Below are 57,671 nucleotides of genomic sequence, written 5' to 3'. Positions count from 1 at the left end.
GGCCGCCGGCCGCGCGCTGCGGCACGCACGGCCGGCCCGAATTGCGCGGCGGGGAAATGTAAAGGCACGCGGAGTGCGGGGCGGGTATTCCGTAAAGGGCCCGCAATGGAGGGGAATTCCCTTCCTGTTTTACGGCTCTGCCCGGCCGTCCATTTCCGCGCGGCGCACCCCTGTTCCGGGAAGTGCCGGACGGGGTCACCTCGGTGATCTTGAAGTCGCTTACGCAGAAGCACTTCTGTCGGGCCGTCAGGAAACGGGGGAGTCCGGCGCGTCATCTGGACAACATGTGCCCGTAACAAACTCTTTTACCCGCGGGCTTCCGGGGCCCCTGTATAACTTTCTTACTCCGACTCGGAGGGGGGGTGAGTGCTCGATGGCACTCACGATTCACGGGTGCGGGGCCGCTTGGGGTGCGGCGCCGCGTGGTCCGGAATGCACGGTGCCGAAGGCGGCGAACAGCTGCCGGCTCCGCAAGCGCGGCCGTACCGGCCGCTGTCAGTGGTCCCCGCCGGGCCGGGGGGCGACGCCGGCGCGGTGAGCCGGCCGGGTCGCGTCCGGCGTTCCGCGTATCCGCGTCCGGCGTCCCGTGCGGCGGGGGAAAACCACTGGCAGGCGGGGTGGTGCGGGCTGGTACGCCGCGCTGCCCGACCGCCTCGGTGGTGCCTCCCGGCTGCCCATACGGGGTGCCCGGTGTGCCGCGGGCCCGTCGGACCCGGCCGGAAGCACCCGGCCGTCATCCCACCGCGCGTCGCTCCGTGTCCCCGGGCGGCGGGGCGGCTCCCGCTCCGTCGTGCCCCCTTCCGCCGTGACCGGTGGACCGGGGGCGGTGGACCGGGAACGGCGGATCCATTCGTCCCGGCTGTTCGTTCACCCGCGCTTCACATGTATTCCACGCTGATGTCGGCGCCACGCGTTTCCCGTCAAGGTCCCATCAGGAGGCAGTCCCATGGCCAGAATCTTCATCGTTGGTTCCGGAGTTGTCGGCACCGCCACCGGCAAGGGTTTTCTCCATGCCGGTCACGAGGTGACATTCATCGATGTCCTGCCGCAGCGGATAGACCAGTTGCGCTCGGAAGGACTCGACGCACGCGACACGCTGGACCTGCGCGCCGAACCCGGCGCTTTCCTCTTCCTCACCCTCCCGACGCCCAACGTCGGGCACCGCTACGACCTGTCCGCGTTCGAGGCGGGTTCCACCTCGGTGGGCGAGGCGCTGGCGGACGCCGCGGAGAAGCACATCGTCGTGGTCCGCTCCACCGTGCCGCCGGGCACCGCCGAGGGGCTCGTCCAGCCGTTGCTGGAGAAGTACTCGGGCGGCCGCCTGGGCGAGGACTTCATGCTCGCCAGCAACCCGGAGTTCCTGCGGGCGGCCTCCGCCGTCGAGGACTTCCGCTACCCCTGGATGACCGTGATCGCCTCGCGCAGCGCGCGGACCCGGGAGCGGCTGGCCGAACTGCTGCTGCCCTTCGGCGGGGAGATGCGCTTCTTCTCGGACCCGGCGGAGGCCGAGTTCGTCAAGTGCGCGCACAACATCTACAACGCGACGAAGATCAGCTTCTGGAACGAGATGTGGCTGGTCAGCCAGTCGCTCGGCCTGGAGCTCGATCCCATCGCGCAGACCGTGGCCCGCTCCGCCGAGGGCTCCTACAACCCGCTGTACGGCATCCGCGGTGGCGCCCCCTACGGAGGGGCGTGCCTGCCCAAGGACACGCAGGGCTTCCTCGGCCTGGCCGACACGATCGGCCTCGACATGCCGCTGCTGCGTGCCGTCGTCGCCGTCAACGACACCCTCGCCGAGAAGGTCGACCAGGAGGCGGACGCCCTCACGGCCGACGTCGCGTAGGGCGGCCGGCGCCACGCCCCGCGGCGTGGCGCACGCCCCGGCGGGCCCCGGCCCCGGAAGCCGCCGGGGCCCGGGCGTCCCGGTCCCGGCCGACCCCCCAGGACCGAGGACACTCCCCTCCCGGGCCCCGGCCCCGCTCGCCCACCCACAGCCCGCTGTCGCACCGCCCATCACGAGAACAGGTCCATGAGCGGATTCTTCGACACCACCGTGCTCGACTTCCGGTACTACCTCGTCTACCTCCCGCTCGGCATCCTGGGCCTGGTGCGCTGGACGTGCTGGCTGGTCCGCCGGGCCCCGGCGTCCCTCTACCGGCCCGTGCCGGGCGACTTCAGGCTGCCCATGAGCATCGTCGTCCCCGTCTACCAGGAAGACCCCGAGATCTTCGCCCTGGCGATCGAGTCCTGGCTGGCGAACGACGTCGAGGAGGTGGTCCTGGTCATCGACGTCACCGACCAGGCCTGCCAGGACATCGCCGCCCGGTATCCCGTCACCGTCGTCATCACCGACGTCCCGGGCAAACGGGACGCGCTGGTGCGCGGCTGGGAGGCGTGCCGTACCGAACTCGTGGCGCTCGTCGACTCCGACACGATCTGGGCGGACGACGTGGCGGCCGAGGCGTGCAAGCCCTTCGCCGACCCGAAGGTGGGCGGCGTCGGCACCCGGCAGAACGTCTACAACCCCAAGGGCTTCCTCCAGCGCGTGAACGACATGTTCCTGGACTACCGGTACTTCGACGAGAACGCCGCCCAGTCCCGGATGGGCCGCGCGGTCTCCTGCCTGTCCGGCCGCACCGCGGTCTACCGGCGGAAGCTGCTGCTGGAGATATCCGAGGACTTCATGGCCGAGACGTTCATGGGCGTGCCCTGCATGTCGGGCGACGACAAGCGGCTGACCACGCTCATCCTGGAGCGCGGCCACCTGGCCTTCATGCAGCGCTCCGCCCGGGTGTGGTCCACCTTCCCCGGGACGGTGCGGATCTTCCTCAAGCAGCGGCTGCGCTGGGCCCGCAACACCTGGCGATCGGACCTGCGGGCCCTGTCGCGCCGCTGGGTCTGGCGGCACCCGTTCCTGGCCTTCACCATGATCGACAAGGGGGTCAGCAGCTTCACGCTGCTCTTCTCGCCGATCTTCATGACGCTGGCGATCGTCCGCGAGGACTGGTTCTTCGTGGCCTGCCTGGCCGGCTGGTGGTGGATCAGCCGGTCCATGAAGATCCTGCCGCACCTGGTCCGCAAGCCCTCGTCGTTCTTCCTGGTGCCCGGCTTCGTGGTGGTGTCGTTCGTGATGGCCGTGGTCAAGCTGTGCGCGCTGGCCACGATCCGCAAGCAGCGCTGGCTCACCCGCCAGGTCTCGGTGGAGAACGGCGTCGTGGTCCGCACGGCCCCGGTCCCGGCGCAGGCCCAGCCCGCGCAGTCGGAGGTGGTCGCGTGAGCACCGCGCTGCGCACCCTTGCCGTCGCCGTGGCGACAGCCCTGTCCTCCGCGGTGCTGACCGCCGCGCTGCCGTCCGCCGTCGCGGTCGCCGCCGGCGACCCGGACACCGCGGCCTGGGAGCGGACCGGCCGCCCCGAGCGGCTGATGGTGATCAGGCCCGGCACCGTCGCCCTGGTCAGCCGGGGCACCGTGGTCCGCCGGCTGTATCCGCAGGCGGGCGCCGTTCCCCTGAGCTGGCTCGCGGCCAACACCGGGCACGACTGGGTCTCCCGGCAGGCCGGTGAGGACTCCGCCGTCGCGGTGCGGACCGCGGTGCTGCTCACGCCCGGCACCACCCTGCGGATCGGGCCGGACACCGGGAAGGTGCTGTTCGCCGCGGGTTCGACGGCCGCCTCGGGCACGTGGATCCGCGGCAGCCGGGCCACGCTGGAGGTGCGGGACGCCACCCTCGCGTCGGTCGGCGAGGACGGCAAGGAGCCCGCGGCCGAGGACGCCGCCGGCCGCCCGTACCTCCTGATGGGGGCGGGCGGACGCCTCGACCTCGACCACAGCACGGTCAGCGGGTTCGGCCTTCCCGGCTCCGGCCCCGGCCTGAGCGGCTTCTCCGGCGTCACCTGGGGCAAGGGCAGCACCGGTTCCGCCGCCGGCTCCTCCTTCGTCGGCAACCGCACGGGCCTGCGGCTGGCCGGATCCACCGGCGTGAAGCTCTCGGACGTCACGGTCAAGGGCTCCCTCGAGGACGGCGTGGTGCTGAACAGGGACGCCGGCACCGTCATCGAGAACCTGACCTCGCAGGACAACGGCCGCAACGGCCTGACCGCTTCGGGCACCGACGGCCGCGCCCTGACCGGCATCGGCACGTCGGGCAACCGGGGGAGCGGCATCAAGGCCACGGCCCAGAGCGGCCTGCGGCTCACCGGCGTCACCTCGCAGGGCGACCAGGGCGGCGGCATCCGGCTGGTGTCCTGCGCCCAGTGCGCCGTGGACACCGCCACCGTGCACGGGGCCCCGGTCGCCCTGGCCGTCTCGGGCGCGGGCAGCGACGTGTCCGTCGACGAGCCGCACTTCAGCACGGGGACCACCGGGATCAGCCTCGCGGCGGGCATCAGCGGTGCCACCGTCTCGGGGGGCACGGTCCAGGGCTTCGAGCGCGGTATCGCCGTCTCCGGCTCCGATGTGACGATCCGTCAGACAGCTGTCAGTGATTCCCCCACGGCGATCACGGTCTACGGGCAGGCCCGCCAGGTGTCGCTGGAGGGCGTCACCGTGCGCGGCGGACGGGTCGGGGTCACCGCCTCCGACACCACCTCCGGCGTGGCGCTCACCGATGTACGGGTCAGCGGCACCACCCGGAAGGGCCTGTCCTCCGCGTCGCCCGGACTGCGGGTGACCGGCGGCTCGGTCTCCGGCGCGACCACCGCCGTCGACCTCGGCGCGTCGGCCCGGCTCGACCACCTGACGATCAGCGGCGCCCGCCGGGGCCTGCACGTCGCGGCCGGCGTGCACGCGAGCGGCACCGCGCTGGACGTACTGGCCGAACGCAAGGGGATCGAGGTCGGCCGCGACGGCCGCATGGATCTCACCGACTCCCGGGTCCGCGCCCCCATCGCGCTGTTCGGGCCCGGCACCGTGCACCGGGGCGGCCGCACCCAGGTCACCCTCCCGCCCTTCCCCTGGCTCGGATTCGCCGCCCTGCTCGCCCTGACCCTGGCCGCCGGCATGCAGACCGTGCACCAGGTCAGGCACCGCAGGACGCCGGCCCCGCAGGTCGCCTCCCACGTGCGCAACACCGCCTGATCCGCCGGGCCGCCGGACGGCGGCCCTCCCGCGTCCCACCACCCGCCACCACCCGCCGCCGCTCCGTCCCGGCGGTGACCACAGGAGCCGCACCATGAGAGACCGCCGTCGCCCCACGACGTCCGCCTGCTGCGGACCGTCGACCACCGCCACCGCCACCGCCACCGTCACTGCCGTCACCGCCCCGCGCCGGCTGCGGGCGCTCACCGCCACGCTGACCACGACCGTGCTGGTCGGCGGCGCGCTCACGCTGTCCGCCGGGCCGGTGTCGGCGGCCACCTGCGCGGGGCAGATCCGCTACGCGTCGAGCACCAACACGATCTACCTCCAGTCCGGCACCGCGAACCTGTCGGACATCGCCTCGCTGTGCGCGTCGGCGCCACTGCGGCTGGTCGACGCGGCCAGCCGTACGTGGGAACTGAGCGCGGACCTGGTCGTGCAGAACGGCGCGACCCTCCTCCTGCACGGCTCGTCGGCCGACGGTGGCGGTGACGTGGACACGCTGCGGCTGCGCAGCCTGGCCGACAGCGCCGCGACCAACGTCAACTCGATCACGGCCCAGTACGGCACGATCGACATCGACTCGGTCGCCATCACCTCCTGGGACGACGCGGCGGGCGGCCCGGACACCGACCCGAGCGTGCCCGACGACGCGCCGCCCGGCGCGCGCGGCCGCTCCTTCATCCGGGCGCTGTCGTTCCTCGACCCCGACGGGGTCCCCCGGGAGTCCCGGATGGACATCGTCGACAGCGACCTCGGCTACCTCGGCTACTACGCGGCCGAGAGCTACGGGGTGGCGTACAAGGGCCGCGGCTGCGACGCCGCCCACCTCGACGCCTGCGCGGCCCTCGACGTCCACGGCTCGGAGATCCGCAGCCGCTTCCACCACAACTACATGGGCACCTACACGTTCAACGCCCAGGGCATGGTCTTCGACGGGAACGAGTACGACCACAACAAGTCGTACGGACTGGACCCGCACGACGACTCCGACAACCTGACCATCACCGACAACCACTCGCACCACAACGGCAACCACGGGATCATCTGCTCCCAGCGCTGCGACCACCTGCTGATCGCCCGCAACGAGGTCGACCACAACGGCATCCCGCCGTACCTGCCCCCGGGCGACACCGACGCCTCGGACAACCAGGTGCACGGCATCATGATCCACCGCGGGGTCACCGACACCGTGATCGAGGACAACAACGTCCACGACCAGCCCAACGGCGCGGGCATCGCCGTCTTCGACAGCAGCGACGACATCATCCGGAACAACACCGTGAGCGGGGCCGAGTACGGACTGCGCTACAGCGTCGGCGCGAAGGACATCAGCACGTACGGCAACACCGTCACCGACAGCGTGCAGTACGCGGTCTTCACCTACCAGGGCTCGGACCTCCCGGCGTACACCAACGCCACCGGGCGGCCGACCGACCTGACCTTCACCGGGAACGTCTTCGACACCACCGGCAGCAATGCGGTCAAGCTCAACCAGGCCGACGGCACGGTCTTCGCCGGCAACACCTTCACCGGCGACTTCGACTCCGGCGTGCTCACGCAGTACACCACCGGCACCGTGTTCGACGGCAACACCGTGCCCGGCTCGCTCGGTTACACCGTCAAGGGCGACGCCGCCACACCCGGCGGCATGGTCTTCAAGAACGCCGCACAGACCACCAAGGTCCAGCTGGACCAGGTCAGTTCGGCGTCCTTCACCAGCGGCAGGGGCACGGTCCACCGGGTCGCGGGCTACCCGGGGGTGACCACGGCGCTCACCCCGGCCGGCGGGACCGCGACCCTGACCTCCGCCGCGGTCGGCACCGCGTCGGTGAACGTCACCCCGCTGCCCCTGGGCGTGCTGCCCGGCCGCGGCACCGCCACCGCGCGGGTGCCGAACGGCGCGGCGCCGTACCAGGCCCTCGTCGCGGTGGGGACGGCCGGCACGGACCTGGCCTTCCGGGCCGGCGGACTCACCCCCGGTGCCCGGTACGCCCTCACCGCCGGCGGTGCCACCGTCGCGACCGGCAGCGCGGGCAGCGACGGCACGCTGACGCTGCACACCGCGCCGTCCGGCACCGCGGAGGTGGACTACCGCATCGTCAGCACGTCCTGACGGCACATCAGCACAAGCGCAGGTCGCGGCGGCACACGCGGGACACCGGGCGGAGCGGGCCCAGGAAAGGAGCGGCACCATGCACAGACGGCTGTTCATCGCGGGGGGCGGCGCCTGCGCCGCGGCGGTCCTCGCGTCGTGCTCCGCGTACGGGAGCGACCGCTCCGCCCGCGGCGCCGGCGCGTCCGCCGGCCGGGACACCACGCTGGACATGGCCTCCGCGGCCCGGGTGTTCGGGCCGCGGCTGGAGCCCCGCGCCGCCGGTTCGTTCGGGCTGTCCCGTGTCAGGCTGCCGGCCGAGCCGCACCCGGTGCTGGGCCGGCTGCTCCAGGTGCGGTACCCGGCGGGCTCGGCCAGCCCGACCGTCGCCCGCGACTTCGGCAGCCCCGAGGGCGGGGCGCAGCTGTACCTCGCGCTGCGCTCGGGGCCCGTCGACGCGCTCAGCCTGCGGTACTACGTGCGCTTCCCCGCGGACTTCGACTTCGTCAAGGGCGGCAAGCTCCCCGGCCTGTACGGCGGGTCCGTCACCAGCGGCAAGCACATCCCGGACGGCTCGGACGGCCTGTCCACGCGCTACATGTGGCGCCGGGGCGGCACCGCGGAGGTGTACGCGTACCTGCCGACGTCCGTCGAGCACGGCACCTCGCTCGGCAGCGGCGACTGGCGGTGGCCACTCGGCCGGTGGACCTGCGTGGAGCAGGCCGTGCGCCTCAACACCCCCGGGCGCAAGGACGGTTCGGTCACCGTGTTCCTCGACGGCGCCCAGGTCCTGCTCAGCCGGGGGCTGGAGTTCCGGACGACCGGCCGGCTCGGCATCGGGGGAGTGTTCTTCTCGACCTTCTTCGGCGGCGGGGACCCGAGCTGGGCGACGCCGCGCACCCAGCACGCCGAGTTCGCCGCCTTCGCCGTGTCCGACCGCCCCATCGGGCCGCTGCCCGGAGTGTGACCGCCCCACCGACCTCGCAGCACGCAGCACCGCAGTCCGCATCCTCAAGGAGGCATCATGACCACCACGCACGACGCCGCCCCGACCACCGTCACCGCATGGGGCGGCCCGCTGGTCCGCCAGGCCGTCGTCCTCGCGGGCGGGCAGGCCAGCCGGCTGCGCCCGTACACCGACCGGATCCCCAAGGCCCTGGTGGAGGTGGCCGGCCGGCCGATCTTCGAGCACCAGGCGCACTGGCTGGCCGCCGAGGGCATCGAGGACGTGATCATCTCCTGCGGCTACCGCGCCGACGCGCTCCAGGAGTACGTGGACACCCATCCGCTCCCGCTGCGCGTGCGCATCGTCGTCGAGGACGAACCGCTCGGCCGCGGCGGCGGCCTGAAGTACGCCGCCCGCCGCCTGCCGCACCCCGGTGAGCGCTGGGCGGGTCTCAACGGCGACATCCTCACCCGCTTCTCGCTGCGCGACCTGGCCCGCGCCCACGTCGAGCGGTCCGCGCCGGCCACGCTGGCGGTCACCGCGCTGAAGTCCCCGTACGGCATCGTCGAGCTGGCCGGCGGCGACCGCGTCAGCAGCTTCACCGAGGCGCCCGTGCTCCCGCACTGGATCAACGCCGGTGTCTACCTCTTCGAGCCGGAGGTCACTGCCCTCCTGCCCGACCTCGGCGACCACGAGGACACCACCTTCCCCGCGCTGTGCGAGCAGAACCGCCTGTCCGCGTACCGCATCAACGGCTACTGGCGGGGCGTCGACAACGCCAAGGACCTCAAGGAGGCCACCAAGGAGGTGGCCGCCTTCGGCTGGGTGCGCTCCCTCGAAGCGGTGTAGCCGGCGGGCGCGGACCGCGCAGGAGAAGAGTCAGCGCTCGTTCAGGTTGGCCGCGAGCAGGGTCAGCGCACGGTCGAGGAGGTCGGCCAGGTCGGCGCCGCCGCCGGTGTCGATCCAGTGGAAGATGGCCTCGCCCCAGGCGCCGATCAGCGCCCCGACGACGACCCGGATCTCGAAGTCGTCCTCGGGGCGCCCCAGGCGCTCGGCCGTGACGGAGGACAGCAGCAGGCTGGACTGCTGGATGTTCTCGCCCATGCGGGCACGGACGGCGGGGACGGTGCGCACCAGGCGCAACCGCTGCCGCATCTCGTCCAGTTCGGCCGGGTCGGCGAACATCTCCCGCATCGGTCCCAGCAGCGCGTGCCGGATCGACTCGACGATGGGCTCCGTCGCGGGGCGGTCGCGCAGCGCGGCCACCATGACGGGGTCGTACTCGTCGGTGAGGACGATGTCCTCCTTCGTCGGGAAGTACCGGAACACCGTGCTGGCGGAGACCTCGGCCGCGTCCGCGATCTGCTCGACGGTGGTGCCGTCGTACCCCTGCGCCTCGAAGAGCCGGTAGGCCGCGCGGCGGATGGCCCGGCGGGTCTGGATCTTCTTGCGCTCGCGCAGGCTCGGGCGGGTCGGGCTGGTCGGTGCGGTCACGTGGTCATTGTCGGGCATCGACCACCGGCGCTGCCACGTCGGCGGCGGCCGCCGTCCGCGGCTTCCCGCCGGTACCGGGCAGGAAGAGGGCGGTCAGGACGGCGGCCGCCACCGAGGCGGCACCGCACACGAGCAGGGCGAGGTCCATGCCGTGCACATAGGCGGCGTCCGCGGAGGCGGCCAGCGCCCGGTCGCCGAGGGCCGCGGCCACCGCGTGCGCGGCACCGACGGAGTCCGCGGCGGTGCCGGCGGCCGCGGCGGGCAGGCCGGTGGTGTCGAGCCGGTCGGTGTACGCGCCCGCGAGCAGGCTGCCCAGGATCGCCACGCCGATCGCGCCGCCGGTCTGCCGCAGGGTCATCAGCAGCCCGGAGCCGGCGCCCGCGCGTTCCCTCGGCAGGGCGCCGAGCGCGGCGTCCATGGCCGGGATCATCGCGAAGCCGAAGGCGAACCCGGTGACCGACAGCCACAGCGCGGTGAACCCGTAGCCGTCGTGCGCCTGCGTACGGCTGCCGAGCACGGCGGCCCCGGCGAGCACCAGCAGCCCCGCGGTCACGACCGGCCGTGCCCCGAAGCGCGCCACCAGCGGGGCGCTGCCCCGGGCCGCCACCATCAGGCCGCCCATCATGGGCAGCAGCCGCAGTCCGGTGCCCAGGGCGTCGTTGCCGAGCACGGCCTGAAGGTACTGGGGCAGGACGAAGAGCAGTCCGGTGAGGATGAACGTGACCAGCGTCGCGGCGACCGCGTTCCACAGGAAGCCGCGCTGCCGCAGCAGTCCGAGGTCGAGCATCGGCCGCTCCTGGCGCCGTTCGCGCATCACGAGTCCGGTGAGCAGGGCGAGGGCGCCGAAGAGCGCGAGGAGCACCAGCGGGTCGGTCCAGCCGCGCCGCGGGGCCTCGATGATGCCGAGGACGAGCGTGCCGAGCCCGGTCATCGCCAGCACGGTGCTCGGCAGGTCGATCCGGGGGGTGGCGGGGTCGCGGGTCTCGGGGAGCAGCAGCAGGCAGGCGGTGATGCCGACGGCGACCAGCGGGACGTTGATCAGGAAGACCGAGCCCCACCAGAAGTGGTCGAGCAGGACGCCGCCGATGATCGGCCCGAGCGGCAGGCCCAGCGCCATGGCGGCGGTGACCGCGCCGACGGCCTTCGAGCGCTCCTCGGGCCCGAACAGCGAGGGCAGCACGGACAGCGCGAGCGGCATCACCAGCGCGGCCCCCAGGCCCATCACCGTGCGGGCGGCGACCACGGTCCCGGGGCTGCCGGCGAGGACGCCGAGCACGGAGCCGGCGAGGAAGACGGCCAGGCCCGCGATGAGCATCCGGCGCCGCCCCCAGCGGTCGCCCAGCAGGCCCGCCGGGAGCATCGCGGCGGCGAACACCACGGTGTAGGCGTCCACGATCCACTGCTGGTCGCCGGTGTCGGCGCCGAGTTCGGCGGCCATGGTCGGCAGGGCGACGTTCAGGATCGTCATGTCGAAACCGAGGACGAGCATGCTCGCCACCAGGGCCCCGAGGGCCCACCAGCGGCGGGGGTCGTTCGTTGTCATGGCACGGCTCTTTCTGATAGTCGACGTCAAATGACAGTGACTCTCAAAAAAGAGTAGCTATCAATCCGGGCATGCGAAAGCCCCGCGGACCGCCGGTGCGGTGCGCGGGGCTCTCGGGGCCGCTGCGGGTGGCTAGGGCCTGTTGCGAAAGTCCCGCCTGTCCCACGACGCCTGGCACGGCACCTCGCTGCGTTGTCGAATCGTCCGAGTAGCCCACTACGAGGACGATCCTCCGCCTTGCGATGCACCGCACCAGACGCCGCGGGACCCGCCCTCCGGGCGGCCGGCGCTACTTTCGAAACAGGCCCTAGACGTGGGTGTAGGCCACCAGCGAGATGCCGACGTAGTGGGCGATGAAGGCCGCCAGCGTGAACGAGTGGAAGACCTCGTGGAAGCCGAAGAAGCGCGGCGAGGGGTTGGGGCGCTTGGTGCCGTAGACGATCGCGCCGATGCTGTAGAGCAGGCCGCCGACGACGATCAGCACCAGCACGGCGACCCCGCCGTGCCGCATGAAGTCGGGCAGGAAGAAGACGGCCGCCCAGCCGAGCGCGATGTAGCAGGGCGTGTAGAGCCAGCGCGGGGCGCCGACCCAGAAGACCCGGAAGGCGATGCCGGCCAGGGCGCCCGCCCACACCAGCCAGAGCAGTATCTCCTGCTTGCCGGTGGGCAGCAGGAGCAGCGTGAACGGCGTGTAGGTGCCCGCGATGATCAGGAAGATGTTCGCGTGGTCGAGCCGGCGCAGCACGGCCTCGCCGCGCGGGCCCCAGTTGCCGCGGTGGTAGAGCGCGCTCACGCCGAACAGCGCGCAGGCGGTCACGGTGAAGACCGCGCAGGCGATGCGCCCGCGGGTGCTCTCGGCGAAGGCGGTCAGGACGACGCCCGCGACGAGGACGGCGGGAAACATCCCGGCATGCAACCACCCCCTGAGCTTGGGCTTCAGCGGGTCGGCGACGGAGGCGAGTTCATCAAGGGCGGGAGGCACAACGGGAGTCTCGTCCACGGAGCTCATGGGGTCAATGCTACCTACGCTGGCGTAGGTTACCGTGAGGTAATTTGCAATGTCGCCGGACGTTGGGAGTGGCGATGCTCACCCCACGCGCCCTGGACAGATCGTGTTTCCTGTCCTGATACTCATATGAGTGCGGTCGGCACCGGATGAGCAACCCACGAAGCAGCATCCGGGTCGCAGCCCCCAAGGGGTCCCAACAAAACACCCTCGAAAACTGACGCCAGGTGAGTGCACACCGGGCGGAACGGAGCGATCGTGGCGCGCGTCAATGCGGCTCCCACCCAACATCAGGACCTGATCGCCTGGGTCGGCGAGATCGCCGAACTGACCCAGCCCGACGAGATCGTGTGGTGCGACGGCTCGGAGGAGGAGTACCAGCGCCTGGCCGACGGGCTCGTGAAGCAGGGCACCTTCACGAAGCTCGACCCGATCAAGCGCCCCAACTCGTACTACGCCGCCTCCGACCCGACCGACGTCGCTCGTGTCGAGGACCGCACCTTCATCTGCTCGGAGAAGGAGCAGGACGCCGGTCCGACCAACCACTGGATGGCACCCGCCGAGATGCGGGGGATCTTCACCGGTGAGGGCGGTACCGGGGGACTGTTCCGCGGCGCCATGCGCGGCCGGACCATGTACGTGGTCCCGTTCTGCATGGGCCCGCTGGGCTCCGAGCTGTCCGCGCTCGGTGTGGAGATCACCGACTCCGCGTACGTCGCCACCGCGATGCGCACCATGACGCGCATGGGCCAGGACGTGCTGGACGAACTCGGCGAGGACGGCTTCTTCGTGAAGGCCGTGCACACCGTGGGCGCCCCGCTGGAGCCCGGTCAGGACGACGTTCCGTGGCCGTGCAACTCCACCAAGTACATCTCGCACTTCCCCGAGAGCCGCGAGATCTGGTCCTACGGCTCCGGCTACGGCGGCAACGCGCTGCTCGGCAAGAAGTGCTACGCGCTGCGCATAGCCTCGGTCATGGCGCGTGACGAGGGCTGGCTGGCCGAGCACATGCTCGTCCTGAAGCTCACCCCGCCGCGCGGTGGGGTCGAGGCCGTCAAGTACGTCGCCGCCGCCTTCCCGAGCGCCTGCGGCAAGACCAACCTCGCGATGCTGGAGCCCACGATCCCCGGCTGGACCGTGGAGACCATCGGCGACGACATCGCCTGGATGCGCTTCGGCGAGGACGGCCGCCTCTACGCGATCAACCCCGAAGCCGGTTTCTTCGGCGTCGCGCCGGGCACCGGCGAGCACACCAACGCCAACGCGATGAAGACCCTGTGGGGCAACTCGGTCTTCACCAATGTCGCCCTCACCGACGACAACGACGTCTGGTGGGAGGGCATGACGGAGGAGCTCCCGGCCCACCTCACGGACTGGAAGGGCAACTCCTGGACGCCGGAGTCCGGGACCCCCGCCGCCCACCCCAACGCCCGCTTCACGGTTCCCGCCGCGCAGTGCCCGACGATCGCGCCCGAGTGGGAGGACCCGAAGGGCGTGCCGATCTCGGCCATCCTCTTCGGCGGTCGCCGCGCCTCCGCGGTCCCGCTGGTCACGGAGTCCTTCGACTGGCAGCACGGTGTCTTCCTCGGCGCCAACGTCGCCTCCGAGAAGACCGCCGCCGCCGAGGGCAAGGTCGGCGAACTGCGCCGCGACCCGTTCGCCATGCTGCCGTTCTGCGGCTACAACATGGGCGACTACTTCGGCCACTGGATCGGGCTCGGCAAGACGCACGACGCGGACAAGCTGCCGAAGATCTACTACGTGAACTGGTTCCGCAAGGACGCGGACGGCCGGTTCGTGTGGCCGGGCTTCGGCGAGAACAGCCGCGTGCTCAAGTGGATCGTCGAGCGTCTCAACGGCCGGGCCGAGGGCGTCGAGACCCCGATCGGCGTGCTGCCGGCCGAGGGCTCCCTCGACGTCACGGGGCTCGACATCGAGCAGAAGGACCTCGACCTGCTGCTCTCGGTCGACCTCGACACCTGGCGCGAGGAGGCCTCGCTCATCCCCTCCCACCTGGAGACCTTCGGCGACCACACGCCCAAGGAGCTGTGGGACGAGTACCGCGCCCTGGTGAAGCGCCTGGGCTGACGCCCACCGGAATCCGGGGCGCCCGGCCCTCCTCGCGTGTGCGGCGCGGGCGGGCGGTCCCGGCGGTAGGCACGGCCCGGCGGCGAGGGGTCCCTGACCCTGACCACCCTCGCCCGGCGGGTCCGGCCGACCCTCACAGCCCGGGGCCCGGGCACGACGCGTGCGGCGTCGTGCCCGGGCCCCGGGTCGTTCAGACGGTGCCGGCGTGGGCGGCGAGGCGGCGCTCGGCGAGCGCCGCGGCCTCCGTGTCCTGCCGTGACTCGGCGACGACCAGTGCCCGGCCGGCGAGCGCGTGCGCCCGCCGGTGGAGGGCGGCCCTGCGGTCGGGATCCCCGGCCCGCGGGCCGACGGGGAGCCGGAGCGGCCGCCGTCCGTGGTGCAGCCGCGTCACCACCTCCGCGAGCTGTTCCGCCGCACGGTCGAGTTCGGGGCACGGTACCGGCCCCCGCAGCTCGTCGGTGACGGTCAGCAGGGCGGCGAGGTGTCCGGCGAGCTGGAGGTCCAGCTCCTCGTCACGGCTGCGTCGCGGAAGGCGCGGTGCCGCCGCCGTATGGACCGATTTGGTGCGGATCGGCTCGTACATGGGTGCACTCCTCCTGCATTCAGGAGTACATCCTACCTTGGACAGAGTCTAAGGAGGGAGTGAATCGAGCCATCCGGCCTACGGCTGGCCGTAACCGTCCAGGAACCGCCCGATCCGGCCGACCGCGTCCGTCAGATCCTCCTTCGACGGCAGCGTGACCAGCCGGAAGTGGTCCGGCTCCGGCCAGTTGAAGCCGGTGCCCTGCACCACCAGGATCCGCTCCGCGCGCAGCAGGTCCAGCACCATCTGCTGGTCGTCCTTGACCTTGTAGACCTTGGGGTCCAGCCGCGGGAACGCGTACAGCGCGCCCTTCGGCCGCACACAGGTGACACCGGGGATCTGCGTCAGCAGCTCGTACGCCACGTCCCGCTGCTCGGCCAGCCGGCCGCCCGGCAGCACCAGGTCCTTGATCGACTGGCGGCCGCCCAGCGCCGTGGCCACCGCGTGCTGCGCCGGCACATTGGCGCACAGCCGCATGTTGGCCAGGATGGTCAGGCCCTCCAGATAGCTGGTCGCGTGCTCCTTGGGGCCGCACACCGCGAGCCAGCCGCTGCGGTAGCCCGCCACCCGGTACGCCTTCGACAGCCCGTTGAAGGTGAGCGTCAGCAGATCGGGGGCGATGGCCGCGGTCGGGGTGTGGGTCACCCCGTCGTAGAGGATCTTGTCGTAGATCTCGTCGGAGCAGACGATCAGGTTGTGCCGGCGGGCGATGTCGGTCAGCTGCCGCAGCAGCTCGTCGTCGTACACCGCGCCCGTCGGGTTGTTCGGGTTGATGATCACCAGCGCCTTGGTGCGGTCGGTGATCTTCCGCTCGATGTCGGCCAGGTCGGGGAACCAGTCCGCCTGCTCGTCGCAGCGGTAGTGCACCGGCGTGCCGCCGGACAGCGACACCGCCGCCGTCCACAGCGGGTAGTCCGGCGCCGGGATCAGCACCTCGTCGCCGTCGTCCAGCAGCGCCTGCATCGCCATCTGGATCAGCTCGGACACCCCGTTGCCGAGGTAGATGTCCTCGACGTCCAGGTCGATGCCCTTGGTCTGGTAGTGCTGCATCACCGCGCGCCGCGCCGGGAGGATGCCCTTGGAGTCGCCGTAGCCGTGCGCGCCGCCGAGGCTGCGCAGCATGTCCTCCAGGATCTCCGGCGGGCACTCGAAACCGAAGGCCGCCGGATTGCCGGTGTTCAGCTTCAGGATGCGGTGACCTGCCGCTTCCAGCCGCATGGCCTCCTCCAGCACCGGGCCGCGGATGTCGTAGCAGACATTGGAGAGCTTCGTGGACTGGATCACCTGCATGTCCGTGAGCTTACGGCCAGCCCACCCCCCTCGCCCCGTGTTCTTGGCCACGTGTGAGCCGATCAGGTGACGTCACGATCGGACGGAACGGCCCGCCAGCACGTCGGTGCGACGGCCGTCCTCGATGACGAACCGGCCGTCGATCAGCACGTACGGAATGCCCGTGGGCAGCGCCCGCGGCCGTTCGAACGTCGCGCCCGCCGCCACCGTCGCCGGGTCGAAGAGCACCAGGTCGGCGCGGTGGCCCTCGCGGACCAGCCCGCGGTCCGGCAGACCCAGCCGGGCGGCGGGCCGCCCGGTCAGATGCGCGACGCACTCCTCCAGCGGGAGCACGCCGAGCTCGCGCACATAGTGGCCCAGGTAGTGCGGGAAGGTGCCGTACGCCCGGGGGTGCGGCTTGTCCCCGACGAGCAGGCCGTCGCTCCCGCCGGTGTGCACGCGGTGCCGCATGATCGCCCGGACGTTCTCCTCGTGGCCCACGTGCTGCAGGATCGTCGTGCCCAGCCGGTCCTCCAGCAGCAGCCGGCGCGCCGTGGCGAAGTCCGGCACGCGGCGGCCCACATGGCCCGCGAGGGCGGGCTCCCGCACCCCCGAGACCTCGATCGACGACCAGTCCATCGGCACGCCGTGGCAGCCGTCCGACCCCTCCACCTCCATCACGTGCCGGATGCGCTCCGCCTGCGCGTCGTCCCGCAGCCGGGCGAGGGTCGCCTCCGGGCCGCCCTCGGTCGCCCAACTCGGCAGGGTCGCCGCGAGCGTGGTGCAGCCCGGCAGGTACGGATAGCTGTCCAGGGTGATGTCCGCCCCCGCCGCCAGCGCCTCGTCCAGCAGCGCCAGCAGCTGAGGGGCACGGCCCTCGTTCACCCCGAAGTTCATCGTCGCGTGCGCCAGGTGCAGCGCGCAGCCGGCCTCGCGGGTCAGCGCGATCATCTCGGCGTACGCCTCCAGCGCGCCCGCGCCGTAACTGCGGTGGTGCGGGCAGTAGTAGCCGCCGTGCGCGGCCACGACCCGGCACAGCTCGGTCAGTTCCGCGTCCGAGGCGTACATCCCCGGGGTGTACGTCAGCCCCGACGACATCCCCACCGCCCCCTGCGCCATGCCCTCCGCGACCAGCGCCCTCATCCGGTCCAGCTCCGCCGGGGTCGCCGGGCGGTCCTCCCACCCCACGGCCAGCATCCGCACGGTGCCCTGCGGGACCAGGTACGCGGCGTTCACCGCGACCCCCTGGTCCAGGCGGTCCAGGTACTCGCCGACACTGCGCCAGTCGTACTCCAGACCCTCGGGATCGCCGTTCCACCCCGTGAGTTGGCTGCGCAGGCCGGCGAGCGTGGCGTCGTCCACGGGGGCGTACGACAGGCCGTCCTGGCCCAGCACCTCCAGGGTCACGCCCTGCGCCGCCTTCGCCTCGTGCGCGGGGTCGGTGAGCAGGGCGAGGTCGCTGTGGGCGTGCATGTCGATGAATCCTGGCGCGAGCGCCAGGCCGGTCGCGTCCAGGTTGCGGCGTGCGCCGCGTATGTGGGGCTCGATCGCGGTGATGCGGCCTTGGTGGATGGCGACGTCGGCTCTGTACGGTGCACCTGCGGTGCCGTCCACGATGTGGGCGTTCCTGATCGCGAGATCCATGTGCGGCGCTCCTCCTGTTCGGTTGGGCTTTTTCCCCCGCCCTCCCTCCCGTGTGCCCGGCGCGGTAAGTGACCGCCTTGCGCTGCGTGCGTTGTGGGGTCGGCGCCGCTCCGGAGTCCGTCCTCGGGGCTCGCGGTTTACGCCAACGTGCTGCGCACCGCGGTCGCCGCTCGTCCCCTGCGGGCGGACCCCGGCGCACCCCCTCCCGGGGTCGTTGGGGCGACTTACGGCCGGTGGGGGTTCGGATGGGCACTTGCAGCGACCCCGGACCGCCTCTTCACCCACCCACCGGGGATCAGGCGCATGAGGAGACGGAGGGGGCGGGGTCGTAGGGGTGGCGTTCTGGACTGTGGAGCATATTTGGGTGCACAACCCGGAGTGATCAAGGCGGGTGCCTGAGGCACCTAAATGTGCTGTCCAGAATGGCAGCCCCGGAGGGCCCGCACCCGGCCCGCCAACAACTGGCGTCGGGGTGCGTGACTTCACGGGGCACACGGGAGGGTGGGCGGGGGAAAACCTGGGTCAGAAGAACGTGCGGAGGAAGTCCGTGACCACCCCGGTCTCGCCCACGACAGGCACAAGCTGCCATTTGTCGAACGCCGTGCACGGGTGCGACACCCCCAGCCCCACCCAGTCCCCGACCGCCAGGTCGGCCCCCTCGGGCGCCACGTCCACGAACGCGTGCTGGTCGGCAAGCTTCGTGACCGTCAGCCCGGCCGCCGGGACGGTGGACCCGTCCGCGCGGCGCACGACCTGCGGCACGGGGAGGTCGAGGTCGTAGGGCGCGTCCCGCTTGCCCGCGTTGAGGAGGGCGAGCCCCGGTTCGGGCCGGGAGAGCACCTGGGTCCACAGGCGGAAGGCGGGTTCCAGCGAGCCCTCGGCGGGGATGCGGTCGCGGAAGGGGGTGAGGTCGCGGTAGTGGATGTCGTCGTGGGTGATGTACGCACCGGACCGCAGCAGTTTGAGTACGGGCCGGGACAGGGTGAGGGCCCCGAAGGACTCCGCGACCGCGTCGAACCATTCGCTGCCGCCCGCGCTGACCACGATCTCCTCGGTCGCGGAGAAGCGGCCCGCCGCGTCGAAGTCCCGTGCCAGTGCGACCAGTTCGGCCAGCCAGGCCCGCGGGTCCGCCGCAGGCGACTCGTAGCCGGCGACGCCGACCAGCCGCAGGTGCCGGGCGGCGGTCACCGCGTCGGCGACGGACGCCGCCTCGGACGCGCCGCGCACCCCCGTGCGGCCGCCGTCGGCGCCGAGTTCCACGACGACGTCGACGGTGTGGGTGAGCGCCGCGTCCATGAGTTCGACGCCCCGCACGGAGTCCACGTAGGCGATGAAACGGAAGTCCGGGTCGGCCGCGAGTTCGCGGGCGAGCCAGCGCAGCGCCGCCGCGTCGACCATCTCGTTGGCGAGGAAGACCCGTTGCACGCCGAACGCCCGGTAGACCCGCACCTGGTGCGGGGTCGCGGCGGTGATGCCCCAGGCGCCGTGCTCGATCTGCCGGGCGAACAGCTGCGGGGCCATGGAGGTCTTGCCGTGCGGCGCGAAGGCGAGCCCGTGCTTGGCCGCGTACGTGGCGAGCTGGGTGAGGTTGTGCTCCAGGGCGGGTGCGGAGAGCGTGAGCAGCGGGGTGGTGAAGCCGCCGTCGAACAGGGAGCGGCGTTCGGCGGCGAGTTCGCCGACGGTGCGTCCGTCCGCGTCGGGCGGCAGGCCCTTGAAGCGGTGGTCCACGCGTTCCTCGCGCAGCTCGTCGATCCGCATCGCGCCTCCCAGGGGTGTTGCAGTATGTGCAACGGTCATTGCGTGCTGTGTTGTGACGTGTCTAACATCCCTGCCGGCGCCGGGTCAACGGTGCCCGGAGGGAGCCGAGGTGACCGTGGACGTCGTGTGCGTGGGCGAGTCCATGGTGACCTTTGTGCCCTCCGTGCCGGGGCAGCGCCTCGCCGAGGCCGCCGCGTTCACGCGCGGGACGGGCGGCGCCGAGTCCAATGTGGCCTGCGCGCTCGCCCGGCTCGGTCACACCGCCCGCTGGATCAGCCGCGTCGGCGCGGACCCCTTCGGGGACCACCTGCTCGCGGAGATCGCCGCTGCCGGGGTCGACGTGTCCGGCGTGTGCCGTGACGCCGACCGCCCCACCGGGGTCTACTTCCGCACCGGCGACGGCGAGGTCGCCTACTACCGGGCGGGCTCCGCGGCCGCCGCCCTGTCCCCGGCGGTGGTCGGCCGCGAGGACGCCTGGGCGGGCCGCGTCCTGCACCTGTCCGGCATCACGGCCGCGCTCTCGGCGGGCTGCGCCGCCCTCGTCCACGAGCTCACGGCCCCCGCGCCCGGCCGCCCGCTGATCTCCTTCGACGTCAACTACCGGCCCGGGCTGTGGCGTTCCGGTGACCCGGCGCTGCTCGCCGTACTCGCCCGCCGCTGCGACCTGGTCCTGGTCGGCGAGGACGAGGCGCAGGCCGCCTGGGGTCTGCCGGACGCCGACGCCGTGCGCGAGGCGCTACCCGAACCCGCCGTCCTCGTCGTCAAGCAGGGCGCGCTGGGGGCCACCGCCTACGAGGGCGGCGGCGAGGGCGTCTTCGTGCCCGCGGCCGCCGCACCCGTGGCCGACCTCGTCGGCGCGGGCGACGCCTTCGCCGCCGGGTTCCTGTCCGCGACGCTGCGCGAACAGCCGCTGCCCGACCGCCTCGCCCGCGGCCACGCGCTCGCCGCCGCGGCGATCGGGGTACGCGGCGACTCCCTTGCCGCCCTGGGCGAGGAGGCATGGGGGAGACTGCGCGCATGAGCCAGACCGTGGACCGCGCCCTGCGCATCCTGCCCCTGCTCGCGGAGGGGCCCGCCAACCTCGAACAGGTCGCCACCCGCCTGGACGTGCACAAGTCCACCGCGCTGCGGCTGCTGCGCACCCTGCACGAGCACGGCATGGTCTACCGCCAGGACGACCAGCGCTACCGCCTGGGCGCGCGGCTGTTCGCGCTCGCCCAGGAGGCGATGGAGCACCTGGACGTCCGGGGCATCGCCCACCCGCACCTCGTCGCGCTCGGCGAACTGACCGGCCACACCGTCCACCTCGCCGTGTACGAGGAGGGCGAGGTCGTCTACATCGACAAGGTCGAGAGCCGGTACCCGGTCCGCATGTACTCGCGGATCGGCAAGCCCGTCGCCATCACCGTGGCGGCCGTCGCCAAACTGCTGCTGGCCGATCTGCCCGAGGCCGAGCGGCGGGCGGTCGTACGGGGGCTGGAGTACCCGCGCTACACCTCCCGTTCGACCCCGGACGCCGCCGCCCACCTGGCCGAACTCGCCCGCGTGCGCGAGCAGGGCTGGGCGAGCGACCTCGGCGGGCACGAGGAGTCGATCAACTGCGTCGCCGCGCCGATCCGCGGCGCCGACGGCCGCGTCGCGGCCGCCTGTTCCCTGTCCGCCCCCAATGTGGTCGTCAGCGCGGAGGAGCTGCTCGAACTGCGTCCGCAGATCCAGCGCACCGCGGAGGCGATCAGCCGCGAGTACTCCGGAAAACCGAGCCAAGGAGCCTGATGAGCGACAAGACCGCGATCACCCCGCCGGGCCACACCACCCCGCCCGCCCGGTTCTCCCACGGCGTCCGCAAGGGCGGCATCCTCCAGGTCGCCGGCCAGGTCGGCTTCGGCCCCGCGGTGCCGGGCCAGGCCCCCGTCCCGGTCGGGCCGGGGCTGCGGGAGCAGACCCTGCAGACCCTCGCGAACGTCCAGGCGGTCCTGGAGGCGGGCGGCGCCTCCTGGGAGGACGCCGTCATGATCCGCGTCTACCTCACCGACACCGCCCACTTCGCCGAGTTCAACGCCCTCTTCGACGACTACTTCGCCGACCTGAAGGGCGCCCCCGCCGCCCGGACGACGGTCTACGTCGGCCTGCCCGCCGGACTGCTCGTCGAGATCGACGCCCTCGCCGTCCTGGACTGACGCCCGCCCCCCACCGCGCCACACGTCCCACCTCAGCACCCGTACGCCGTTCCGTGGTCCCCCCATGCCCGAAACCCACCGGGAGCCCGAGTGAACACCGAACCCGTCCCCCACACCGGCGGTCTCATAGCCCTGATCCCCGGCACCGCCGGGCTGCTGACCGTCGCCGTCCTCGGCATCGTCCTGTTGCTGTTCCTCATCATCAAGGCCAGGCTCCAGCCCTTCGTGGCGCTGCTGGCGGTCTCCATCGCGGTGGCGCTCGCCGCCGGGCTGAGCGTCACCGAACTCTTCGGCACCGTGCAGCGGTCGACCGCCACCAGCCTCATCGAGACCGGCATGGGCGGCATCCTCGGCCATGTCGCGATCATCATCGGCCTCGGCACCATGCTCGGCGCGATCCTGGAGATCTCCGGCGGCGCCGAGGCGCTGGCCGGCCGGCTGCTCGGCGCCTTCGGCGAGCGGCGGGCCCCGCTGGCGATGGGCCTGACCGGGCTCGTCTTCGGCATCCCGGTCTTCTTCGACGTCGGCATCTTCGTGCTGGCCCCGCTGGTGTACGCGGCCGCCAAGCGCAGCGGAAAATCGATTCTGCTCTACTGCCTCCCGCTGCTCGCGGGACTCTCCATGACGCACGCCTTCCTGCCCCCGCACCCCGGCCCGGTCGCCGCGGCCGCCGTCTTCCGGGTGGACCTCGGCTGGGTCGTCCTGATGGGCGTGGTCTGCGGCCTGCCGGCGGTGCTGGCGGCCTGGGCGTTCTCGGCGTGGATCGGCCGGCGCATCTTCGTCCCCGTGCCGCAGGACATGGCGGACGCCGTCGAGGAGGCACGGCAGGCGGTGCGCGGCGAGGGCAGGGAGGGAGATGACGCGCCGCGTCAGGAACCGGTCTCCGTCGGCGTCGTGCTGGCGATCATCGGCACCCCGCTGGTGCTGATCCTGCTGGCCACCTTCTCCTCCGTCACGATGGACGAGGGCACAGCCCGTTCGCTGCTCACCTTCTTCGGGCACCCCTTCGTCGCGCTGACCCTCGCGCTCTTCCTCGCGTACTGGCTGCTCGGCATCCGGCGCGGCTGGAGCCGGCGGAGCCTGGAGGCGGTCTCCACCGCCTCGCTCAAGCCGATCGGCAACATCCTGCTGGTCGTCGGCGCGGGCGGCGTCTTCGGCGCGGTCCTCAAGGCCAGCGGCATCGCCGACGCGCTCGCCAAGGCCTTCGGCGACGCCGGGCTGCCGGTGATCCTGCTGGCCTGGCTGCTGAGTGTGGCGCTGCGGGTGGCCCAGGGCTCGGCGACGGTCGCCATCGTGACGACGGCGGGCATCGTCCAGCCGGTGCTGGCCTCGGGGCACTTCTCTCAGGCCCACCTGGCGCTGGTCATCTGCGCCATCTCGGCGGGCTCGATCTTCGCCTCGCACGTCAACGACGGCGGATTCTGGATGGTCGCCAAGTACTTCGGCATCAGCGAGCGCGACACGCTGCGCACATGGACGGTGCTGGAGTCCGTGCTGTCGGTGGCCGGCTTCGCCGTCGCCGGCGCGGTGAGCCTGGCGGTCTGAGCGTGACACCGCGCCCCCGGGGGACGGGACCCCTCCCGGGGGCGCGGTGCGGCGGGTTACGGCAGGCCGTGCACGTGCGGGCCGACCGTGCCGGAGAAGCCGTTGCCGTTCGCCGCGTCCCAGTTGGTGGACCAGGTCATCGCGCCGCGCAGCCCCGGCCAGGTGGTGGAGGGCTTGAAGGAACCGCAGTTGGTGCCCTTGGTCAGGCAGTCCAGGGCGTTGTTCACCACAGTCGGCGAGACATAGCCGCTGCCCGCCGCCCGGGAGGACGCCGGGAGTCCGAGGCCGACCTGCGAGGGGGCCAGGCCGCTCTGCAGCTGGATGCAGGCGAGGGCCGTGATGAAGTCGACCGTGCCCTGCGCGTACACCTTGCCGTCGCAGCCGTTCATGGTGCCGCTGTTGTAGTACTGGGTGTTGACGACGGTCAGGATGTCCTTGATGTTCAGCGCGGTCTGGAAGTAGCCGAAGGACGTCGACTGCATGTCGATGGTCTGCGGGGCCATGGTGATGATCAGCCCGGAGCCCGCCTTGGCCGACAGGGAGCGCAGGGCCTGCGTCATCCAGGTCGCGTTGATCCCGTTCTCCAGGTCGATGTCGACACCGTCGAACCCGTAGGTCTGCATCAGCGAGAAGACGCTGTTGGCGAAGTTGTTCGCCGAGGCGGAGTCGTTGACGCTGATCGTGCCGTTCTGCCCGCCGACGGAGACGACGACCTTCTTGCCGGCCGCCTTCTTGGCCGCGATGTCGGCCTTGAACTGACTGACGGAGTAGTTCAGCGCCGGGTCGAGGGTGAAGGAGACCGCGCCAGGCGTGGTGGTGGCGTCGGCGAAGCTGACCGCGATGATGTCGTACTGGCCCGGCACCTGGGCGATGGTCTGCACCGTCGCGCCGTTGTTGAAGTTCTGCCAGTAGCCGGTGAGCACGTGCTTGGGCAGCGAGCCGCCACCGGTGGGCGTCGGGGTCGGCGTGGGGGTCGGCGTCGGCGTCGGGTCGGTGGGCGTGGGGGTCGGGGTGGGCGTGCCCGAGCCGGGCGCGCCCAGCAGGCTGACGTCGTCCGCGAGGTACGCGGGCTGCGCGTACCAGCCGTGGAGGTAGACGGTGACCGAGGTGGTGCTCGCGCCCGTGGTGAAGCTGGTGGACAGCGGCTGGTACGAGGTCGCGGACGGGGTCCAGACCGAGGCCTCCGCCATGCCGGTCCCGGTGGCGCCGAGGTAGACGTAACTGCCCTGGACGTAGGCGCTGAGCGTGTACGTCGAGTTGGGCCGCACGCTGACGGTCTGCGAGCAGCGGGAGTTGTCCGAGGAGGACGGCGTGCCCTGAAGGGCCTTGGTGCCGCCGTGGACGGGGGAGCCGACGGCCGAGCCGCTGGAGGCGGTGCACGTCCAGCCGGACAGGCCGCTCTCGAATCCGCCGTTGGTCACGAGGTTGGTGTCGGCGGCGTTCGCGCTGCCGGAGTTGGCGACGAGTCCCGCCACCGCGAGGGCGGCGGCTCCGACGGCCGCCGCGGCTCTCAGGGCGGTGCTCCGCGAGCGTGCGAGTTCCACTACTGCCTCCTGGGGGCGAGGAGTTGGGCAACGGGTACGCGAGTGGCCACTCTTGTGAGGTCGAAGTTTGGTCCAGACCAATCCCCCGGTCAATACCCCCGGGCGGCATCCCGCCCGGTGCTGTGCACGCCGCCGCGGCCGCGCATATGCGCGGAGCATCTGCGGTCGCACGCGTATTCGCCCCGTCACATGGGTACCGACTTCATCAAGTGTTCGGCGACTTAGCGCACTGCTCCCACTACACACCGATAGGCTCACCGCGATGGGACTGGGCGGGAGTTCCGGGAGGCAACGGGTGTCGAATGTCATAGCGGTCACGACGGACGACCTCGCGCTCCCCCTGGAGGAGCACGTGAGCCGCACCGTCGCCGCTCTGGAGGCCCACGGCCATCTCGTGGTCCTCGTGCCGCCCGACCCCACCGACCCGCTGCGCCGCCGTGTGCACACCGTACGGGCGGCCCTGGAGGCGGACCGGGTGGCGATCGTGCCCGTCGACGTGCCGCCGCTGGCCGCCGTCCTGCTCGCCGAGCAGCTGCGGCAGCTCGCCGCGACCGACCTCGGGCCCGGAGTGCTCGCGGGGGCCGCCCGCCTGCTGTCGCACTACCTCCACTCCGGAGCGCTGCTGGGCTCCGTCGCCAAGCTCGACCGCGTGGCGGTCCCCGTCGGCGCGCACCTGAAATCGCTGCTGCCGGGCCGCCACTTCGCCGTCCTCGCCCATCCCGAGCCGCACCTCGTCGAGGCCGATCCCTCCGCGGTGCCCGCCGGACCCGCCTTCCTCACCCAGCTCGTGTTCGCCCAAGGCCACGGCGTCGACCCCGGCTGGGTCACCGGCCCGCTCGCCCGCACCTGGCGTGCCCAGCACGTGCGCGAGGTGCCGCTGCCCGCGGACTCCGCACGCTGGTGGGGCACCGGCAAGCTGGTCGAGTTCACCGCGTACATCGCCGACGTGGGCGTGCTCTACCAACTGGTCACCTCCGTGCGCCGGGACAGCTGCGGCTGGTGCGGCCTCGCGGTCATCGGCGACCGCTGCCTGTTCTGCTCGGCCCCGGTCGACGGACTTCAGCGCATCCGGCCGCCCGAGCGGCCGCGTCAGGTCGTGCACGCCGAACCGCGGCCGCACACCCTCGCGGCCCGCGCAGCGCCCTCCCTCCCGTCCCGTCCCTCCGACGATCCCTCCGAAGACTCTCCCCACCAGCACTCGGCACTTGAGCGATAGGGCCCCACCTCTATGAACTCACGTCAGCGTCGCGGCGTCGTCCTCCTCGTGGTCTCCGCGCTGTGCGCGCTCGCCGCGTTCGCGGGCGTCGTCACCGTCATCGGCGACGCGCGCTCCCAGGTCGGACCCAAGGTGACCGCGTACCGGCTGGCCAAGGACGTCCCCGCGTACGAGTCCATCGGCCGCGGCCAGCTGGAACCGGTCCGCATACCCGAGCGCTGGCTGCCCGCCACGGCCGTCCGGGACGTCGGGCAGCTCAGCGGCAAGATCGCCGCGGTCCCGCTGGAGCGCGGATCGCTGCTGCAGACCGACATGGTCGCCGAACGGCCCGCGCTGCAGGCCGGGCAGATGGAGATCGCGATCATGATCGACGCGGAGACCGGCGTCGCCGGCAAGATCACACCAGGGGCCCGGGTCAACATCTTCGCCACCTTCGCGCCCCGCAAGGACACCGACCCCGAGGTCTCGAAGATCATCGTGGCGAACGCCCGGGTCATCGACGTCGGGGAGATCAGGGCGTTCGACACCGGGGCCGACAGCCAGCGGGCCGGAGCCAAGGGCGTCCCCATCACCTTCGCGCTCGGCGCCGAGGACGCCCAGCGCGTCGCCTTCGCCGAGTCCTTCGCCCGGCACGTACGCCTCGCCCTGGTCGCCCCCGGCGACGACACCGCGCCGTCCGCACGCGACCGCACCTACACCCTCGCCCGGGACGGAGCCGCCTCGTGAACGGCGTCCGCATCCTGTCCGGCACCCCGGACCCCGACACCGCCCGTGCCCTCACCGGTCTGCTGCACCAGCTGCCCGGCGTCGACCCCGGCCCCGCGCTGCCCGACTCGACCACCCTCCTCGACGTCCTCGCGCGGGCCGCCGACACCGGGATCGACGAACTGCCCGAGGCCGTCGTCGTCCACGACCGCATCAGCCCGATGCCCGCCCTGGAGGTCATCCGGGAGATCGCGCTGCGCTTCCCGGCCGTCGGTGTCGTGCTGCTCACCGCCGACGCCAGCCCCGCGGTCCTGTCCGGCGCCATGGACGCCGGCGCGCGCGGCGTCGTCTCGCTGCCCCTGTCGTACGACGAACTCGGGGCCCGCATCGAGGCGGCCGCCGGCTGGGCGGCGGGCGTACGGCGCCATCTCAGCCCGCAGCAGGCCGCGTTGCCCGCCGTGCCCGGCGGGACGATGGTCGCCGTCGCCGGGGCGAAGGGCGGCGTCGGCACCACCGTGATCGCCGTGCAGCTCGCGCTGGCCGCGCAGGCCGCGGGGAAGTCCACCGCCCTGGTCGACCTCGACCTCCAGGGCGGCGACATCGCCTCCTACCTCGACGTCCAGTTCCGCCGCTCGGTCGCCGACCTCGCCGACATCCCCGACGTGACCAGCCGCGTGCTCCAGGACGCCATGTACGTCCACGAGGCCGGGCCCGCGCTGCTGCTCGCCCCCGGCGACGGCGAACGCGGCGAGGAGGTCACCGACCGCTCCGCGCGGCACGTCCTGCACGCGCTGCGGCAGCGCTACGAGGTCGTCGTCGTGGACTGCGGCACCCAGATGACCGCCGCCAACGCGGTCGCCGTCGAGACGGCCGACACCGCGCTGCTCGTCACCACCCCGGACGTCGTCGCCGTCCGCGCCGCCAAGCGCATGGTGCGCCTGTGGGACCGGCTGCAGATCCGCAAACCGCAGGACGTCCTCGTCACCGTCAACCGGCACACCCGCGGCAGTGAGATCCAGCCCTCGCTGGTCGCCCGCATCACCGGGACCAAGGTCTCCGCCGCCGTCGTCCCCGCGGCGTTCCGGGAACTGCAGGCCGTCGTCGACGCCGGACGGCTCCAGGACCTCGACAACCGCTCCACCGTCAAGCAGGGCGTGTGGGCGCTGGCCGCCGAGCTGGGCCTGTCCGGGGCGGCCGGCAGCGCCCTCGTCCCCCGCAAGGGCCGCCGCACCCGCGGCGACCAGGGCCAGGTCGCGCTGGAGACGCTCGGCATGACGCCGCTGATCCTGCTGGTGCTGGTCCTGGTCTGGCAGGCCGTGCTCGCCGGCTACACCTTCACCCTCGCCGGCCACGCCGCCGACCAGGCCGCACGCGCCGCCGCGGTCGGCAAGGACGCCCGCGCGGCCGCGGTCGACGACCTGCCGGGCGCCTGGAACCAGGTCACCGTGGACTCCGGCAGGGCCGACGGCATGGTGGACGTGACCGTCGGACTGAAGGTGCCCGTGCTCTTCCCCGGCTCCGTCGACTTCCCGCTGTGGGTCCGCGGCCACGCCTCCGCGGTCGACGAGGAGGTGGACGCCCCGTGACCGGCCGCTCCCGGCGGCGGGACCGGGGCAGCGCCTCGCTGGAGTTCCTCGGGATGCTGCCGATCCTGCTGCTCATCGCCCTGGCCGGCGTCCAGTTGGGCATCGCGGCCTACACCGCGGCCCAGGCCGGCACCGCCGCCCGCACCGCCGCCCGCATGGAGGCCCGCCACGACCACCCCCTGAGCGGAGCGGCGGCCGGCACGCAGGCCGTCAGCTCCTGGCTGCGGGACGGCACGAACGTGACGACCGACGGCGGCGGCGACGCCACGCACGCCACGGCCACCATCGAGATCCCCTCGGTGATCCCCGGCCTGAGCCCCGGCTCCGTCACCCGCAGCGCCACCATGCCCAGGGAGGACCACGAAGACGGCGAACTCGGGGAAGGAGCGGACGGATGAGCCTGCGCGACCGCATCGCGGCCCACGACGACACCGCCCCGCAGACGCAGGAGGGCCACCTCGTCGCCGTCTACCGCGCCAAGCTGCTCCAGGAGATCGACCTCGCCGAGATGTCCGCGCTCGCCGCCGCCGAGCGCCGGGTGCGCCTGGAGCGCGTCCTCGGGCACATCATCAGCCGCGAGGGCCCCGTGCTGTCCACGAAGGAACGCACGGGCATCATCCGCCGGGTCGTCGACGAGGCCCTCGGCCTCGGCATCCTCGAACCGCTGCTGGAGGACGCGTCGATCACCGAGATCATGGTCAACGGCCCGGACCGGATCTACATCGAACGCGGCGGCCGGGTGGAGCCCGTCGACGCCCGCTTCAGCAGCGCCGAGCAACTGCTGCAGACCATCGAGCGGATCGTCTCCACCGTCAACCGCCGCGTGGACGAGTCGAACCCGATGGTCGACGCGCGCCTGCCCTCCGGCGAGCGCGTCAACGTCATCATCCCGCCGCTCTCCCTGACCGGCCCGATCCTGACGATCCGCCGCTTCCCGCGCGCCTACACCCTGCACGAGCTGATCGGGCTCGGCACGCTCGACGAGCACATGCTGATGCTGCTCTCCGCGCTGGTGCGGGCGAAGTTCAACATCATCGTCAGCGGCGGCACCGGCTCCGGCAAGACCACCCTGCTCAACTCGCTGTCCGGGCTGATCCCCGGCGGCGAGCGCATCATCACCGTCGAGGACGCCGCCGAACTCCAGCTCCAGCAGGAGCACGTCGTCCGCCTGGAGAGCCGGCCGCCCAACGTCGAGGGCCACGGCCGGATCACCATCCGCGACCTGGTGCGCAACTCGCTGCGCATGCGCCCGGACCGCGTCATCGTCGGTGAGGTCCGCGGCGGCGAGACCCTCGACATGCTCCAGGCGATGTCCACCGGCCACGACGGCTCGCTGGCCACTGTGCACGCCAACTCGGCCGAGGACGCGGTGCTGCGGCTGCAGACCCTGGCGTCGATGTCCGAGGTGAAGATCCCCTTCGAGGCCCTGCGGGACCAGATCAACAGCGCGGTGGACGTGATCGTCCAGCTCCGCCGGGACGTGGACGGCACCCGCCGCATCGCCGAGATCGCGCTGCTGTCCTCCCGTGGCCGGGACACCTTCCGGCTCACCACCGCCACCCGCTTCCGCGCCGAGCCGATGGGCGCCGACCGGATCGTCCGCGGCTGGTTCCAGCACCAGCCGGTGCCGCGGGAGATGGCCGAACGCCTCTACCTGGCGGGGGAGTCGGTCCCCGCGGCCTTCGGCGTCGGGGAGACCGAGCTGGAGCTGTCGAGCCGGGAGGCCAAGTGAGTTCCGCGACGATGGCACTGGCCGTGCTCGGGGTCACCGGCATCGCCCTGCTGCTGGGCGTGTGGGGGCTGCACGCCTGGTCCGGCGGGCGCGCCGACCGGGCCGCCCTGGTCGACCGGCTGGCCGAGGTCCCGGCCGGCCGGCGCAGCACGGTCGCCTTCTCCGGACTGGACCGCCGGGTGCGCGCCACCGGGTGGGGCCGGCGGCTCGCCGCCCGGCTCGCGGCGACCGGCACCAACCTGACCCCCGGCCAGTTCACCGCCGCGGCGATCGGCGTGGTCGGCGGGTCCTGGCTGGTGGCCGATGTCGTCCTGGCGCCCTTCTTCGGGCCGATCGCCGCGCTGCTCGCGGCATGGGCGGTCAGCTCCTTCCTCGGCTGGCGGCGGCGGGTGCGCACCGAACGCTTCATCGCCCAGTTGCCCGACCTCGCCCGCGTCCTGGCCAACGCCACCCAGGCCGGGCTCGCCCTGCGCACGGCCGTCGGCATGGCCGCGGAGGAACTGGACGCCCCGGCCGGCGAGGAACTGCGCAAGGTCGCCGACGCGATGGCACTCGGCCACTCCATCGACGACGCCCTGGAGGAACTGCGTGAACGCCTCCCCAGCCGCGAACTGGTCGTCCTGGTCTCGACCCTCGTCCTGTCCTCCCGGGCCGGCGGCTCGGTCGTGGAGTCGCTGCGGAACCTCACGGTGACCCTGGAGGAGCGCAAGGAGACCCGGCGCGAGATCCGCACCCAGATGTCGCAGGTCACGGTCACGGCCTACGCGGTGCCGGTCATCGGCATCGGATCGCTGCTGCTGCTCGACCGGATCATGCCGGGCTCGCTCGCCGCGATGACCGGCTCGACCGCCGGACGGATCGCCGTCGTCGTCGCCCTCGGCCTGTACGTCGTCGGCTTCGCCCTCATCCGCCGCATGTCGCGGATCGACGTGTGAGGGGGGTGGGACACCGGTGATCTCCCTCGCCCTGGCCGCCGGCGCCGCGCTGGCCGTCCTCGGCCTGTGCTACGGCATCGGCCTCTACCGCTCCGAGGTCAAACTGCCGAGCGACCTCCAACTCGCCCTGGAGGTCGGCCGCACCCGCACCACCCGCGTCGGCAACGCCGTCGACCGCCTCGGCATGCGATGGGCGCCGCTCGTCCTGCGCCTGATGGGACCCGCCCGCGTCAGCCGCGTCCGCGCCCGCATCGACCACGCCGGCCACCCCTACGGCCTGACCGTCGACCGCTACGCCGCCCGCCGCGCCGTCTACGGGGCCCTGGGCGGGCTCGCGGCCCTCGTCCTGCTTCAGGCAGGGAACTGGTTCGCGGCGCTGCTGATGATCGCGTACGGCCTCGGCTGGACCGACCTCGGCATCTGGCTCGCCGTCCGCAAACGCCGCGACGAGATCGAGCGCACCCTGCCGGACTTCCTCGACGTCCTCGCGGTCGTCGTCAGCGCCGGACTCGGTTTCCGCCAGGCACTCGAACGCGTCGCCTCCGTCTACAAGGGGCCGTGGAGCGACGAGATCCGCATCGCCCTGCGCCAGATGGACATCGGCGTCAGCCGCCGCGACGCCTTCGACCAGTTGCGCAGGCGCAACAGCAGCGAGCAGGTGGGGCAGTTCGTCTCCGCCCTCCAGCAGGGCGAGGAACTGGGCGCGCCCATCGCCCGCACACTGCTCCAGATCGCCACGGACATGCGGCGCACCGAGGCGCAGAACGCCCGCCGCCGCGCGGCCCGTACGGTGCCGCGCGCGACAGGTGTCATCACGACGCTGCTCGTGCCCGCGACGATGATCCTCCTCATGACCGGGACGATCCTCGGTTCCCGGATCAACTTCGGTGATCTGCTGGGGTGATGGAGACGTGGGGGACATGGGGGAATGGCCGGGGCCCGGGACGGGTATGGACCCATGCCCGCCCCATCGGGTGCGGAAGTCCGCGACTGCGGTGTACCTTTGCAGTCGCAACCATATTTGCACCTGCAATCGAGCATGGACCGCAGCGGGTTGGCCCGAGGGGAGGCGGCGCACCGTGAACCTCGCCGCCGCCCTGTCCCGCCGCAACAGCCAGAGCCCGGCCGACGCAAGGGGCGCGGCCGGCGTACGTCACGTGACTACGGTTTGGGGCACGAGAGATGAGCAGGTGGGTTGTGAACCGGCTGACGGCGCTCAGCATGCGGATGCGGGCGCGCGTACGCGCCGGCGGCGACGCGGGGCAGACGTCCTTCGAGTACCTGGGGATCGCGGTGGTGATCGCCGTGATCATCGGGGTGCTGGCGACCACGGACATCGGAAATGCCGTAAGGACCGGCATCCTCGACAAGATTGCCGACATCGTCGGCGGCGGCTGAACCGGCGATTCGACGGCGACGGCGGTCAGACTCTCGGCATCTACATCGTTGCCGTCGCCGCCCTCTTCTTCCTCGCCTTCGCGTACTTCGCCGTGGGGCAAGCCGCTTCCATCCGCAACACCGCTCAGACGGCAGCGGATGCGTCGGCCCTGGCGGCCGCGCGGGAGGTTCGCGACAGTGTCCGGGAACCGTTCCTGGACGCCCTGGAGGACGGAGATCTCGACGGGCTGAGGGATCTTTTGGACCTGAGAGGGATGACCCCCGGCAACGCCTGTGGCGAGGCGGCGAACTACGCCGGTCAGAACGGAGCGATTGTCGACGAGTGCGTTGTGGGCGGTCCGGGCGGCGCCACGATCGCCCTCCACACCGCCGACACGGTCGGCAAATCGGTTGTGCCCGGCACGGAGTCGATGCCTGCGCATGCCACCGCCACGGCGGTCGTTGACAGCAGATGCAGTGTCGATGACGCGGACGGCGACGCGGTCACGTTCATCTGCGACGGTGACCGACTCACCGTGGACCCGACCGCCGGCGACTTCCACCTGAACTTGGCGGACTTCTACTTCGTCCATCTCAGTGAGTGAGGAACGGGGGACCGAATGCGATTTCAGCAACGGCGCCTACGCAGGCCCGCCGTAGTTACCGCTGCCGTGGCCCTCGCCACGGCCCTGGCGGGATGCGGTGGAGGCGGCACGGACGGGAAGGCTGACGCCACTCCGTCCGCGAAAACGAGCGCGCCGAGTGCCACGGGCAAAACGAGTGCCTCGCCATCGGATGAGCCGACGCAGATTCTGGCTCAGATGAAGGGTGAGAAGGACATCACCATCACGCTGACCGAGGCGACCCGGGACTCGGGCGGCTTCGTCACGATCAAGGGAACGCTCACCAACAACGGGACATCATTCTTCAACGCCAGCCCCTGGGTGGGGCAGGAGATGGCCGTGCAGAAATCAGGCGCTTCCGTCGCGGGAGCCGTGCTGGTCGACGAGGCGGGCAAGAAGCGCTACTACGTGCTGCGCGACACCGAGGGCAAGTGCCTGTGCACCATGGGCCTGACCCTGATCAAGCCGGGCGAGACCCGGCCGATCTTCGCGCAGTTCCCGGCTCCGCCGGCCACCACCACCGAGGTGGAGTTCCAGTTGCCGACGATGCCCCCGGCCAAGATCACGCTCTCGGAGGGGTGAGCCATGCCCCGTCCCCGACCCGTGGCCGTGGCTGCGGCCACCGTGCTGGGCCTCGCGCTCGTGTTCGTCACGCCGGTGGCGCACGCGGACGACGATCCGACGGCGCAGCCGACCCCGTCCGCGCCGACGCCGGTCGACGCGAACGACCCGGACCTGCAGCTCCCGGAGGGCGCGAAGCTGGCGCCGCCGAAGGTGCTGGACATCGTGTCGGTGACGGACGGGTCCTCGTCCGAGGACGCCTCCGCCGACGACGGGGAGGAGCGGCACGAGGAGTCCAACTCCTCGGTCACGTACGCCCTCCAGTCCGACGTGGTGTTCCCGAGGGACAGCGCGAAGCTCAATCCGGCCGCGACGGCGCGGATCCGGGCGATCGCGTCCGACATCGATGCCAGGAACGTGACGCAGCCGATCCGGGTGTTCGGCTTCACGGACAACCTCGGCTCGTACGAGCACGGCCAAGTGCTCTCCAAGAAGCGGGCCGACGCGGTCTACAAGATCCTCTCCGGGGAGCTGGCCTCGCTGGGGAACGACAGCCATTCGTTCCAAGTCCGCGGCTACAGCGAGGACTACCCGATCGCCGACAATTCCACCGAGGCGGGGCGCAAGCAGAACCGCCGGGTGGAGATCACGTTCCGGCCCTCCTGAGGCGTGCGGACGGCCGCCGGTCAACGGCGCGACTCACCCGGGCGGGGTACGCGCGACCCATGGGCGGTTAAATTCCGGGTTGCTCGCCTCGTCACGCGGAGTGACGAAACAGGCACGCCATCGGTATGTTTTGGGGAGAAGGACGCCGCTTATAGGGCCAAAGGGGTGAATCGGATTCCGGGTGGGGTCCTTTCTGAAGGGAACCTTCACATCTCCCTCATGACCTTGGTCCTGCAATGCGGCGGATACGCGGTACCTTGGAAGCCCCCCCCTCGGGCCGGTCCGCTCTCCCCCCCTGCGGACCGGCCCGTCTCCTTTCCCCGTCCGGGCCGGAGCGCCGAACACGCACCGTGATCACGGGATGCCTCTGGGGAAACGCCGCAGCACTGCCCCGGGTGCCCCGGACGTCAGGGGGCCGCGGGCTCCACGCCCACCGTCACGCCGGGCACCAGCCCCCAGCCGGACATCGCGCCGGCCTCCGCCTCCAGCACGTGCCGGGCCCGCAGCCGCGGCCGGCCGAGGCGGCCCGGGGCCATGGTGCGCACGGCCAGCACGCGCAGCCGCCGGTCGAGGTAGGCGACGTCGATGGCGAACCGCATCCCGAGGGTGTGGACGCTCGCGGCGGGCGTCAGCAGCAGGGCGCCGGTGACACCGTCACGTCCCAGCAGACCGCGGGTGCGGGCGCGGTAGGAGGCGGCGACCTCCAGCGGCACCACACCGCCGGGCAGGCGCAGTTGTGCGGTGCCGTCGTGCGGGCGGGTGCGCAATGCGGTCACGTCCCCTCGGGTCACGGGCCCGTGTACGGTCGCCCGGTGCATGTCTATCCGATCGTCGCGGCCGCTGTCTGGGGAACGGTCGCGGGTCTCGTCCTGCCGCGTGCGGCCCACCGTCTGGCGGTCGGCGAGGAGCAGTCGTGGCGGACGGCGGGCCCCGAGGGGGTTCCGTACCCGGCGGGAGTGCCGGGCTGGCTGGGGCCGGTGCGCGGCGCGTGGTGGGCGGACGGCCGCTGGTACGCCCTGTGCACGGCCGCGGTGTGCGCGGCGCTGGCCGGCCGCACGGGGGCGCGGCCCGAGCTCGCCGTCTGGATGCTGCTGGTGCCGCTCGCGGTGCTGCTCGCCCGGGTCGACCTGGCGGTGCTGCGGCTGCCGGACGTGCTGACGCTCCCTGCCGCCGCGGGGACGGCGGCCCTGCTCGGGGCCGCCTGGCTGGTTCCCGGCCACGCCGGGTCGTGGCCGCGCGCCCTGCTCGGGGGGCTGGCGCTCGGGCTGCTGCATCTCGTCCTGCACCTGCTCAACCCCGGCGGCATGGGTTTCGGCGACGTCAAACTCGCCCCCACCGCGGGGCTCGTGCTGGGCTGGTACGGGTGGGACTCGCTGGTGGCCGGGACCTTCACGGCCTTCCTGCTGGGCGCCGTTGCCGGGCTGGCGCTGCTGGCGGCCCGGCGGGCGGACCGCGGGACGCCGCTGCCCTTCGGGCCGTTCATACTGGCCGGCGCCCTGGCCGGGGTGCTGTTGCTCCCCTGACCAGGACGCCGGACGGTGCGGTGGTGCTCCCGGTCACGCCTCGCTGCTGCGCGACCAGAGGTTGACGCCCGACTCCAGGGCGAAGGTGTCGATCTGCGCGAGCTCGTCCGCGGTGAGGGCCGGGGCGCCCACCGCGCCCACGTTGGCCTCCAGCTGGGCGACGCTGCTCGCGCCGATCAGCGCCGAGGTGATCCGCGGGTCGCGCAGCACCCAGCTCAGTGCGAGCTGGGCCAGCGACTGCCCGCGGCTCGCGGCGATGTCGTTCAGGCCGCGCAGCCGGCGGACGACCTCGTCGGTGATCAGCGTCGGGTCGAGCGACTTGCCCTGGGCGGCGCGCGAGCCCTCGGGGATCCCGTTGAGGTACTTGTCCGTCAGCAGGCCCTGGGCCAGGGGGACGAAGGGGATGCAGCCCATGCCCTCGTCGTCCAGGACGTCGAGCAGGCCCTCGTCCTCGACCCAGCGGTTGATCATGGAGTAGGAGGGCTGGTGGATCAGGGCCGGCACGCCCATCTCGCGCAGCAGGCGGGCCGCCTCGCGGGTGCGCTGCGGGCCGTACGAGGAGATGCCGACGTACAGCGCCTTGCCCTGCCGGACGGCGGACGCCAGGGCGCCCATCGTCTCCTCCAGCGGGGTCTCGGGGTCGTAGCGGTGCGAGTAGAAGATGTCGACGTAGTCCAGGCCCATGCGGCCCAGGGACTGGTCGAGTGAGGACAGCAGGTACTTGCGGCTGCCCCATTCGCCGTACGGGCCGGGCCACATGTCGTAGCCGGCCTTGGTCGAGACGACCAGTTCGTCGCGGTAGGGGCGGAAGTCCTGGGCGAAGATCGTGCCGAAGTTGGACTCGGCCGAACCGTAGGGCGGGCCGTAGTTGTTGGCCAGGTCGAAGTGCGTGACGCCGAGGTCGAACGCGCGGCGCAGGATGGCGCGCTGGGAGTCGAGGGTGCGGTCGTCGCCGAAGTTGTGCCAGAGGCCGAGCGAGATCGCCGGGAGCTTCAGGCCGCTGCGGCCCGTCCGGCGGTACTCCATGGCGTCGTAGCGCTCGTCGGCGGCGCGGTAGAGAGTGCGAATATCCACGGAAGTCGTCCTATCACGAGGGCGCCCGGCGGCCCGCGCACCCGGTTCGGCGCCCCGCGGGGAGGCGCGTTAGTGTTGCCGCGGGGGGACGACCGCAGGAGGGGCCCGGCAATGAATTTGCGCGACCTGGTACGCCTCAGGTTGACCGACCTGTATGCCCACCGGGTGGAGCGGCGGCTGGATCCGGCCCAGAGCCCCAAGCACATCGGGGTGATCCTGGACGGCAACCGCCGCTGGGCCAAGGCCGCGGCGCGCACGACCGAGCAGGGCCACCGGGCCGGCGCGGACAAGATCACCGAAATGCTGGGCTGGTCCGAGGAGACCGGCGTCGAGGTCGTGACGCTGTGGATGCTGTCCACCGACAATCTCGACCGCCCGGCGGAGGAGCTCGTCCCGCTGCTCGGCATCATCGAGGACGCGGTGCGCGGCCTCGCGGCGAGCGGCCGCTGGCGCGTCCACCACGTCGGGGCGAAGGACCTCCTGCCGTCGCGGACGCAGTCCGTCCTCAAGGAGGCCGAGCAGGCCACCGAGGGCGTCGAGGGCATACTCGTGAACGTCGCCGTGGGATACGGCGGCCGGCAGGAGATCGCGGACGCGGTCCGCTCCCTGCTCCACGAGCACGCCGGACGCGGCACCTCCATCGAGGACCTCGCGGAGATCCTCGACATCGACCACATCGCGGAGCACCTCTACACCCGCGGCCAGCCCGACCCCGACCTCGTCATCCGGACCTCCGGCGAGCAGCGGCTGTCGGGCTTCATGCTGTGGCAGAGCGCCCACTCGGAGTACTACTTCTGCGAGGTCTTCTGGCCCGCGTTCCGCAAGGTCGACTTCCTGCGGGCGCTGCGCGACTACACCGCCCGCCACCGCCGCTACGGGACCTGACGGCGCCGGCCCCCGGGGCCGGGTTTTCGCGCCGTGAAACGACACGCCGGGGCGGAGCACCCGTTCGGAGGACTGCCGCGGTGCCTCGCGGGCCCTCCGTGAAGGCGTCCTCGCCGCCCTCCGTACGCCGGACCTGCCGCGCGGCCGCGTGACGCGGCCGCCCGTGACCGCTTCTCGCGGTGTCCGCCGGCAGGAACCGCCTGCGCACCCCTCGCGGGGCCTGGCCGCAGGTCGCAGGGGTGTACGAGCGCCCGCGATGAGAGATACGCCACACCGGGGCAGGGCCGAATGCCGTGACGGACGTGGCCGGATTGCGCTGCGGGGGCCGGTGGGAAAACGGCCGGAGAAGCAGCGGAGACGCGCGGGCTTGGGCCAACGGCTGTCATATGCAGTCGCATAGGCCTCCACTTTCGAGGGAATAGATCCGTCAGACCGACATCCGGCCCATGGATGTCGGACAGCAGCGGACGGCACCTGGCCGTCCGCCCGGGAGGCCCTTTGCTCACGGACGTGCCGCTCTCAGCACTTGACTCGGACGGCACTGACCGCGTCGACTCGAAGGGCCGTGGTTCGGCCCTGGTGGTCGCTCCCGGCCCTGTCCCGCGCGACGCCGTCGCACCCCGACCTCTTCCGAGGGGGTTCGTCCACACGTGGTGACCAGCAAGAATCGCCGTGAGCACGACCGGCGCACATACGTACTCGACACCAGCGTGCTGCTTGCCGACCCGCATGCCCTCCTCCGCTTCGACGAGCACGAGGTGGTACTCCCGGTCGTGGTGGTGACCGAGTTGGAGGCCAAGCGCCACCACCCGGAGCTCGGCTACTTCGCCCGCCAGGCGTTGCGGCTGCTCGACGAGTACCGGGTCCGGTACGGGCGGCTGGACGCGCCCATCCCGATCGGCGAGCTGGGCGGCACCCTGCGCGTCGAGCTGAACCATTCGGACCCGGGCGTGCTGCCGGCCGGCTTCCGGCTCGGCGACAACGACTCGCGCATCCTGGCGGTGGCCCGCAACCTGCAGGCCGAGGGCTACGACGTGACCGTCGTGTCCAAGGACCTGCCGCTGCGGGTCAAGGCGTCCTCCGTCGGCCTGCTGGCCGAGGAGTACCGGGCCGAGCTGGCGATCACCTCGGGCTGGACCGGTATGGAGGAGGTGGTGGTCCCCGCCGAGCAGGTGGACGAGCTCTTCCAGAGCGAGATCGTCGACCTGCCCGAGGCGGACGGGCTCCCGGTGCACACGGGTCTGGTCCTGCAGTCCGAGCGCGGCAAGGCGCTCGGCCGGGTCACGGCCGACGGGCGGGTGCGGCTGGTGCGCGGCGACCGGGAGGCGTTCGGCATCCACGGGCGCAGCGCCGAGCAGCGGATCGCGCTCGACCTGCTGCTCGACCCGGACGTCGGCATCGTGTCGATGGGCGGCCGGGCCGGCACCGGCAAGTCGGCGCTCGCGCTGTGCGCGGGCCTCGAGGCGGTGCTGGAGCGTCAGCAGCACCAGAAGGTGATGGTCTTCCGGCCGCTGTACGCCGTGGGCGGGCAGGAGCTCGGTTACCTGCCGGGCAGCGAGGCCGAGAAGATGAGCCCCTGGGCCCAGGCGGTCTTCGACACCCTGGGCGCGGTGACGTCCAAGGAGGTCATCGAGGAGGTCGTGGCGCGCGGCATGCTGGAGGTCCTGCCGCTGACCCACATCCGGGGGCGTTCGCTGCACGACGCCTTCGTGATCGTGGACGAGGCGCAGTCCCTGGAGCGCAATGTCCTTTTGACCGTTCTGTCGCGTATCGGGCAGAACTCCCGGGTTGTTCTCACTCATGACGTCGCCCAGCGCGACAACTTGAGGGTGGGTCGGTACGACGGCGTGGTGGCCGTCGTGGAGAAGCTGAAGGGGCACCCGCTCTTCGCCCACATCACGCTGACCCGATCCGAGCGCTCGCCGATCGCCGCGCTCGTCACCGAGATGCTGGAGGACGGGCGGACGTGACGCGATGACGGGACGAGCCCGACAGGGGCCCGCCGTCAGGGCAGTTGAGCAGTACCGCTAGGCTGCTGCGCCGCAAGGGCGCAGCAGCCTAGCGGCGTCCGCGGCCACTACCGGGGGGTACGAGAAAATTCCGTGGCCCACGTGCCGTGTGAGGTTTGACACCCGGCAGGGAATTGCGTTGACGAGTGCGGCTAGGGCAGGCTGTCGGTTCTGTCAGGCCCTGCCCATGGCACACCCGTACCTATAAGCGTACGGAACCTCAGAATTGAACAGCGTTCGCCGTGGGCCGCCCGAGCTGAATCAGCGGAATCCCGCCTCGAGGGGGGAGACCACCGGGCCAGTAGCTTCTGTGACCGGTGCATGAAGAAGCCAGTGCGAAGGGCACGATCGCGTCCGTGAGGTCACCAAGCGGGCGACGCTGGAAGGAAACCGTGTGAGCCGGATCTCGGTCCGGGGATTCGCGGTGGCTTCGGCCACTGCGGTCACCACCGTGGGCGCTGTCGTCGGTGTCGCCTCCGGTAGCGAGCAGCCGGGCCTGCAGCCCGTCGCCGCCACCGACGCGACGACCGTTCTCGCGGACATCCCCGCGGGGCAGCAGGTTCAGCAGGCGTCGCTGACGCAGCAGGTGCAGGCACAGACGGACGCCGCCGACGCCACCGCGCGCAAGGCCGCGGAGGAGTCCGCCCGCAAGCAGGCCGCCAAGGACGCCGCCGCCCGCAAGCAGGCCGAGAAGAAGGCCGAGGAGAAGCGGAAGCAGGAAGCCGCCTCCCGTGCCGCGGAGCGCGCCGCCCTCGTTGTGAAGGCCTCGTACACCACCGCCGAGGTCCGGGCGATGGCGCAGGGGATCATAGGCGACGCCACCCAGTACCAGTGCTTCTCCAACATCGTCTCGCACGAGAGCGGCTGGGACTACACCGCGACGAACTCCTCCTCGGGGGCGTACGGGCTCGTGCAGGCCCTGCCCGGCTCCAAGATGGCCTCCGCGGGTGCCGACTGGCGCACCAACCCGGGCACCCAGATCAAGTGGGGCCTCAACTACATGAACAGCCGCTACGGCAGCCCCTGCGGCGCCTGGTCGTTCTGGCAGAACAACAGCTGGTACTAGGCAATACGCCTGAATCATCCGGTACCGCCACAAAGCACCGCCGAGCCCCTGACCCCCTCTGTGGGTTCAGGGGCTCAGTGCGCGTACGGTGGTGCGGTCGGAAAGACCGCGGGGGGCGGGGGACAGGGGTACAAGGATGTCGGAGAAGCGCCAGTGGGGCGCCGGTCTGGCCGCCGAACTGGCCAGGCTGGCCGGCCGGCTGGAGGAACAGCGCCGTGCCGCGGCCGAGAAGGCGCGCGCGGAGGCGCGCGCCGAGACCCGCCGCCAGGAGGAACAGGCCGCCGCCGCACGCCGGTACGTGCCCCGCGGTGCCGGCCCCGGGAACCCGGTCTCCCAGGTCCCGTGGAGCATGCGGGTCGCCGCCGAGGTCGGCTGGCGGCTGCTGGTGCTGGCCGGCACCGTCTGGGTGTTGATGCGCGTGATCGGCACGATCCAGCTGGTGGTGCTGGCCTTCGTGGCGGCGCTGCTGATCACCGCGCTGCTGCAGCCCTTCGTGGGCCGGCTGAAGCGGCTGGGCGTGCCGCGCGGCGTGGCCACCGCCATCGTCTTCATCGGCGGCTTCGTGATCATGGGCCTGGTGGGCTGGTTCGTGGTCTGGCAGGTCATGGAGAACGTCGACAACCTCTCCAGCAGCCTCCAGGACGGCATCAACGAGCTGAAGCGGTGGCTGCTCAACAGCCCGTTCCATGTGACCGAGGACCAGATCAACCAGATCGCGGTGAACCTCCAGGACGCGATCGGCACCAACTCCAAGGCCCTCACCGACGCCGGGCTCCAGGGCGTCACCGTCGTCGTGGAACTGCTCACCGGCATCCTGCTGGCGATGTTCAGCACGCTCTTCCTGCTCTACGACGGCCGCAACATCTGGAACTGGTGCCTGAAGCTCTTCCCCGTCGCCGCCCGCGACGGACTGGGCGGGGCCGGACCGCGGGCCTGGCGCACGCTCACCCTCTATGTGCGCGGCACCGTGATCGTGGCACTGATCGACGCCATATTCATCGGTATCGGCATCTACTTCCTCCGGGTGCCGATGGCGGTGCCGCTCGCCGTCATCATCTTCCTGGCCGCGTTCGTGCCGCTGGTGGGCGCGGTGGCCTCGGGCACGATCGCGATGGTCGTCGCGCTGGTGACACAGGGGCCGTTCACCGCGCTGATGGTGCTGGTCGTCGTGCTGGCGGTGCAGCAGATCGAGGGCCACATCCTCCAGCCGTTCATCCTCGGCCGGGCCGTGCGGGTGCACCCGCTGGGCGTGATCCTCTCCGTCGCCGCCGGATCGCTGATCGCGGGCATCGGCGGCGCGGTGGTCGCCGTACCGCTGGTCGCGGTCACCAACACCGTCGTGGTCTACCTGCGGGCCAACTCCCGGCAGGCGGCGCTGCGGGCGGCCGAGTCCGAGGCCGGTCCGCAGGACCCCGCCCCGGCCGGGACCGTCCCCGCGCCGGCGCCCGGACTCCCCGGCCCCGCCCCCGAACAGGGCGCCTGAGCCGCCCGCGGGCCCGGCCCCCTCGGGGGAGGCCGGGCCCGCCGGGCGTCACTCCGTACGCAGTCCGTCCGGGCGCATCATGCGCCACAGCGGCGGCAGGCTGAGCAGGGTCACCAGCAGGACGACCCCGGCGGCGATGCCGCTCATCGCGGCGACGCTGCCCCAGGCGAAGTGCAGCGGCTCGCCGACCATCTTCAGCAGGGCCGCGCCGAGCCCGGCGCCGCCGACGACGGCCAGAGCGAGACCGAGCGCGACCGGGAGCGCGGTCTGCCAGAGCACGGACAGCCCGAGCACCGAGCGCCGGGTGCCGAAGGCGACCAGGACCGCCAGCAGCTTCCTGCGCTCGCGCAGCTGCTCCAGCATCGAGACGAGCAGGCTCGCGCCGATCAGGGCCAGCGTGGCCGCGGCGCCGACGAGCAGGCCGCGCCGGATGGTGGCGAACTTCTTGTCCTCGTTCGTCCCCTGGAGCTGGTAGATGTCGGCCAGCGGGTCCAGGCGCACCGTGGTGTTGCGGGCCTGCTCGAACGCGTCCGGCGCGTGCGGGTCCGTCCGGAGCATGACCTTGACGTCCGGGCTCTGCAGCAGGGCCACGTCCAGGGCCCGAGGAGTGGCCAGCACGCCCCACTCCTGGGCGCCGTCCGGGGAGACGCGTGAGGTCACCCGGTGGGCGCCGGCCGGCACGGTCCACAGCTGCGGCGTCCCGGTGTAGTGGTCCCCCTGCGGCATGTTGAGGTCGATCGCGTGACCCGGCCGCGCAACCGCGTTGATGTCGCCGTAGCCGTACGGGTCGCCGGCGAGGAACACGTCGCCGTCCGCGCAGCCGCCGCTGGTGTTCACCAGTTCGCCGAGCGTGGCGCAGTCGGCCACCAGGACCGGCACCGACGGCAGGTCGGTCGTGGATTTCTTGGTGGAGGTGTCCGCCGGCACGGCGTACGAGGAGACCACCCCGAGTGCGTCCCGCACCCCCGGGGTGGCGGCGTACGCCCGCTCGACCCGCTCGGCCTCGGCTCCGGTCCGCACCCCCGTGGAGGCGACCAGTTGGGCCCGGTGCGGGTCCTTGCCGCTGTCGGTGACGAACTCCCCGTGCACTCCGGTGAACAGGGTCTGCAGGGCGATCGCCCCGGCAACGGCGGCCGTCACGCCGCTGACCATGCGGGCCGAGGCGCCGCTGTTGAGCTGGATCCGGCGGGTGGCCAACTGCCAGGGCACCGGACCGCCGCGGAACCGGCCGACGACCCACTCGACCACCCAGGGCAGCAGGGCGGTGAGGCCCACCAGGAGCAGGACCGTGCCGGCGGCCACCTGGTACGAGTTCACGCCGTTTTCGTTGCTGACCGCGCCGAAGAGCGGGGCCAGCAGTGCGGCACCGGCCAGCGGGATCAGCAGCCGCCACCACAGCCGGCGGCGCCGCGCCGTGGCGTGGCGCACGACACCGAGCGGCTCGACGGCGATGCCGCGCATGGCCAGCAGCGTCACCGCGACCGCGGCCGCCGGCACCGCCAGTCCCACCAGCAGGGCCAGGCCCGGGCCGGGGCTGATGTCGGAGGGGTAGACGCTGATGTCGTACAGCGTCACGTCGGCCGCGAACTGCCGGGTGCCCAGGAACAGCCCGGTGCCGACGGCCAGTCCGAGCAGTGAGCCGAACAACGCCTCGCCCGCCGCGACCCGCCGGGTCATCCGGCTGTCGGCGCCCACCAGCCGCAGCGCGGCCAGCCGGCGGTCGCGGCGCTCGCCGCCGAAGCGGACGGCGCTGCCGATGAAGACCGCCACCGGCAGCAGCAGCACCACGAAGATGATGACCACCAGCAGGGACAGGATCCCGCCGAGTGGTTCCGAAGTGATCGAGCCGCGCCCGAAGTACGGGATGCGGGTGGCGTTGCCCGTGCCGATGTCGTCGCCGGTGCCCCGGGCGACGAGCTTGTCGCTGCCCGCGTAGTAGGCCAGTTCGGCCGGCCCGACCAGGCCCTTGTCGCCGATGGTGCCGGTGATCCGGTAGTCCAGGCGCTCGCGCAGCAGGGCGCTGCCGGGCTTGTCGAGCAGCCGCTTCAGGGCGGGGGAGACCACCATCTCACCGGGTGCCGGCATCGCCTTGACACCGGGCGGCAGGACCGGGCGGTCGCCGTCGGCCTTCAGGAGCAGGCCGCGGATGTCGTCGTCGCGGAAGGTGGTGTTCGCCTCGGCGTACAGCACGGTGCTCGCGCTGACCTTGGGCGGGTCGTTGAACCAGGAGTAGTCCCGGTCGTAGCCGCGGTCGTCGCGGGCGCCCAGCATCGCCGGGACGGAGGCGGCCACCAGCAGCAGCGCCACACCGAGGCCGACGCCGACCGCGGTCAGTACGGTGCGGGTCCAGCCCTCGCGCCCGCCGGTGGTGGCGAAGCGGAAGCCCAGCCCCACATCGCGGACCCAGCCGGACAGGAGGCCGCCCCGCGCTTCGGTTCCGGAACTCATGCCACGCGCTCCATGTCCCGTGACGTGCCGTCCCGTACGACGACCTCGCGGTCGGAGTAGGCGGCGACCCGTGCCTCGTGGGTGACCAGGACGACGGCCGCACTGGTGTCCCGGGCGGCGTCGGTCAGCAGGCGCATCACGCGCTCGCCGTTGAGGGAGTCCAGGGCGCCGGTCGGCTCGTCGGCGAAGACCACCCGGGGCCCGGTGACCAGCGCACGGGCCACCGCGACCCGCTGGCCCTGGCCGCCGGAGATCTCGCCGGGCCGCTTGCGGCCCAGGTCGTCGACCTCCAGCCGGGCCATCCACTCCGTGGCGCGGGCCTCGGCCTCCTTGCGCTTGACGCCGTTCAGCCGCAGCGGCAGTGCCACGTTCTCCACGCAGGTCAGCTCGGGCACGAGCTGGCCGAACTGGAAGACGAAGCCGAACTCGCCGCGGCGCAGCGCGCTGCGCTCGGCGTCGCTCATCGCGGTCAGGTCCCGTCCCCGGTACAGGACCTGGCCGGAGTCCGGCCGCACGATGCCGGCCAGGCAGTGCAGCAGCGTCGACTTGCCGGAGCCGGACGGCCCCATGACGGCGACGACCTCGCCCGCGCGTATGCCGAAGGCGGCGCCGTCCAGCGCCGGGGTCGGGCCGTACGCCTTGTGCAGGTCGACGGCCTCCAGCAGCAGGTCCGTGGTGGTCATGCGGTTACCTCCGCCGCGAGTCGGTCCAGTCGTGCCGTGGTGAGTTCCAGCCACCGCAGGTCCGCCTCGAGGTGGAACAGCGCGTGGTCGCAGACCAGCTGGTCGGCGAGGTCGCCCTCGCGCTTGCGCGCGGTCAGCTCCCGCATCAGGCGCAGGTGCTCGGAGCGCTGGGTGTCCAGCAGGTCGGCGGCGCTGCGGCCGGTCAGCAGCGCGAGGACGACCTTGGTGTACAGGGTGCTCTGCAGGTAGGGCTCGGGCTTCTCGGGCTCCGCGAGCCACGTGCCGACGTCGGTGATGCCGGCGTCGGTGATCGCGTACCGCTTGCGCTCCGGGCCGCCGCCGGGCTCGATGCCCTCGACCTCGACGAGCCCGTTCTTCAGCAGCCGCGCCATGGTCGAGTAGACCTGGCCGTAGTGCAACGGGCGGTCGTGGCCGAACTTTTCGTCGAAGGCCCGCTTCAGGTCGTACCCGTGGCGGGGGCCGGACTCCAGGAGCCCGAGCAGGGTGTGGCCGATGCTCATGCGGAGGACTCTACATGAGGGGTATACCTGCAGTGTATAGATCTTGTGCATAGTGACGAGGGTGTGACACAGCCCCCGCTGAGCAGGCCCTGTGCCCAGCAGCGGACACGATGCAGCCCCGGAGCACGGACGGACATCACGTGCGCCGGGGCTGCGATCAGGAGGAGGTCACAAGCCGTTGACGTTGGCGGCGATGCGGTCGCCGACCTCCTTGTCGATGTTGCGCCAGTACTGGACCGCGCGCTCCAGGACGGGGGCGCTGACCCCGTTCTTCAGGTGCCCGGAGACATTGGAGACCAGCCGGTCGCGCTGGGCATCGTCCAGGACCTTCCGGACCATCGTCCCGGCCTGGCCGAAGTCGTCGTCCTCGCGGTGCAGCTTGTAGGGCTCGTGCACCATGTTGCCCGCGACCTCCCAGCCGGCCGGCTCGCCGAAGCGCTCGATGTCGGCCTCGGGCCCGCCGAAGGAGTTCGGCGCGTACGGTGCCGCCGTGCGCGACGGCTCGTACCGCATCGGGCCGTCCTTGGCGTACGAGCGCACCTCGGTGTGCGGACGGTTCGGCGGCAGCTGCGCGTAGTTGGGGCCGATCCGGTAGCGGTGGGTGTCCGCGTACGAGAACAGCCGGCCGAGGAGCATCTTGTCCGGCGAGGGGCCGATGCCGGGCACCATGTTGCTGGGCTCGAAGGCGGCCTGCTCGATGTGGATGAAGTAGTCCTCGGGGTTCTTGTTGAGCGTCATCCGGCCGACCTCGATCAGCGGGTAGTCGCCGTGCGGCCACACCTTGGTCAGGTCGAACGGGTTGAACCGGTAGTCCGCCGCGTCGTCGAACGGCATGATCTGCATGTACAGCGTCCACGAGGGGTGATCGCCGCGCTCGATGGCCTGGTACAGGTCACGGCGGTGCAGGTCGCCGTCGGCGCCCGCGTAGTGGTCGGCCTCCTCCTGCGTGAGGAAGTCGATGCCCTGGTCGGTCTTGAAGTGGTACTTGACCCAGAACCGCTCGCCGCCGCCGTTGACCCACATGTAGGTGTGGGAGCTGTAGCCGTTCATGTGGCGGTACGACTTGGGCACGCCGCGGTCGCCCATCAGCCAGGTGACCTGGTGCGCCGACTCCGGGGACAGCGTCCAGAAGTCCCACTGCATGTTGTTGTCGCGCAGTGAGCTGTCGCGGCGGCGCTTCTGGCTGCGGATGAAGTCCTGGAACTTCATCGAGTCGCGCACGAAGAAGACCGGCGTGTTGTTGCCGACCAGGTCGTAGTTGCCGTACTCGGTGTAGAACTTCAGCGCGAAGCCGCGCGGGTCGCGCCAGGTGTCCGGGCTGCCCATCTCGCCGGCCACCGTCGAGAAGCGGGCCAGCATCTCCGTCCGCCGTCCCGGCTGGAAGAGATCGGCCTTGGTGAACTGACTGACGTCGTTCGTCACCTCGAAGACGCCGTACGCGCCCGAACCCTTGGCGTGCACCACACGCTCCGGAACCCGCTCGCGGTTGAACTGCGCCATCTTCTCGATCAGGTAGTGGTCCTGGAGGAGGATGGGGCCGTCCGAGCCCACCGTGAGCGAATGGGCATCGCTCTCCACCGGAATTCCGGCGTTGTTGGTGGTGTAGGGGGTGCTCATGTGAATGTGTCCTCCCGTCGATCTTCGGAAGAGTCCGTCGGGGGCTCCTGGTCGCTCACGACCACACAAACACTGAAACACCGGCTCGGCACGCCGGGCAATGCCTTCCGGCAGCAGATCTGGACAAAGTCCAGAAATGCACCCGGTACGGACACGGAGCGTCTAGCGCTGGACACCGCCCGGAATGCCCATTTCGAACCAGACCACCTTGCCGGCGCTCAGCCGGGTCGCTCCCCAGCGCTGGGCCATCCGGTTGACCAGGTACAACCCGCGGCCGCCCTCGTCCTGCGGCTGGGCATGGCGCATCCGCGGCAGCGTGGGGGCGTCGTCGCCCACCTCGCAGCGCAGCACGTCCGTGCGGAGCAGCCGCAGGGTGATGGGCCGTTCGGCGTACCGCACCGCGTTGGTGACCACCTCGCTGACCAGCAGCTCGGTCGCCTCCGCCAGCGGCTCCAGGCCCCAGCGGTTCAGCGCCTGGCGCACCAGCCGCCGGGCCCGGCCCGCGGTCTGGGCGCGCGGCTCGAGGAACCAGTACGCCACGTCGCGCGGCGCGATGCCGTCGAAGCGGGCGGCGAGCAGCGCGATGTCGTCGTCCCGGTCGCCCGGGCCCACGATCTCCAGCACCTCGTCGCACAGCGGCTCCAGCGGCGGCGGGCACATCACCGCGGAGGCGGTGTGCAGCCGCTCGCGCAGCATCTCGATACCGCCCCACACGTCCCGCGCCCGCGACTCCACCAGACCGTCCGTGTAGAGCAGCAGCGTCGCGCCCGCCGGGGCGGGCAGCTCGACCGCCTCGAACGGCACGCCGCCCACGCCGATCGGCGCGCCCGGCGGTACGCGCAACACCTCGGCCAGCCCGTCCGCGTGCAGCAGCACCGGCGGGGGGTGGCCCGCGTTGGCGATGGTCACCCGGTGCGCGATCGGGTCGTAGACCGCGTAGATGCAGGTGGCCATCCGGTCCTGGCCGAGCCGCTGGGCCTGCTCGTCGAGGTGGTAGAGGACCTCCTGCGGCGACAGGTCCAGCCCGGCCAGGGTCTGCACGGTCGTCCGCAGCTGCCCCATGATCGCCGCCGAGGTCATGGAGTGGCCCATGACGTCGCCGACGACCAGTGCCACCCGGCTGCCGGGCAGCGGGATCGCGTCGTACCAGTCGCCGCCCACCCGGGCGGACTCGGCGGCCGGCAGATAGCGGCTGGCGAGGCGCACCCCGGTGGGCTCCGGCAGGGAGTCCGGCAGCATCTCGCGCTGCAGGGAGTCGGCGATCGACGCCTCGCGGTCGTAGAGCACCGCCTTGTCCACGCCGAGTGCGGTGTGGGTGGCCAGTTGAGCGGCGACCAGCAGGTCGTCGGGGTCGAAGGCGGCCCGCTCGGGACGGCGCAGCAGCACGGTCGCGCCGATCACCCGGCGGCGGCCGCGCAGCGGGGCCAGGATGGCCCGCCGGCCGGTCGGGAGGTCTAACGTGTCGCCGGACCCCGCGTCCGGGCAGCCGCCCACCAGCTCCAGCAGCGCGGCCGAGGCCTGCGGACTGTCGGAGAAGACCGGGCGCACCCCGCGCAGCACCTCCGCCAGCGGCCCGTCCATCGCCACGTCCACGACCTCGGCGGCCGCGCCGTACTGGCCCTCGGTGGACGGTACCACCGGCATCAGCAGGCCCTCGACGGGCTGCTCGGTGTCGTCCGGCACGCGGTCGGTGCGGCGCAGCCGCAGCAGGAGCGGGCCCGAGGGACGCTCGTCGCCGACCGGCAGCGGGTCGCGCAGGTAGACCAGGATCGCGTCGGCGAAGGCCGGCACCGTCGAGCGGCACAGGCCCAGCACGATCTCGTCCAGGTCCAGGCCGCGGGCGATACGGCGGGTGGCCGCGCCGACGTAGCGCAGCCGCTCGGCCTCGGCCTGCCCGGCCCGGCCGCGGTTCTGCGGGCCGACCTTCTTCAGCGGGCGCCCGGCGGTGGACTCCTCGTCGACCGGGTGGCCGCCGGGGCCGCCGTTGCGGCCGCCCGAGCGCGCGGCGGGCACACCGGCGTCCGGCATCCGCGCACGGGTGCGCGGCTCACCGCTCTCGGGCTGCGCGGGACCGGAGGCCCCGGGCGTGCCCGGGGCGCTTCCGGCGGCGGAGGTACGGCGGCCGGGCTCGACCGGGGCGGCCATGGCGGTGGCCGCCCGCAGGTCGTGCGTGGAGGGCCCGTCCCACGGCGGGCCCGCGGAGTCGTCGCCGGGGGTACCGGGCGGACGCAGATGCGCCGGCTGCCGGGCGTGGGCGGGGTCCGCGGCGCCGGCCGTCACACGCGGGACGCCGCCGGCGGTCTCGCCCGCCGCCACCCGGGCGGCCTGACGGTCCCTCACCTCGGCGGCTCTGCGGTCGGGCCGGGTGCCGCGGGCGCCGCGGCGGCCGGTCCGGCCGGCCTTGACGGGCGCGCCGGTCTCGCCGGCCGGCTGCCGCTGGGCGGGAGGCAGGGGTTGCAGGGACGGCGTGCCAGGGTCGCTCCCGGCCGTGCCGGCGGCCCGCTTGGCCGCGCCCGCGCCACCGCCGCGCCGGGGGCGCCGGGGACGGCGGGAGGACGGTCCGGCCGGAGTGGAGGAGGGGACAGGGGCCTGGTTCTGTGCGGGTTGAGCCGCGCCGGGCGCGGCCGTGCCGGCCTCGCCGGCCACCGCGGCGGCCGGGGGCAGCCGGAATCCGGTCCGCGGATCGGGGACCGGCTCGGGGTCGCCCGGACGTGCCGGGCCGGCCGCTGTCGCCTGGGCGGCGGCCTGCTCAGAAATGCGCTCCGTGCTCACGCTGGTCGTTCCATCCGGTCGGGTGCGTCACGTGCGGGACACGTGGCGGGGCGGCCGCGTCAGGCGGGTCGGCGGCAGTGCAGGAAGAGTTGCTCCTCCGGCGGCACTTCTGTGGTGTGCGGCGCGTAGGCGTACGACTCCTCCCTCAGGACCTCGAATCCTGCGTCGGTCACCACCTGGCGCAAATCATCCCGTAGATAACCCGATACCCGGATGGTGTTACCAAGGAACGGAATCGGGAAGTCATCCACATCGGCTTCTACCATCGAAAGAGTGAACAGCCCACCGGGGGCGAGTAGATCGCGCACGGCCCGCACGACCAGCGGAATCTCGGCGCGGGAGAGCATCAGCAGCGAGAAGAAGGCGGTGACGGCGTCGAAGCGCCCCAGATCCTGCCGGCCGCGCGCGGCGAAGAGGCCGCCGGGCCGCACGTCGGCGATGTCGCCCTGGTGGAACTCGGCCGCCGGCACGTACTGGCGGGCCAGCGACAGCATCACCGGGGACAGGTCGATTCCGGTCACCTCGTGCCCGGCGTCGGAGAGCTGACGGCAGGTCGGCACCCCGGTGCCGCACCCCAGGTCCAGCACGCGGGAACCGGCCGGCAGCCGCTCCAGCAGCCATGCCCCGGCCGCGACCTGTCCCTCCTTGTGCGGGAAGGCCTCGTCGTAGCGGTCGCCGATGGCGTCGAAGGCCTCCGCCTGCCCGGTGCGGTCCAGCTGTATGTGCTCGTAGCCGCCGACTCCCACAGCCTGGGCCTCCCGTGATGACCTGCGTGACGTAGCGTCAAACTCTAGTGTGAGCCTGTGATTTGTGCAGCACTATGGGGCACGATCTTACGATTGGGACTGGGGGGCCCGGCAAGACTCACGCGGTCACCTTGCCGGACGGTCCCAGTCAACCGGAAGAGCCGGTACCGGCCACGCCGGATTCGGACGCCAGTGCTGCCAGCCCTCGTCGAAGGGGTGGCCCCAGTCCCGGATGACACCCACCGCGCGGCGCCCGGCCTCGCGCACCCGCTCCGCCGTCGCGGCCGGCATCAGCCCGGCGGCCTGCGCCTGCTCGAACTCGTCCTCGTCCCGCCAGTGCCAGGCGCGGTCCGGGCCGACATGGATGTCCAGGAAGTGGTCCTCGGAGTCCACACCGCCCGGCCAGCGGAGGAGCGGTTCCTCCAGGTTCACGTACCAGTTCTTGAAGACCCAGCCCCGCTCCCAGAACAGCCACACCGACCAGGGCTCCCCGGGACGGGCCAGCTTCAGCACCCCGCTGCCCCACCAGCGGTCGACGCTCGTCGTGCGCGGCTTGAGGTAGCGGGTCTCCAGCGGCTCCTGGTGGATCGGCGTGCCGTCGGCGAGGACCGGCCTCACGCACTCGGTGCCCGGCGCCATCCACACGGCCAGCAGCTCCGCGTCGTCGCGGACCACCGTCACCGGACGGCAGATGTGCACCCGGTCCGTCGCGTTGCCGCGATAGCGCCACAGCACCTGGTCGCCCGGCGACCAGTGGTCCTGACCGCCGCCCTGCCCCGTACCCGGATGAAGAAGGATGTCCGCCGTCATGACGTGATCTTACGGACGACGGGTCACGGCAGCGTCTCTCTTGCGCCGATCCTGCGTCACGGGCCCGTACGGCACCCCGTGGCGGCGGACGTCCGGTGTCACGGGCGGGTCATGCGCAGCACGTCCAGAGCCTCGTCCAGCTGCTCCAGGGTGAGCAGGCCCCGCTCGACGTACCCGGAGTCCAGCACCACCTGACGGATCGTGCGGCGCTCGGCCAGCGCGCGCTTGGCGACCTTGGCGGCCTCCTCGTAGCCGATGTACCGGTTGAGCGGCGTGACCACGGAGGGCGAGGACTCGGCGTACTCGCGGGCGCGCTCGACGTTCGCCGTGATGCCGTCGACCGTGCGGTCGGCGAGCAGCCGGGAGACATTGGCGAGCAGCCGCACCGACTCCAGGACGTTCTTCGCGATCACCGGGAGCATCACGTTGAGCTCGAAGTTCCCCGCCGCGCCCGCCGCGGCGATGGTCGCGTCGTTGCCGGTGACCTGGGCGGCCACCATCAGCACCGCCTCCGGGATGACCGGGTTGACCTTGCCCGGCATGATCGACGAGCCGGGCTGGAGGTCGGGCAGGGCGATCTCGGCGAGCCCGGTGCGCGGCCCGGAGGCCATCCAGCGCAGGTCGTTGGAGATCTTGGTGAGGCCGACCGCGATCGTGCGCAGCTGGCCGGAGGTCTCCACGATGCCGTCACGCGCGCCCTGCGCCTCGAAGTGGTCGCGCGCCTCGGTGAGCGGCAGTCCGGTGGCCCGCGCCACCTCCGCGATCACCGCCGCCGAGAAGCCGGCCGGGGTGTTGATCCCGGTGCCCACGGCCGTACCGCCGAGCGGCAGTTCCGCCAGCCGCGGCAGCGACGCGCGCAGCCGCTCCACGCCGTAGCGCACCTGGGCGGCGTAGCCGCCGAACTCCTGGCCCAGCGTGACCGGCGTCGCGTCCATCAGGTGCGTACGGCCGGACTTCACCACGTCCGCGAACTCGGCGGACTTGCGCTCCAGGGCCGCCGCCAGGTGCTCCAGGGCCGGGATCAGCTCGCCCGTGACCGCCGCGGTCGCGGCGATGTGGATGGAGGAGGGGAAGACGTCGTTGGAGGACTGGCTGGCGTTGACATGGTCGTTGGGGTGCACGTCGCGGCCGAGCCGCTCGCTCGCCAGGGTCGCGATGACCTCGTTGGTGTTCATGTTGGACGAGGTGCCCGAGCCGGTCTGGAACACGTCGATCGGGAAGTGCTCGTCCCAGCGCCCGGCGGCGACCTCCGCGGCCGCCTCCTGGACCGCCTCGGCGACGTCCTTGTCCAGCACGCCGAGCTCCGCGTTGACCTTCGCCGCGGCCGCCTTGATCCGGGCGAGCGCCGCGATGTGTGCCCGCTCCAGCCGCTGCCCGCTGATCGGGAAGTTCTCCACCGCCCGCTGCGTCTGGGCGCGCCACTTGGCGTGGGCGGGAACGCGCACCTCGCCCATGGAGTCGTGCTCGGTGCGGTAGTCGCGTTCGTCCCCTGCGTCCTGCTCGGGCATCGCCGGAATCCCTTCCATCGCGTACGTCGCCGGGTGTCCTGGTACCTCCCAGTAGACCCCCTCACCACGACAGCGGCACGACCCGTTTCATTCCCCCGGGGGTCCGGGGACGCGACGGCCCGGCACCGCCTGCGCGGTGCCGGGCCGTCCCGGCCGGCCCACGCCCCGGGGAGGCGCCTCGGGGCCGGTGGCCGGGTGGTCTCGGCGCGTCAGTCGATGCAGACCATGTCGACCTTGTTCGCGGAGCTGCCGAGGTTGGCCGGCTGGAAGTTGGCGTGCGAGACCGGGACGTCCCCCAGAGCGATCCAGGCGTTGCTGCCGTTCCAGTTGTAGAGGTGGACGGTGCCGCCGCCCTTGTTGACGATCGAGTCGATCCGGTCGTTGAGGCCGATGTCGCCCAGGTTGTGGCAGCCCCTGCTCGGAGCCGTCCAGATCTTGTGGGTGCCGTTGGCGCCGTCGTAGTAGCACGAGTAGCCCGGGTAGCAGTAGTCGGCCTGGCTGGCCGCCTGGCTCGGTGCGGCCACCGTGGCGCTGAGGACGGCCCCCGCGCTCAGGGCCAGGGCGAGCGAAATCCTCTTCATAGTGGGTCCCTTCGAAAAGCCGGACACGCCGCCGTCCGGTGTGCGCGGCGTGATCTTGCTCAAGGGACGTTAGTTGAATAGTGAACCACTTCTATAGAAGGTGAGCGCCGAACGGATCTTCGTGCGTGGCACGGCGACGCCCCCGCCGGTCGGGCCGGCGGGGGCGCGGGAGGTGCCGCGGGACCGGGATCAGGCGCCCGGACGCAGCGGGATGCTGGTGAAGGTGGGCGCCGGGGCGGGATCGGTGAAGAAGTCGTTGCCCTTGTCGTCGACGACGATGAAGGCCGGGAAGTCCTCGACCTCGATCTTCCAGACCGCCTCCATGCCGAGCTCGGCGTACTCCAGGACGTCGACCTTCTTGATGCAGTCCTGGGCCAGGCGCGCTGCCGGGCCGCCGATGGAGCCGAGGTAGAAGCCGCCGTGCGCGGCGCACGCGTCGGTGACCTTCTGGGAGCGGTTGCCCTTGGCGAGCATGACCTTGGACCCGCCCGCGGCCTGGAACTGCTCGACGTAGGAGTCCATACGGCCGGCGGTGGTCGGGCCGAACGAGCCGGAGGCGTAGCCCTGCGGGGTCTTGGCCGGGCCCGCGTAGTAGACCGGGTGGTCGCGCAGGTACTGCGGCATCTCCTCGCCCGCGTCCAGCCGCTCCTTGATCTTCGCGTGCGCGATGTCGCGGGCGACGACCAGCGGGCCGGTCAGCGACAGCCGGGTCTTGACCGGGTACTTCGACAGCTCCGCCAGGACCTCGTCCATCGGGCGGTTGAGGTCGACCCGTACGACGTCCTCGTCCGACAGGTGCTCGTCGGTGGTCTCCGGCAGGTACTTCGCCGGGTCGGTCTCCAACTGCTCCAGGAAGACGCCCTCGGCGGTGATCTTCGCGACGGCCTGGCGGTCGGCGGAACAGGAGACGGCGATGGCGACCGGCAGGGACGCGCCGTGCCGGGGCAGCCGCACCACGCGGACGTCGTGGCAGAAGTACTTGCCGCCGAACTGCGCGCCGATGCCGATTTTCTGCGTCAGCTCGAAGACCTTCTCCTCCAACTCCTTGTCCCGGAAGCCGTGGCCGGCCGGCGAGCCCTCGGCCGGCAGCTCGTCCAGGTAGTGCGCGGAGGCGTACTTGGCGGTCTTGAGCGCGAACTCGGCGGAGGTGCCGCCGACGACGATCGCCAGGTGGTACGGCGGGCAGGCCGCCGTGCCGAGTGAACGGATCTTCTCCTCCAGGAACTTCATCATGGAGGCCTCGTTCAGGACCGCCTTGGTCTCCTGGTAGAGGAAGGACTTGTTGGCCGAGCCGCCGCCCTTGGCCATGAACAGGAACTTGTAGGCGCCGCCGTCGGTCGCGTACAGCTCGATCTGCGCCGGCAGGTTGGAGCCGGTGTTCTTCTCCTCCCACATGGTCAGCGGGGCCATCTGGGAGTAGCGCAGGTTGAGCTTGGTGTAGGCGTCGAAGATGCCGTGCGACAGGGCCGCCTCGTCGCCGCCCGAGGTGAGCACGTTCTGGCCGCGCTTGCCCATGACGATCGCGGTGCCGGTGTCCTGGCACATCGGCAGCACGCCGGCCGCGGCGATGTTGGCGTTCTTCAGCAGGTCCAGGGCGACGAAGCGGTCGTTGGGGGACGCCTCGGGGTCGTCCAGGATGCGGCGCAGCTGGGCGAGGTGCGCGGGGCGCAGGTAGTGCGAGATGTCGTGCATGGCCTCGGCGGCGAGCGTGCGCAGCGCCTCCGGCTCCACCGTGAGGAACGTCCGGCCGTCGGCCTCGAAGGTGCTGACGCCCTCGGAGGTGATCAGTCGGTACGGAGTGGTGTCCTCACCGAGGGGGAGCAGGTCCGTGTAGGCAAACTCGGGCATAAGGGACATCCTCACTGGCGCTGCGTCATAGAAGCCCGACAAGCGTAGAACGAACGCGGGGTGCCGGGTGTGTGAGGTGACCCTCACCGGCCGGGGCGGGGGCCTAGTCGCGATCTATCGCGTTTGTGTACCGTAGTCGCGTGGATGAGTCCTCGCTCCGGAAGCGTGAGCAGCAGCCCTTGAGTCCCCCTGTCGCCGAAGCCGACATCCGCGCGTCCGACGCGGACCGCGACCGGGTGGCCGACATTCTTCGCGATGCCCTGGCGGAGGGGCGTCTGAGCACCCAGGAGCACTCGGAGCGGCTGGACGGCGTGTACGCGGCGAAGACCGTGGGCGAGCTGGAGCCCTTCGTGCGCGACCTGCCGGCCCCCGCGCGCGCGGCGGCCCCGGCACCCGCCCCGCACTGGGTGCCCGACCACACCGGGGAGAACCCCAACCTCGTCGGCATCCTCGGCGGCGCCGAGCGCAAGGGCCGCTGGCGCGTGGGCTCGAAGATCAACGCGGTCGCCATCCTGGGCGGCGTGGTGATCGACCTCACGGAGGCGACGTTCACCGCGCCCGAGGTCGTCATCAACTGCACCGCCATCATGGGCGGGATCGAGATCAGGGTGCCGGAGAACGTGACCCTGCGCGGCGGCGGCGTGGTCGGCATCATGGGCGGCTCCGACGTCAACGCGTACGAGGCACCCGACCCCGGCGCCCCGGTCATCAAGGTACAGGGCCTGGCCTTCTGGGGCGGCGTGGAGGCCAAGCCGCGGCGCGGCAAGCGGGTCAAGAAGAAGGACGCCCGCCCCGAGCTGGACTACTGACGACGCGTCACCCCGCGCCGGCCCCGGTCGCCGGCGCGCGGTGCGCGAGCGCACCCCAAGGCGCGTGGGAGCGGCGGCGGTTGCCCGTGCGGCGGCACACCGTCCGGGACGGGTGCGTACGCACGGGCGTGCGAGGTCCGGACACGGTGCGCATGAACGCGCGCACAGCGGGTAGGGCATGGGGACACGTCGCTCGCCGCCGTACCCCACGTCGGCAACCCCCGTGCCGACGCAGCGGGAAGGGCAGCGACGGGCAAGGGTGACACCAAGCCGAGCCGTCGTCAGGAGTATCCCGTGCTTCAACCGATCGAGCCCGCGGCAGCATCCAGTTCCTCCCTGAGTCACCCCCGGGACCTGGGCGGCCCATGGCATTCGGACGCCGCGTGCCACAGCGATGAGGCAGGTCTGTTCTTCGCGCCCTCCAAGGAGCCGACGGCGGCCCGGCTGTCGCGCGAGGAGGCCGCGAAGCGGGTCTGCGCCCGCTGCCCGGTCATGCTGGAGTGCCGGGAGCACGCGTTGATGCAGCCGGAGCCCTACGGCGTGTGGGGCGGTATGACCGCGGCCGAGCGCCGGGTCGTGCTCGCGCGCCGGCGCCGCCGCGAGGCGGAACTGCAGCGCCCCGCACCGCGGATCGCCGCCGCGGGCTAGCGACGGGGCCGTGCCCGGTTGAGGCTGGGCGGTGCACGTGTCCCGGCTATCGGCTTGTGCGTCGGCGCCGCCGTGGGGCGGAACTTCAGCGGCTCGCGCTGCGGATCGCCGCCGCGGGTTGGGGAGGGGGCCGTGCCCGGTTGCGGCTGGGTGGTGCACGTGTCCCGGCTAGCGGCTTGCGCCGCGGATTGCTGCCGAAGTTTGGGGCGGGGCTGCGCGCGGTTGCGGCTGGGTGGTGTACCTGCCTCGGCTAGCGGCCCGCGTGTCGGTGCCGCCGTGGGGCGGAATTTCAGCGGCTCGCGCCGCGGATCGCTGCCGCGGGTTGGGGAGGGGGCCGTGCCCGGTTGCGGCTGGGTGGTGCACGTGTCCCGGCTATCGGCTTGCGCCGCGGATTGCTGCCGAAGTTTGGGGCGGGGCTGCGCGCGGTTGCGGCTGGGTGGTGTACCTGCCTCGGCTAGCGGCCCGCGTGTC

The 57,671-nt window shown here is 72.0% G+C and carries 49 protein-coding genes; 29 read left to right on the top strand and 20 right to left on the bottom strand.

The window, feature by feature from the left end:
* Window positions 1-946: 946 nt before the first annotated feature.
* The 6 genes from ABZ883_RS05275 (at window position 947) to ABZ883_RS05250 (ending at window position 8,966) form a co-directional block, all read left to right on the top strand.
* The gene (locus tag ABZ883_RS05275) at window positions 947-1,843 is read left to right on the top strand and encodes a 2-dehydropantoate 2-reductase N-terminal domain-containing protein (RefSeq protein WP_360901813.1); all 897 of its coding nucleotides are present in this window, start codon (window positions 947-949) and stop codon (window positions 1,841-1,843) included.
* A gap of 186 nt (window positions 1,844-2,029) precedes the next feature.
* A complete protein-coding gene (locus ABZ883_RS05270) occupies window positions 2,030-3,277 on the top strand; it encodes a glycosyltransferase (RefSeq protein WP_360901810.1) in 1,248 nt (415 codons plus the stop codon).
* A complete protein-coding gene (locus tag ABZ883_RS05265; RefSeq protein WP_360901807.1) occupies window positions 3,274-5,076 on the top strand; it encodes a right-handed parallel beta-helix repeat-containing protein in 1,803 nt (600 codons plus the stop codon). Before ABZ883_RS05270 ends, ABZ883_RS05265 begins: the two co-directional genes overlap by 4 nt.
* A 94-nt stretch (window positions 5,077-5,170) precedes the next feature.
* The gene (locus ABZ883_RS05260; protein ID WP_360901804.1) at window positions 5,171-7,192 is read left to right on the top strand and encodes a right-handed parallel beta-helix repeat-containing protein; all 2,022 of its coding nucleotides are present in this window, start codon (window positions 5,171-5,173) and stop codon (window positions 7,190-7,192) included.
* Window positions 7,193-7,271: 79 nt separating this feature from the next.
* The gene (locus ABZ883_RS05255) at window positions 7,272-8,138 is read left to right on the top strand and encodes a polysaccharide lyase (RefSeq protein ID WP_360901801.1); all 867 of its coding nucleotides are present in this window, start codon (window positions 7,272-7,274) and stop codon (window positions 8,136-8,138) included.
* A 57-nt stretch (window positions 8,139-8,195) separates the two neighbouring features.
* Window positions 8,196-8,966, top strand: a complete 771-nt coding sequence (locus tag ABZ883_RS05250; RefSeq protein WP_360901798.1) for a nucleotidyltransferase family protein — start codon at window positions 8,196-8,198, stop codon at window positions 8,964-8,966.
* A gap of 30 nt (window positions 8,967-8,996) precedes the next feature.
* Here the strand turns inward: ABZ883_RS05250 and ABZ883_RS05245 are convergent, their stop codons facing one another.
* From ABZ883_RS05245 to ABZ883_RS05235, 3 genes are all read right to left on the bottom strand, one after another.
* Window positions 8,997-9,611, bottom strand: a complete 615-nt coding sequence (locus tag ABZ883_RS05245) for a TetR family transcriptional regulator (RefSeq protein ID WP_360901795.1) — start codon at window positions 9,609-9,611, stop codon at window positions 8,997-8,999.
* A gap of 4 nt (window positions 9,612-9,615) precedes the next feature.
* Window positions 9,616-11,154: an MFS transporter gene (locus tag ABZ883_RS05240; protein ID WP_360901792.1), complete on the bottom strand. Its 1,539-nt coding sequence runs from the start codon at window positions 11,152-11,154 to the stop codon at window positions 9,616-9,618.
* A gap of 307 nt (window positions 11,155-11,461) precedes the next feature.
* Window positions 11,462-12,163, bottom strand: a complete 702-nt coding sequence (locus tag ABZ883_RS05235) for a hemolysin III family protein (protein WP_360901789.1) — start codon at window positions 12,161-12,163, stop codon at window positions 11,462-11,464.
* Window positions 12,164-12,418: 255 nt separating this feature from the next.
* Between ABZ883_RS05235 and ABZ883_RS05230 the strand changes: the two genes are divergently transcribed.
* A complete protein-coding gene (locus ABZ883_RS05230; protein ID WP_360901786.1) occupies window positions 12,419-14,248 on the top strand; it encodes a phosphoenolpyruvate carboxykinase (GTP) in 1,830 nt (609 codons plus the stop codon).
* Window positions 14,249-14,438: 190 nt separating this feature from the next.
* Here the strand turns inward: ABZ883_RS05230 and ABZ883_RS05225 are convergent, their stop codons facing one another.
* From ABZ883_RS05225 to ABZ883_RS05210, 4 genes are all read right to left on the bottom strand, one after another.
* Window positions 14,439-14,831, bottom strand: coding sequence for a hypothetical protein (locus tag ABZ883_RS05225; protein ID WP_360901783.1), 393 nt, complete (start codon window positions 14,829-14,831; stop codon window positions 14,439-14,441).
* Between the two features lie 78 nt (window positions 14,832-14,909).
* On the bottom strand, window positions 14,910-16,121 hold the full coding sequence (locus ABZ883_RS05220; protein ID WP_360901780.1) for a pyridoxal phosphate-dependent aminotransferase: 1,212 nt from the start codon (window positions 16,119-16,121) through the stop codon (window positions 14,910-14,912).
* Window positions 16,122-16,193: 72 nt separating this feature from the next.
* Window positions 16,194-17,744: a D-aminoacylase gene (locus ABZ883_RS05215; RefSeq protein WP_360901777.1), complete on the bottom strand. Its 1,551-nt coding sequence runs from the start codon at window positions 17,742-17,744 to the stop codon at window positions 16,194-16,196.
* 522 nt (window positions 17,745-18,266) lie between these two features.
* The gene (locus ABZ883_RS05210; RefSeq protein ID WP_360901774.1) at window positions 18,267-19,502 is read right to left on the bottom strand and encodes an amino acid deaminase; all 1,236 of its coding nucleotides are present in this window, start codon (window positions 19,500-19,502) and stop codon (window positions 18,267-18,269) included.
* A 109-nt stretch (window positions 19,503-19,611) separates the two neighbouring features.
* Between ABZ883_RS05210 and ABZ883_RS05205 the strand changes: the two genes are divergently transcribed.
* From ABZ883_RS05205 to ABZ883_RS05190, 4 genes are all read left to right on the top strand, one after another.
* Complete coding sequence (locus ABZ883_RS05205; protein ID WP_360901771.1) at window positions 19,612-20,523, top strand: sugar kinase; 912 nt, start codon at window positions 19,612-19,614, stop codon at window positions 20,521-20,523.
* Complete coding sequence (locus ABZ883_RS05200; RefSeq protein WP_360901768.1) at window positions 20,520-21,275, top strand: IclR family transcriptional regulator; 756 nt, start codon at window positions 20,520-20,522, stop codon at window positions 21,273-21,275. Before ABZ883_RS05205 ends, ABZ883_RS05200 begins: the two co-directional genes overlap by 4 nt.
* Complete coding sequence (locus ABZ883_RS05195; RefSeq protein WP_360901765.1) at window positions 21,275-21,679, top strand: RidA family protein; 405 nt, start codon at window positions 21,275-21,277, stop codon at window positions 21,677-21,679. The genes ABZ883_RS05200 and ABZ883_RS05195 overlap by 1 nt, the downstream gene beginning before the upstream one ends.
* 90 nt (window positions 21,680-21,769) lie before the next feature.
* Window positions 21,770-23,224 carry a gluconate:H+ symporter gene (locus ABZ883_RS05190; protein WP_360901762.1) on the top strand — a complete coding sequence of 485 codons (1,455 nt, stop codon included), beginning with the start codon at window positions 21,770-21,772 and terminating at the stop codon, window positions 23,222-23,224.
* Between the two features lie 56 nt (window positions 23,225-23,280).
* Here the strand turns inward: ABZ883_RS05190 and ABZ883_RS05185 are convergent, their stop codons facing one another.
* Complete coding sequence (locus ABZ883_RS05185; RefSeq protein ID WP_360901759.1) at window positions 23,281-24,768, bottom strand: glycosyl hydrolase family 18 protein; 1,488 nt, start codon at window positions 24,766-24,768, stop codon at window positions 23,281-23,283.
* A 295-nt stretch (window positions 24,769-25,063) separates the two neighbouring features.
* Here ABZ883_RS05185 and ABZ883_RS05180 point away from each other — a divergent pair, with 295 nt between their 5' ends.
* The 11 genes from ABZ883_RS05180 (at window position 25,064) to ABZ883_RS05130 (ending at window position 34,169) form a co-directional block, all read left to right on the top strand.
* Window positions 25,064-25,984 (top strand): hypothetical protein, encoded by a 921-nt coding sequence (locus tag ABZ883_RS05180; protein WP_360901756.1) that lies wholly within the window; start codon window positions 25,064-25,066, stop codon window positions 25,982-25,984.
* A gap of 12 nt (window positions 25,985-25,996) precedes the next feature.
* Complete coding sequence (gene cpaB / locus ABZ883_RS05175) at window positions 25,997-26,710, top strand: Flp pilus assembly protein CpaB (protein WP_360901753.1); 714 nt, start codon at window positions 25,997-25,999, stop codon at window positions 26,708-26,710.
* Window positions 26,707-28,275: a P-loop NTPase gene (locus ABZ883_RS05170; RefSeq protein ID WP_360901750.1), complete on the top strand. Its 1,569-nt coding sequence runs from the start codon at window positions 26,707-26,709 to the stop codon at window positions 28,273-28,275. Before cpaB ends, ABZ883_RS05170 begins: the two co-directional genes overlap by 4 nt.
* Window positions 28,272-28,673, top strand: a complete 402-nt coding sequence (locus tag ABZ883_RS05165; protein ID WP_360901747.1) for a TadE/TadG family type IV pilus assembly protein — start codon at window positions 28,272-28,274, stop codon at window positions 28,671-28,673. The genes ABZ883_RS05170 and ABZ883_RS05165 overlap by 4 nt, the downstream gene beginning before the upstream one ends.
* Window positions 28,670-30,007, top strand: coding sequence for a CpaF family protein (locus ABZ883_RS05160; RefSeq protein ID WP_360901744.1), 1,338 nt, complete (start codon window positions 28,670-28,672; stop codon window positions 30,005-30,007). Before ABZ883_RS05165 ends, ABZ883_RS05160 begins: the two co-directional genes overlap by 4 nt.
* 11 nt (window positions 30,008-30,018) lie before the next feature.
* Window positions 30,019-30,942 carry a type II secretion system F family protein gene (locus tag ABZ883_RS05155; protein ID WP_360902910.1) on the top strand — a complete coding sequence of 308 codons (924 nt, stop codon included), beginning with the start codon at window positions 30,019-30,021 and terminating at the stop codon, window positions 30,940-30,942.
* 19 nt (window positions 30,943-30,961) lie between these two features.
* On the top strand, window positions 30,962-31,846 hold the full coding sequence (locus ABZ883_RS05150; RefSeq protein WP_360902907.1) for a DUF5936 domain-containing protein: 885 nt from the start codon (window positions 30,962-30,964) through the stop codon (window positions 31,844-31,846).
* A gap of 278 nt (window positions 31,847-32,124) precedes the next feature.
* Window positions 32,125-32,340 carry a hypothetical protein gene (locus ABZ883_RS05145; protein WP_360901741.1) on the top strand — a complete coding sequence of 72 codons (216 nt, stop codon included), beginning with the start codon at window positions 32,125-32,127 and terminating at the stop codon, window positions 32,338-32,340.
* A complete protein-coding gene (locus ABZ883_RS05140) occupies window positions 32,337-32,924 on the top strand; it encodes a pilus assembly protein TadG-related protein (RefSeq protein WP_360902904.1) in 588 nt (195 codons plus the stop codon). The genes ABZ883_RS05145 and ABZ883_RS05140 overlap by 4 nt, the downstream gene beginning before the upstream one ends.
* A gap of 216 nt (window positions 32,925-33,140) precedes the next feature.
* Window positions 33,141-33,524, top strand: coding sequence for a hypothetical protein (locus ABZ883_RS05135; RefSeq protein WP_360901738.1), 384 nt, complete (start codon window positions 33,141-33,143; stop codon window positions 33,522-33,524).
* Window positions 33,525-33,527: 3 nt separating this feature from the next.
* The gene (locus ABZ883_RS05130) at window positions 33,528-34,169 is read left to right on the top strand and encodes an OmpA family protein (protein WP_360901735.1); all 642 of its coding nucleotides are present in this window, start codon (window positions 33,528-33,530) and stop codon (window positions 34,167-34,169) included.
* 407 nt (window positions 34,170-34,576) lie between these two features.
* On the opposite strand, the gene ABZ883_RS05125 is transcribed toward ABZ883_RS05130, so the two are convergent.
* Window positions 34,577-34,936 (bottom strand): DUF192 domain-containing protein, encoded by a 360-nt coding sequence (locus ABZ883_RS05125; protein ID WP_360902901.1) that lies wholly within the window; start codon window positions 34,934-34,936, stop codon window positions 34,577-34,579.
* 45 nt (window positions 34,937-34,981) lie between these two features.
* On the opposite strand from ABZ883_RS05125, the gene ABZ883_RS05120 reads away from it, so the two are divergent.
* Window positions 34,982-35,692 carry a prepilin peptidase gene (locus ABZ883_RS05120; RefSeq protein WP_360901732.1) on the top strand — a complete coding sequence of 237 codons (711 nt, stop codon included), beginning with the start codon at window positions 34,982-34,984 and terminating at the stop codon, window positions 35,690-35,692.
* A 33-nt stretch (window positions 35,693-35,725) separates the two neighbouring features.
* On the opposite strand, the gene mgrA is transcribed toward ABZ883_RS05120, so the two are convergent.
* Window positions 35,726-36,766: an L-glyceraldehyde 3-phosphate reductase gene (gene mgrA / locus ABZ883_RS05115; protein WP_360901729.1), complete on the bottom strand. Its 1,041-nt coding sequence runs from the start codon at window positions 36,764-36,766 to the stop codon at window positions 35,726-35,728.
* 111 nt (window positions 36,767-36,877) lie between these two features.
* Between mgrA and ABZ883_RS05110 the strand changes: the two genes are divergently transcribed.
* The 4 genes from ABZ883_RS05110 to ABZ883_RS05095 all read left to right on the top strand — a co-directional run bounded on the left by ABZ883_RS05110 (window position 36,878) and on the right by ABZ883_RS05095 (window position 42,209).
* Window positions 36,878-37,651 (top strand): isoprenyl transferase, encoded by a 774-nt coding sequence (locus tag ABZ883_RS05110; RefSeq protein WP_360901726.1) that lies wholly within the window; start codon window positions 36,878-36,880, stop codon window positions 37,649-37,651.
* A gap of 650 nt (window positions 37,652-38,301) precedes the next feature.
* A complete protein-coding gene (locus ABZ883_RS05105; protein ID WP_360901723.1) occupies window positions 38,302-39,621 on the top strand; it encodes a PhoH family protein in 1,320 nt (439 codons plus the stop codon).
* 433 nt (window positions 39,622-40,054) lie between these two features.
* Window positions 40,055-40,726 (top strand): transglycosylase SLT domain-containing protein, encoded by a 672-nt coding sequence (locus ABZ883_RS05100; protein WP_360901720.1) that lies wholly within the window; start codon window positions 40,055-40,057, stop codon window positions 40,724-40,726.
* 136 nt (window positions 40,727-40,862) lie between these two features.
* Window positions 40,863-42,209: an AI-2E family transporter gene (locus tag ABZ883_RS05095; RefSeq protein WP_360901717.1), complete on the top strand. Its 1,347-nt coding sequence runs from the start codon at window positions 40,863-40,865 to the stop codon at window positions 42,207-42,209.
* Between the two features lie 48 nt (window positions 42,210-42,257).
* Here the strand turns inward: ABZ883_RS05095 and ABZ883_RS05090 are convergent, their stop codons facing one another.
* The 10 genes from ABZ883_RS05090 to ABZ883_RS05045 form a co-directional block, all read right to left on the bottom strand.
* Window positions 42,258-44,657 (bottom strand): FtsX-like permease family protein, encoded by a 2,400-nt coding sequence (locus tag ABZ883_RS05090; protein WP_360901714.1) that lies wholly within the window; start codon window positions 44,655-44,657, stop codon window positions 42,258-42,260.
* Window positions 44,654-45,340 (bottom strand): ABC transporter ATP-binding protein, encoded by a 687-nt coding sequence (locus ABZ883_RS05085; protein WP_360901711.1) that lies wholly within the window; start codon window positions 45,338-45,340, stop codon window positions 44,654-44,656. Before ABZ883_RS05085 ends, ABZ883_RS05090 begins: the two co-directional genes overlap by 4 nt.
* Window positions 45,337-45,861: a PadR family transcriptional regulator gene (locus ABZ883_RS05080; RefSeq protein ID WP_360901708.1), complete on the bottom strand. Its 525-nt coding sequence runs from the start codon at window positions 45,859-45,861 to the stop codon at window positions 45,337-45,339. The genes ABZ883_RS05085 and ABZ883_RS05080 overlap by 4 nt, the downstream gene beginning before the upstream one ends.
* A gap of 168 nt (window positions 45,862-46,029) precedes the next feature.
* Window positions 46,030-47,478 (bottom strand): catalase, encoded by a 1,449-nt coding sequence (locus ABZ883_RS05075; RefSeq protein ID WP_360901705.1) that lies wholly within the window; start codon window positions 47,476-47,478, stop codon window positions 46,030-46,032.
* Between the two features lie 162 nt (window positions 47,479-47,640).
* Entirely contained in the window at window positions 47,641-49,623 is a 1,983-nt protein-coding gene (locus ABZ883_RS05070) for a SpoIIE family protein phosphatase (RefSeq protein ID WP_360902898.1), read from the bottom strand.
* Window positions 49,624-50,309: 686 nt separating this feature from the next.
* Window positions 50,310-50,996 (bottom strand): class I SAM-dependent methyltransferase, encoded by a 687-nt coding sequence (locus tag ABZ883_RS05065; RefSeq protein ID WP_360901702.1) that lies wholly within the window; start codon window positions 50,994-50,996, stop codon window positions 50,310-50,312.
* A 126-nt stretch (window positions 50,997-51,122) separates the two neighbouring features.
* A complete protein-coding gene (locus ABZ883_RS05060) occupies window positions 51,123-51,806 on the bottom strand; it encodes a DUF402 domain-containing protein (RefSeq protein ID WP_360901699.1) in 684 nt (227 codons plus the stop codon).
* Window positions 51,807-51,904: 98 nt separating this feature from the next.
* Window positions 51,905-53,314, bottom strand: a complete 1,410-nt coding sequence (locus ABZ883_RS05055; RefSeq protein WP_360901696.1) for a class II fumarate hydratase — start codon at window positions 53,312-53,314, stop codon at window positions 51,905-51,907.
* A gap of 209 nt (window positions 53,315-53,523) precedes the next feature.
* The gene (locus tag ABZ883_RS05050) at window positions 53,524-53,895 is read right to left on the bottom strand and encodes a peptidase inhibitor family I36 protein (RefSeq protein WP_360901693.1); all 372 of its coding nucleotides are present in this window, start codon (window positions 53,893-53,895) and stop codon (window positions 53,524-53,526) included.
* A 189-nt stretch (window positions 53,896-54,084) separates the two neighbouring features.
* Complete coding sequence (locus ABZ883_RS05045) at window positions 54,085-55,743, bottom strand: fumarate hydratase (RefSeq protein WP_360901690.1); 1,659 nt, start codon at window positions 55,741-55,743, stop codon at window positions 54,085-54,087.
* Window positions 55,744-55,883: 140 nt separating this feature from the next.
* Here ABZ883_RS05045 and ABZ883_RS05040 point away from each other — a divergent pair, with 140 nt between their 5' ends.
* Window positions 55,884-56,552 carry a DUF1707 domain-containing protein gene (locus ABZ883_RS05040; protein WP_360901687.1) on the top strand — a complete coding sequence of 223 codons (669 nt, stop codon included), beginning with the start codon at window positions 55,884-55,886 and terminating at the stop codon, window positions 56,550-56,552.
* A 306-nt stretch (window positions 56,553-56,858) separates the two neighbouring features.
* A complete protein-coding gene (locus ABZ883_RS05035; RefSeq protein WP_360902895.1) occupies window positions 56,859-57,200 on the top strand; it encodes a WhiB family transcriptional regulator in 342 nt (113 codons plus the stop codon).
* Window positions 57,201-57,671 lie beyond the last annotated feature (471 nt).

It is taken from the genome of Streptomyces sp. NPDC046977 (assembly GCF_040644455.1).
Lineage (GTDB): Bacteria > Actinomycetota > Actinomycetes > Streptomycetales > Streptomycetaceae > Actinacidiphila.
Note: the sequence above shows the minus strand (reverse complement) of the source record. Positions and strands in the feature narration are given on the sequence as shown.

Excerpts from the sequence above, each read along its gene's own strand:
- ABZ883_RS05235 (WP_360901789.1), bottom strand. The coding sequence starts at position 12,163 with ATGAGCTCCGTGGACGAGACTCCCGTTGTGCCTCCCGCCCTTGATGAA.
- ABZ883_RS05060 (WP_360901699.1), bottom strand. The coding sequence starts at position 51,806 with ATGACGGCGGACATCCTTCTTCATCCGGGTACGGGGCAGGGCGGCGGT.
- ABZ883_RS05070 (WP_360902898.1), bottom strand. The coding sequence starts at position 49,623 with ATGGCCGCCCCGGTCGAGCCCGGCCGCCGTACCTCCGCCGCCGGAAGC.
- ABZ883_RS05085 (WP_360901711.1), bottom strand. The coding sequence starts at position 45,340 with ATGACCACCACGGACCTGCTGCTGGAGGCCGTCGACCTGCACAAGGCG.
- ABZ883_RS05155 (WP_360902910.1), top strand. The coding sequence starts at position 30,019 with ATGGCACTGGCCGTGCTCGGGGTCACCGGCATCGCCCTGCTGCTGGGC.
- ABZ883_RS05250 (WP_360901798.1), top strand. The coding sequence starts at position 8,196 with ATGACCACCACGCACGACGCCGCCCCGACCACCGTCACCGCATGGGGC.
- ABZ883_RS05050 (WP_360901693.1), bottom strand. The coding sequence starts at position 53,895 with ATGAAGAGGATTTCGCTCGCCCTGGCCCTGAGCGCGGGGGCCGTCCTC.
- ABZ883_RS05135 (WP_360901738.1), top strand. The coding sequence starts at position 33,141 with ATGAAGGGTGAGAAGGACATCACCATCACGCTGACCGAGGCGACCCGG.
- ABZ883_RS05225 (WP_360901783.1), bottom strand. The coding sequence starts at position 14,831 with ATGTACGAGCCGATCCGCACCAAATCGGTCCATACGGCGGCGGCACCG.
- ABZ883_RS05080 (WP_360901708.1), bottom strand. The coding sequence starts at position 45,861 with ATGAGCATCGGCCACACCCTGCTCGGGCTCCTGGAGTCCGGCCCCCGC.
- ABZ883_RS05270 (WP_360901810.1), top strand. The coding sequence starts at position 2,030 with ATGAGCGGATTCTTCGACACCACCGTGCTCGACTTCCGGTACTACCTC.
- ABZ883_RS05255 (WP_360901801.1), top strand. The coding sequence starts at position 7,272 with ATGCACAGACGGCTGTTCATCGCGGGGGGCGGCGCCTGCGCCGCGGCG.
- ABZ883_RS05240 (WP_360901792.1), bottom strand. The coding sequence starts at position 11,154 with ATGACAACGAACGACCCCCGCCGCTGGTGGGCCCTCGGGGCCCTGGTG.
- ABZ883_RS05195 (WP_360901765.1), top strand. The coding sequence starts at position 21,275 with ATGAGCGACAAGACCGCGATCACCCCGCCGGGCCACACCACCCCGCCC.
- ABZ883_RS05200 (WP_360901768.1), top strand. The coding sequence starts at position 20,520 with ATGAGCCAGACCGTGGACCGCGCCCTGCGCATCCTGCCCCTGCTCGCG.
- ABZ883_RS05160 (WP_360901744.1), top strand. The coding sequence starts at position 28,670 with ATGAGCCTGCGCGACCGCATCGCGGCCCACGACGACACCGCCCCGCAG.
- ABZ883_RS05215 (WP_360901777.1), bottom strand. The coding sequence starts at position 17,744 with ATGGATCTCGCGATCAGGAACGCCCACATCGTGGACGGCACCGCAGGT.
- ABZ883_RS05075 (WP_360901705.1), bottom strand. The coding sequence starts at position 47,478 with ATGAGCACCCCCTACACCACCAACAACGCCGGAATTCCGGTGGAGAGC.
- ABZ883_RS05220 (WP_360901780.1), bottom strand. The coding sequence starts at position 16,121 with ATGCAGGTGATCCAGTCCACGAAGCTCTCCAATGTCTGCTACGACATC.
- ABZ883_RS05055 (WP_360901696.1), bottom strand. The coding sequence starts at position 53,314 with ATGCCCGAGCAGGACGCAGGGGACGAACGCGACTACCGCACCGAGCAC.
- ABZ883_RS05130 (WP_360901735.1), top strand. The coding sequence starts at position 33,528 with ATGCCCCGTCCCCGACCCGTGGCCGTGGCTGCGGCCACCGTGCTGGGC.
- ABZ883_RS05145 (WP_360901741.1), top strand. The coding sequence starts at position 32,125 with ATGAGCAGGTGGGTTGTGAACCGGCTGACGGCGCTCAGCATGCGGATG.
- ABZ883_RS05045 (WP_360901690.1), bottom strand. The coding sequence starts at position 55,743 with ATGCCCGAGTTTGCCTACACGGACCTGCTCCCCCTCGGTGAGGACACC.
- cpaB (WP_360901753.1), top strand. The coding sequence starts at position 25,997 with ATGAACTCACGTCAGCGTCGCGGCGTCGTCCTCCTCGTGGTCTCCGCG.
- ABZ883_RS05260 (WP_360901804.1), top strand. The coding sequence starts at position 5,171 with ATGAGAGACCGCCGTCGCCCCACGACGTCCGCCTGCTGCGGACCGTCG.
- ABZ883_RS05110 (WP_360901726.1), top strand. The coding sequence starts at position 36,878 with ATGAATTTGCGCGACCTGGTACGCCTCAGGTTGACCGACCTGTATGCC.
- ABZ883_RS05090 (WP_360901714.1), bottom strand. The coding sequence starts at position 44,657 with ATGAGTTCCGGAACCGAAGCGCGGGGCGGCCTCCTGTCCGGCTGGGTC.
- ABZ883_RS05210 (WP_360901774.1), bottom strand. The coding sequence starts at position 19,502 with ATGCGGATCGACGAGCTGCGCGAGGAACGCGTGGACCACCGCTTCAAG.
- ABZ883_RS05095 (WP_360901717.1), top strand. The coding sequence starts at position 40,863 with ATGTCGGAGAAGCGCCAGTGGGGCGCCGGTCTGGCCGCCGAACTGGCC.
- ABZ883_RS05275 (WP_360901813.1), top strand. The coding sequence starts at position 947 with ATGGCCAGAATCTTCATCGTTGGTTCCGGAGTTGTCGGCACCGCCACC.